Origin of the sequence: Paenibacillus apiarius, assembly GCF_017052585.1 — a bacterium.
In the GTDB taxonomy this organism is placed as follows: Bacteria; Bacillota; Bacilli; order Paenibacillales; family Paenibacillaceae; genus Paenibacillus_B; species Paenibacillus_B apiarius.
In genome coordinates, this window is record NZ_JAFFHZ010000001.1 from 3,618,701 (window position 1) to 3,676,371 (window position 57,671).

Here is a 57,671-nt window from a genome sequence, read left to right on the forward strand (position 1 = left end):
TTCGGGAATTCCGCCACATGGAAGAGGCCAAGCAGTGGATGCTCCGGCTGTGCGCCCGGCTCATGCGTCATATTGCCGCGGATCGGCAGACCTCGTACAAGAAGCTTGTGCAGGCAGCGGCGGCGTTTGTCGAAGCCAACTATCAGAACAGCGAGCTGTCCATCACGATGATGTGCGGGCATCTTCATATTAGCGCCGGGTATTTCAGCAGTATTTTCAAAAAGGAGACGAAGATGACGTTCGTCAACTATTTGTTGCAGCTGCGCATGGAGAAGGCGAAACAGTATTTGCGGTCGACCGATTGGAAGACGTTCGAAATTGCGGAACAAGTAGGGTATAGCGATCCGAATTATTTCAGCTACTCCTTTAAAAAATACGCGGGGATATCGCCCAAACAATATCGCAGCCAAGCGGATGAAGGCTGATCCCGGATTCTTCGCGCAGGAAAGATGGAGGATGGCATGAAGTGGAGACAAGTGCGGAGCATTCAGTTTATCATCGCGGCTTCATTTACACTAATTACCGTCATTGTAATGCTGTTCGTGAGCGTTGTCGTCTATGGCAAATTCGCCAATACAGCCGAACAGAACGCCGTGCTGAACAATCAGCAAATCATTGATCAGGTGAAGTTCAATTTGGAATCATACGTGAGCGGAATCGGGGCCTTTTTCGAAATCATTGATAATCGCCTGAATCAAACCGGCGGAGTGCCTATGAAGGAGCTGCAGGAACAGCTCGACACGATAAGGATGACGCGTGACGATGTGGTAAGCATGGCCATTTTTACACTCGATGGACAGCTCATTCAGAGCATCCCGCCACAGATGCGGCGCCGCAATACCGGACTGACGGAACAGAGCTGGTTCACGGCGGCCGTGAAAGCGCCGGACCAGTTGTCCTATTCGCCGCCCCACATTCAGAATTTGTTCGAAGGCGCGTATAAATGGGTCGTCTCATTGAGCAAAGGAATGACGTATCGCAGCTCTGGCACAGAGGAGCGGGGAATCCTGCTGATCGACGTCAACTTCAAGACGATTGACGATCTGTGCCAGCGGGTTACGCTAGGGGGCAAAGGATATGTTTATTTGATCGACTCGATGGGGAATTTGGTCTATCATCCGCAGCAGCAGTTAATCTATAACGGGCTCAAGTATGAAAATGTGGAGCAGGTGCTCAAATATACGTATGGCAGCTATATCGATCACTCGGGCGGGGTGGAACGGCTTATTACGGTCAAGACCGTTACTCCGCTCGGCTGGAAGGTTGTCGGCGTATCCTATATGGACGAGCTGGTAACGACACAGCAGGAAATCGGCGGTTTTTTATTTTGGCTGCTTGCCGCCGTGCTCGGCTTCGTGCTTATCGTCTCCTTCGCGCTGTCCGCCCGCATTTCCCATCCGATTAAGCGATTGGAGCGAACGATGAGAATGGTGGAAAAGGGCGTTTTCACCGTGCATATGGAAATGAGCGGCGCCGAAGAGGTCAAGCGGCTGACAAGCCGGTTCAACCTGATGGTGGCCCGCATTCATCAGCTTATGGACCAGATTATTGAGGAACAGGAGACGAAGCGCAAAAATGAGCTGGACATTTTGCAGGCTCAGATTCATCCGCACTTTTTATATAATACGCTTAATTCTGTCGTTCGCTTGGCGGGAAGCGGCCGCACGGACGATGTCGTGACGATGATTTCGTCGTTGTCGAAATTTTTTCGCATCAGCTTGAGCAAGGGCCAGCATATTATTTCGGTGCAGGAAGAGCTCGAGCATGTGAAGCATTATTTGATTATTCAAAATATTCGCTTTAAGCATCAATTTACATATGCAATAGAAGCGGAGGAGCGCATACTGAACAATCGCACCCTAAAGCTCGTGCTGCAGCCTATTGTGGAAAACGCCATTCAGCATGGCATTGAAGGCAGCGCCGGCGAAGGCTGCATTCGCATTAAGGCGCAGGAGTATGACGGGAAGCTGCGTTTTGAAGTTAACGACAACGGAGCGGGTATCCCGCCGCAGCGCCTTGAAGCTGTCAAAGCGGGACGAGCCGAGAGCCGGCAGGGCTCGGGCGTCGGGCTGCGCAACGTTCAGGAGCGGTTGCAGCTGTATTACGGCATGGCGTACGGTCTGGTGATTGACAGCCAACCGGATGAAGGGACGACGGTGACGATATGGCTGCCGCTGGAGCGCGAAAACGAGTCATGAGGAAGGAGAAGAGGAGATGCTTATTCATTGTCCATATGCCAGACCGGATCGCGGGTTAAAGGCGAAGGTGAAGCGCGCCATCTTACTGCTGCTCATCAGCATGTCTCTTTCACTCCTTACGGCTTGCTCCGGCAGCGGCATTATTGAAATATCTGAACCGGAGCAACGCAATTTCGCGCTTGTCGTCAAGACGATGAACGATGATTATTGGAATACGGTTCGCATGGGGGCAGAGGCGGCAGCCAAGGAATTCAACGTTAAAATTACGTTTCTCGCGCCCGAGCATGAGAAGGATGTCCAGCAGCAGGTGGAGTATACGGATCAAGCGTTAAAGCTGGGCGTGGACGCGATCATTCTCGCAGCCAGCGATTACATGGCGCTCGGGCAGGTGGTGGATCAAGCGAGCTACTATCATATCCCCGTAATCTCCATTGATTCCGAGGTCGGTTCCACAAAGGTACAAAGCTATATCGGCACGAACTCCTATCAAATGGGGCGGACAGCCGGACAGGAACTGGTCAAGCTGATGAATGGCAAGGGCAAGGTCGGCGTGATGAGCTTTGTCCAAGGCGCGCGTAATGCGGAGCAGCGCGAGGAGGGCTTGATGGACTTGTTCTCCCGCTATGACGGAATTGAGGTAGCAGAGACGGCGTATTGCTACTCGGATTCGGAGCTCGCATATGAGTTGACGATCCGCATGCTCGCGAAGCATCCGGATCTGCAAGGAATCGTGTCGCTCAATTCGATCTCCTCCCTCGGCGTGGCTCGAGCCGTTAAGGATGCGGATGCGGGCCGGGCGATAAGAGTGGTTACCATCGACAGCACGCCTGAGCTTATGGGGTACCTGCAGGATGAGGTCATTGGGGCCGCCGTCGTGCAGAATCCGTTCACGATGGGGTATCTCGGCGTAAAATATGCGGCGGAAGCGCTGCAGGGCTCAGATATACCGGAACGGGTGGAGACGGAAGCGAAGGTGATTGATTTACATAATATGTTCTGGCCGGAAAATCAGAAGCTGTTGTTCCCCTTTGTCAAATAATGCTTCCCGGCAGGTTGTCCGGCAAAAAAATGAGGGATATCCCGATGCAGATGAGGCTGCTGCAAGGGATGTCCCTTTTGTTCATTTACATGGCTATTCCATGCGCATTCCGCCGCTGATGGCCCGGCTGACGAAGCCGTCCGCTTCCTTCAGCCGTGCGCGGGCCTCATCGGCATCGACCTTGGCGGCAATCATGATAATTGCCGTCTTGACGTGGCCCTCCGCAGCGGCAAACGCCGCTTCCGCTTGTTCGTCCGAGGCATTGGTGGCGAGCTTGATGATTCGCTTCGCCCGGGCGATCAGCTTCTCGTTGGAAGGCTGCACGTCCACCATGAGATTGCCATATACTTTACCCATCCGGATCATGGAGGCGGTCGTCAGCATGTTCAGCACGAGCTTCTGTGCCGTGCCGGCCTTCATCCGGGTCGATCCCATCACCACTTCAGGCCCGACGACCACTTCGATCATGACATGGGCATGGGTGCGCATCGGCGTATGTTCATTGTTGCACACCCCGATGACGGTCGCTCCGAGCTCGCGGGCACGCTGCATGGCTCCGAGCACGTAAGGGGTGCGTCCGCTGGCGGCGATGCCGACGACGACGTCGTCCGCACGGACCCCATGCATAATCACATCGGTTTGGCCGAGGATAAGGCTGTCCTCCGCGCCTTCCACCGATTCTTGAATCGCTTGCGGCCCGCCTGCAATGATGCCCCGTACCAGCTGCGGATCGGTGCCATAGGTCGGCGGACATTCAGACGCATCCAGAATACCAAGCCTGCCGCTCGTGCCCGCGCCAAAATAGAACAGGCGTCCGCCGCGCCGAAATCCGTGCACGATCCGATCGGCCGCGTCGGCAATCTGCGGGATAGCTTGCTCCACGGACGCTGCCACTTGGCGATCCTCCGCGTTGATTACCCGCATCATCTGTTCGGTCGACATTGCATCGATATGCAGAGTAGCTTCGTTAACTTGCTCCGTAATCAAGGAACTAATGTCCAACATTTCAAATAAACCTCCGGTTTTGAATTTAAACGGTCATGTTGAAAATGATGCAGGACAGAAAGTTGAAACGTTACGCTTTGCAGAAAAGTGATAGGCATAGACATGATGTAAAGTGGGGTGCATTGGAATGTCGAAGAAGGGGAGAATGGCTGAAGCTCGTGTATCGGATCATAAATATGCTTTCTAATACGCCCGAAGCCGGTAACCTGACTAACAGAGCCAGCCTTCGAGATGAGTATAAACGAATGGGAGGATAAATGTAAAATAAAAAATTATATTTTAAAATAGGAATTGAAAAAATATTTCGTTTTCGTATAATAAAGCTAAACCGCCTAAGAACCTGTCATATCATTTGAGCATCATGCCAGCATCCCTTGCACCCTTCACAGAACTCCCGGATTTGTTGGATATCCTAGAAATCATCATTATTGAACACTTCTGCAATCGTTCTCAGCAACGACTTCCGCAATTATCGAACAAGACATACTCCTGAAATTTTATATGACGAAATGAATGCAATTGCATCGCCAAGCTTTGTGCGCGTTGTTTGCGAATAGGTGTGCTTCTGGCTTCTGCCGTATGCCGTATGCGCTCCGGCTTTTTATGTTGCCGGAGAGGCGATTGGCGTTCCATAGCGAACATGCACATGCTATTTCGATATATTCTGTCATCCTAGAAGGGGGAGAGATACAATGCGGGTGCCATTGGCAGGCAAGCCGGTTCACACCATTATCGGCTTAATGTCCGGCACGTCATTGGACGGAATTGACGCTGCCGTCGTTCAAGTGCATGGATGCGGAATGGATGCGAAGGCCGAATTGCTCGCTTTCCATTGCATGGAATATGAATCGGAGCTGCGGGAACGATTAAAGGCGCTGTGCAGCAACGGACATTCCCGCGTCGCAGACCTATGCGTGATGAATGCCTACTTAGGACGGCGATTTGCCGAAGCCGCGCAGGAAGCGGCTGAATCGGCCGGGCTCCCGCTGGATGACATCGACTTCATCAGCTCGCACGGCCAGACCGTCTGGCACCAGCCGACAGTGATAGGAGAGGAACCCTATTTTATGCCATCGACGCTGCAAATCGGCGACTTGTCCGTAATCGCCAAGCTGACCGGCAAACCCGTTATTGGAGATTATCGTCCGGCCGATATGGCCGTGGGCGGTCAAGGAGCCCCTTTGACGCCGTATGCGGATTATATTTTTTTCCGGCATGACGACATCGGCAGAATCGTGCAGAACATCGGGGGGATCGGGAATTGTACCATACTTCCGGCGGGAGCGTCGTCTGATGCAGTTACCGCTTTTGATACCGGACCCGGCAACATGCTGATCGATGAAGCGATATACCAATTGTCCGACGGAGCGCTCCACTATGATCGGAATGGGGAGTGGGCCGCGCAAGGGAAGGTGAATGAAGAGCTGCTCTTGGAGATGCTGGCTCACCCTTATTTTCGGCTGGAACCGGCCAAGACGACCGGGAGAGAGATGTTCGGCCGTGAATATGCCGCGGTGTGGATCGCGGAAGGTCTCAATCGGCAGTTGACTGCCGAAGATATCGCCGCCACATTCACGGCGCTGACCGTACGCTCGATTGCATGCGCTTACCGCGAATTTGTCTTCGGACTGCATTCCGTTCACGAAGTAATCGTCAGTGGCGGCGGGGCCAACAATTCGACGCTCATGCGCTGGCTGGCAGCGGAACTGCCGGAGCAGAAGGTGATGGCATCCGACGAGTGGGGCCTATCGGGCGATGCGAAAGAGGCGGTTGCCTTCGCGTTGCTGGCCAATGATTTTGTGCATGGCGTTCCCAACAACCTGCCTGCCGTGACCGGTGCGGCAAGCTCGACCGTCATGGGGAAGCTGGCGCTGCCATAATTGCCGATTGGAGAGGAGATTCAGAGATGAACAAGGGGAGGCAACGAGTGACGCGGTGGCTTGATTACTTTGATTTAAAACAAAATGAAAGCGGTTGCTTGTCTTGAAGAGGCCTGTTCAACCGGGTGAAGCGGAGAGGTTGGACCTAAGTAATACCGATTTGCAAGCGGCTTGGGCGCTCCTCGATCATGCGGTCGCGCAGCAGGACATCCCCGGCGGCGTCGCGCTTGTCGCACGGCATGGGCATTTCGCCACTTATGCGGCAGGCCATGCCGTGTTGGGCAGCGATGCTAAGATACCTGCCTCTGCCCACACCCTCTATGATTGCGCTTCGCTGACTAAGGTTGTCGTCACGCTGCCGCTGATTTTGCTGCTGTCGGATCAAGGGAAGCTCCAGCTGAACGATCCGGCGGCCGCCTATGTGCCGGAATTCGGGGAGTCCGGCAAGGACGCGGCTACCATCTGCCAGCTGCTTGCGCATACTTCGGGATTGGCCGCGCACTGTGACTTGTACTCTCACGGATGGACGCCGGATGAAATGTTCATGCACATTTGCCGGATGAAGCCGGTATACGTTCCTGGCACCCGCTGCGTATACAGCTGCTTGGGCTATATCGTACTCGGCCGCATTGCGGAGCGGCTTCTGGGCGAGCCGCTCGCTCAGGCCGCCGAACGCTTGCTATTCCGGCCGCTCGGAATGGCGGCCAGCCGCTACAACCCGCCGTGCGAATGGCGCCCGCGCATCGCCGCGACCGAGTATGATCCAGCGCTGGACGGGTTCCGCTGGGGCCGCGTGCATGACGAGAATGCGGACGCGTTCGGCGGGGCCTGCGGCAATGCAGGGCTGTTCGCCACCGCGGGCGATCTGGCGCGATACGCGCAGATGTGGCTCGCCAGCGCCAACGCAGGCGGCAGCGTAGACGAAGCCGGCGCAGCCGCACACCATTGCGCGTATTCGCCGCCCGGCACTGCATTCAACACCCATGCGGCGCAAGCCATCGCGCTCCTCTCGCCGTCTGCGGTCCGGCAAGCCCTCAGCAGCCATACGCGCCATATCCCCGGGGCCCATAGGGGGCTGGGCTGGGTGCTGAAAAACGACCCGGCAGATGTGACGGGCAGCGGATTTTCGCCGAGCAGCTACGGGCATACCGGCTTCACGGGCACGAGCCTCTGGATCGATCCCGAGCACGATCTTGCCGTTGTCCTGTTGACGAATCGGGTGCATTTCGGACGCAACGCATCCATTGCGAAGCTGCGTCATGATTTCCATCAAGCAGTCGCAGCGGCACTGCGAGCTTAGAACGCCACCCGCAAATGTCCGTGCTCATCCGTGCTCAGTATATAAAACGATTACGAAGCATTGATTTTGAATGGGGGTGAATATATTTCCAAAAGAGATTGAACACGAAGCAGAAGCAGCATAATGCCGCACAGCTTCATGAATGAAATGAGCTCAAAAAAGGGGGGCCGCCTGTGGCAGACCTGAACTACCGTTACTATGAACCGGGTGACGAAGCGCACATCGTCCCGCTCTGGAATCGCACCCTCATCTCCGATCCGATTACCGCCAAGCGATTCCGCAACTTGGTGCTGCTCGACGCGAACTTCGATCCGCAGGGGATGCGCCTCGCGTTCGAAGGCACGGATCTGGTCGGCTGCGTCTATGCCGTCCGCCGCCGTCTGCCTATGCATGGAACAGACGTGGAGCCGGAGAACGGCTGGATTCCGTTCTTTTTTACCGCTGCTTCGCATCGGCGCCAAGGAATCGGCTCCCGGCTTCTGCACGATGCGTTTGGCTTCCTGCGGAAGCAGGGCAGACAGACCGTCTTCTTTGCCTCCTACGCGCCGAACTACATCGTGCCGGGAATTGATGCCAAGGCATATCCAGAGGGCCGGGCCTTCTTGCAGCGGCATGGCTTTGTACGGCAAGCGCGGGCGGTTGCGATGGATATCCCGCTTGCCGGGTTCGAAATTCCCGCGGAGGTGCAAGATCTGAAGCGGCAGCGATTGGCGGAAGGATATTCGTTCGAATCAGCACAGGATCGCGATTTGGTGGAGCTAATCGGATTCGCGACACGGGTGTTCAATCCCGATTGGGGGCGCGCCATACGCGAAGGCATTTTGCAAGGCCTGCCTTTGTCGCAGATTATAGTTGCCCGGGAGAAGGAACGACTGGTCGGGTTCTGCATGCACGGCGGTTATGAAGGCATCCGGGAGCGATTCGGACCGTTCGGGGTCGATCCCGCGCAGCAGGGCAGAGGGTTAGGAAAAATATTGCTCTATGACGTGCTATTTGGCATGCGCGCCATCGGCCTGCACGGAGCCTGGTTTCTATGGACGGGGGAAACGACGCCGGCCGGCGTCCTGTACGCGCGGTCGGGCTTTGCGATTACCCGGAAGTTTGACGTGATGCGGCGTTCCATCGCCAATCCGGAATTCAATATCGAATAGGGGGATAGGTTGCGAATGAATACATGGAAAAAAATGTTGGTTCTCTTCCTCGCACTCGCCATGATGGTTGTGGCGGCAGCGTGCAGCAGGGGCAATAGTGCCACGAAGGAAACGCCGGGAGGCGCCGGGGGAGATGCAGCGGCGTCCGATACGGTGAAAGTATGGACTTATCCGGTCCATCAAGCGTATGAAGACGAATTGAAGCAGCTCATTCCGGAGTTCATGAAGCAGCATCCGAATATCAAAGTCGAATTCGAAGTGCTCTCCTGGGCGGAAGGGCCGAAGAAGTTTGACGTCGCCTTGAACGCCGGCAACCCGCCGGACATTTATTACGGCGGCCTGTCCGGCGCTTATGTGAATACCGGCATGGTCGTTCCGCTCGACGGCTACCTCACGCAAGAGATTAAGGACGACTACGAGCCTGGTATACTCGAATTCGGACAAATTCAAGGCAAGCAATATATGCTGCCGCTGACATCCGGCCAATGGGAATGGGGCGGCAACAAGCGCATACTGGAAGAAGCGGGCATCGATTGGAAGAGCATCCAGCAGAATGGCTGGTCATGGACCGAGTTCACGGAATTGGCCAAAAAAATGACGAAAAAGCTGCCTGACAATTCCATGCAGTACGGAGTGGTTACCGATGGCACGAGCCTTGATTTCAGCCAGCTCATTACGAAAAATGCCGGCCTCGTCGATTTGGTGGACGAGAGCGGCAAGTTCATCTGGAACGACGACCGCATTCTCGATTCGCTCAACTTCGTCGATTCCTTGATGAAGGATGGCATTATGCCGAAGGAAACAGGCGCTCTGACGCCGCAGCAGCGGACGCAAATGTTCTACGACGGCAAGGCCGCCATTATCTCCAAGGCGATTCCATACTACGACACGATGATCGCGAATCGCAACAGAGATATCGACGCAGGCAAAGCAAACGGGGAAAAGATTGAATTCATCCTGCTTCCGGTTCCTCACCACGACAAACACCCGGCCAAAACCTACACCACCAGCGAAGGCTACATGATGTTCCAACAGAAAAACGGCAAAGACGAACAGCATTTGAAAAACGTGTTCCTCGTGCTCGACTTCTTGACGGGCGCGCAAGGGGGCAACTCCTCGAACGAGCTGTGCCTGCCGTTCACGCGCAAGTCGCAGGCGAAAGCGTTCGAAGACAAGGGCAAAGCAACTCAGCATAACTGGGATGCGGCGGTGAAGTTTGCCCAAAATCCAGCGCCTTCGGTCGAGAACAAGGTCGGCTTGGACGTTTCCTCCAAGATGAAGCAGTTCCGCGAGCAGGTGCAAAAACCAGCGTTCCAAGCACTCTTCGCCGGCGAGAAGACTCCGCAGCAAATTGCGGAGGAATTCAAAGCCAAGGGCGAGCAAATGTTTGGCGGGTAACGCCGAGTAGAGTGTGAGTGACGGGAAGAGGCCCTCTATGTCAGTCGTATGGGGCCCTTCCTTCTTCCCGTCATTTTGATGCAACAAATATGATATCGGACAGGAGGATTGTGATGCAGCAACATGCCGACAATGCGCTCCCGAGCCGCCCGACCGGTCCGATGAAGCCCGGAACACCCACCAGAACTGGCTCAGCAATGAGACGTTTTCTCCGGGACTACGGGTGGGCTTACGTGTTCATCCTGCCGCCGGTGCTGCTATTTCTCGTTTTTACGTTGTATCCGGTCGTCTCGGCATTTCTTATGAGCTTTCAGAAGTATACGGTGTTGAACTCGACGTGGATTGGACTCGACAACTACAACACGATGGTTCGGGATGATGTCTTCTGGAAGTCGATGAAAAATACCGTCATTTTCACTGCCGGCACCGTTCCGGTCAACATCATCATCACATTCGGGCTGGCGTATCTCATCTTTCAGATGAAGCGTTCCTGGCAGACGTTCTTCAAGGCGGTGCTCTACTTGCCGGGCGTCGCTTCCGGCGTCACCATCTCGCTTGTATGGCTGGCGATTTTCGATCCTTCCCCGAACGGCATTTTCAATATGCTGCTGGGCCTGTTCGGCATCGAACCGATCATATGGCTCGGCAAGTCGAACACAGCGCTGTTCACGCTCATGCTGGTAACCTATTTCAGCTCGCATGGAGCCGGCATCATATTGTATATGGCCGCGATGGGCGGAATTCCGAAATCGCTGTATGAAGCGGCAGACATCGATCATGCCAGCGGCTGGTCGAAGTTCCGCAACATTACGTGGCCGCTTTTGAAGCCGACGACGCTCTATTTGCTCGTGACCGGCGTCATCACGTCGTTCCAGGTCTTCATTAGCGTCTACTTGATGACTCAGGGCGGACCGAACTTCGCCACGACGACGATTGCTTACTTGGTGTACCAGACCGCTTTTGTATTCTACGATTTCGGCCTCGCGTCCGCGCAATCGTTCGTGCTGGCCGCCGTCATCATCGTCGTATCGATCGTTCAATTCAAATTTTTCTCGTCGGACGTCGAGTACTAGGGGGAGAGCATGTGAGAACAAGATCGTACCCGCTGTTTATCGCCGTCGCCGCCATCGTCATCATCTTCTGGGCCGTGCTGTCGATCGTTCCGCTGTATTGGATGTTCATCGGCTCGTTCCAAGATTCGCTCGCTGCGGCTGTATACAAGCCGAAGATGTTTCCCGACCTCTGGTCGTTTGTCCCTTATGAACGCTTTTTTCAGAAGACGAATGCCTGGAAGTGGCTGTTCAACTCCATGCTCGTGTCCGGCGTGCTGACGGTGACGAACGTGTCGCTTCGCTTGCCGGTTACGCGTTCGCGAAGCTGAAGTTTCCCGGCAGCAATTCGGTCTTTTGGGTGCTGCTCAGCACGATGATGATTCCCGCGCAGGTAACGCTGATTCCGTTGTATGTGCTCGTCATCAACGTGTTCGACATGGCGAATACGTATACCGCCATCATTTTGCCGTCGGTCGCTACAGTCGGTAATATCTTTTTGATGAAGCAGTACATGTCGACGCTGCCGACATCGCTTATTCACGCGGCCCGCATCGATGCCTGCAGCGAATTCCGCATCTTTACGCACATTATTTTGCCGATGGCGAAGCCAGGCTTGGCAGTGCTTGCTATCTTCACCTTCGTGGCGAGCTGGAACGACTTCTTCTGGCCATTTCTCGTCACGCAGAGCTCGGACATGCAGACGATTCAGGTCGGCTTGGCCAGCTTCCGCTTCGCGGAATCGACCGATTATGGCGGCATGATGGCCGGGGCTACAGTGGCCGCATTGCCGATGATCGTGCTGTTCTTCTCGCTGCAGAAATATTTCCTGCAGGGAATTACGATCGGCGCCGTCAAAGGCTAGAAACTGCTCAGGAGGAACGATATGGCTCGAGTTGAATTCAAAAATGTCGTTAAGGAATTTCACGACGAGAAGCGGGGGAACTTCACCGCCGTATCCGATTCCAGCTTCGTTGTCGAGGATAAGGAATTCGTCGTGTTCGTCGGACCGTCGGGATGTGGCAAGACGACGTCGCTGCGCATGATTGCCGGACTTGAACGGCAGTCTGGCGGAGATATTCTGATTGGCGATCGGATCGTCAATCATCTGCATCCGAAGGATCGGGACATCGCGATGGTGTTTCAAGATTACGCGCTGTATCCGCATATGACGGTAGAGGAGAATTTGTCGTTCGGTTTGAAAAATTTGAAGCGTCCGAAAGAGGAGATTGCGGCCAAGGTGAAGGATGCGGCGTCCATTCTCGGCTTGGATGAGATGCTGGATCGCAAGCCGCGCGAGCTGAGCGGCGGCCAGCGGCAGCGCGTCGCGGTCGGACGCGCCATCGTGCGCGATCCGCAGGTGTTCCTGTTCGACGAGCCGCTCTCGAACCTGGACGCGAAGCTGCGCGTCCAGATGCGCGTGGAGCTGGCGGAGCTGCACAAGCGGCTTGGCGCGACGATCGTCTACGTCACGCACGATCAGGTGGAGGCGATGACGCTAGGCGATCGCATCGTCGTCATGAATCAAGGCCGCATTCAACAGGTCGCCTCCCCGACGGAGCTGTACAACCGGCCGGACAACATGTTCGTGGCCGGATTTATCGGTTCGCCAGCCATGAATTTCATGGATGGGCGCGTGGAAGGCGGCTCGATCCGATTGGAAGGCCAGTCGATCTCCCTCGGCGAGGAGCAGGCGAAAATGCTGCAGAGCTACGACGGCAGCGCTGTCGTCGTCGGCATTCGCCCGGAGCATATTTATGGCGAGGACTTGACGATGAACGTGTCGAAGGAGCATGCATTAACCGCTCCAATTCATGTCATCGAAAATCTCGGGGCCGAAACTCTAATCTATTTCCGTATCGGCAACCGCATCGTGACTGCGAAAGTCAACCCCGAGACCGAAGCGCGCATCGGGCAGATGAAGACGTTCGTCATCGAGCGGAACAAGCTTCATTTCTTCGATCCGTCGAGCGAGCAGCGCATCGCGACCGGCTAAGCCAATCAACGAGAAAGGATGATGAATGATATGCGTAAACTAAGCGAAATCCTCGTCCAGTCTGGAGTGAAAGTATATCGGGATATCGTGGCGGTCGTGGTCTTCAGCCTCGCGACCTCGGCCTTGCTGCTGCCGGCAGTCTTCCTGCTGCCCGTTGCTTGGGCGGCCATAGCTGTGGTGCTGCTGTACGCTCCGCTATGCGTCGGAGCGCTGCATGCCGCTCACCGGCTGCTCAAGGGGGAGAAGCCAAAAGTAGCGCACGTGTGGGCCGGAGCGGTTCGCTTCTATGGTCGCGGGGTCGTGTTCGCCCTTTTTTGCGTGCTGTTTGCGCTTATCGTCATCTCGTCCTGGTGGTATTACGGGAGCCGGGACGGTGCGCTTTACTTTGCGCTGGCGGTGTTCCAGACGTATTTCGCCGCCATGTTCTTTGCCTCGCAGCTGTATACGATCCCGCTTGTCGTGCAGCATGACATGGGGATTATGGCGGCGATGGCGAAGAGCGCGAAAATGTTCGTGGCAAGGCCGGGCTATACGATCGGCGCTCTGTTTCAGGCAGCATGCATCGGTATTTGCTTGCTGTTCACAATTGTCGGTTTTGCCGGTCTATTTGTCGGGATAATGGGAATTTATATGAACTTGGCAGCGGCCAATGCCCTGAAGCCGGAAGAGAAGGCGCCCGCGCCGGGACAGACAGCGGCCGGCCAAGCGTGAAGCCTGAACGGAAACGGAGGAACAGACGATGACAAGCGAAGCAACATCGCATATTTTGGCCATAGGCGGCCATGCTGGAGATATGGACTTGACGGCAGGGGCCGTCATCGCTAAGTATACGCAAGCTGGACACCGCGCCACCTTCCTTCACCTGACCCCGGGGGAGAAGGGACATCCGCGCCTGACGCCGGAGGATTATGGGAAGCAGAAGGTGGAAGAGGCGCATCGCTTCGCCGAAATCGTAGGTGCCGATGTACGCTTCCTAGCGTATAAGGATGCGGAATTGCCGGTCGACGAAGAGGTCAAGTATGAAGTCGCTGACGTGATACGGGAAGTGAAACCGGACATTTTGATTACGCACTGGCATGGCAGCATTCACAAGGATCATGCGAATACGCACTATATCGTGGAGGACGCGCGCTTCTATGCCGGGCTTAAGACAATTGAACGGGCGCAGCCGGCACACTACGCCGCGAAGCTGTATTATGCCGACAATTGGGAGGACCCATATGACTTTCACCCTGAGGTGTTCGTTGATATTCCGGAGGACGCCTACAACACGTGGGTCAAGGCGATGAATGTGTATACCTATGCGCGCGGCGAAACGTACGGCTTTCCGTTTATTGAATATTACCAAGCGCTGACGATTGTCCGCGGCGCCCCGGCCGGCTTCAAACGGGCGCAGGCGTTTGCCGTTCCGCGGGGAGCCTTGACTCAGCGGGTACAGTACTTGAAGTGATGGCGCCGATGCCGCCGATGCACTACAATAAGAAGGTGAAGGAGGGATGGCGAATGAACGGAGGATTGGTGCGGCTGCGGGAAATATTGGACGATATTACGCCATCCGAACGCAAAGTCGCCGAATTCATCTTACAGCATCCAGCGGATATGATTGGGCTGTCCATTGCGGAGCTCGCTCGCCAGAGCGGGGGAAGTCAAGCGGCGGTCATCCGGCTGTGCAAGTCGATGGGATTCAAAGGATACCAGGAGCTCATGCTGAAGGTGGCCGGCGACTTGCAGGAAGGCAAGGAGCCCCAGGGCTACCAAGAGATCCGGCCTCACGATTCGGTGGAGACGATTATTCAGAACGTATCGAACAATAACATTCAATCGATTCGCGATACGGTCAAAATATTGGATGCGCCCATGGTGGCGCTGGCGGTAGAGGCGATGCACAAGGCGGATCGGCTGTACTTTTTCGGCTTGGGGGCCTCGAACCTGATAGCGCAGGATGCGCAGCACAAATTTTTGCGGATTAACAAGACAAGCTTTTCTTTTACCGATCCGCATTTGCAATTGACCTCATCGGTGATGCTCACGTCGCGGGACGCGGCTATCGGCATCTCGTATTCGGGGGAGACGGAATACGCCATTGCCAGTCTTAAAGCAGCTCGCGAAGCAGGCGCGACCACGATTAGCATTACGAAGTACGGACACTCTACGCTAAGCGGCATTGCCGATATTCCGCTCTATATTTCCTCGACGGAGAACGAGATCCGCAGCGGAGCGATGGCATCCCGCATTACCCAGCTCAATATTATCGATATTCTCTATCTGGGGGTGGCGAGCCGCAATTACGACAACTCAGTCACCTATTTGGAGAAGAGCCGTGCCATCATTCACGATGTGAAGGGCAAGGGCTAATGGCCCGTAGCGCCCGGAAATTAAGGAGAGCAGACGGCAGGAACCGAATACCGATTGGAGATTAGTAGTTTATCCTTGATGCGCCTGACAGGTGTATCAAGGATTTTTTTGCGCCTGGATGCTGTCACTTGGGCTTTGCCGGAGAGCAGATATGGCTGTTCCATCCTTTGTCTCACTCTCCCCCTTATTCAGGATCTGATGATGGGTCTGATCTCAGTCTGAGCGCGGCTGTTACGAACGCCATATTTCAAGAATGCCCAAGAGTCGACGCGTGATTATGTAACAGATGATTCGGCTCAAGGAGTTTTAATCAATAATGATGTGAGGATTTCAATAGAAATGATGAGGATTTTCTGTTCTTTATGAACGATGTCTTCGTCATAATAAATTCATAGCCGTATATGCTTTACAACAAAAGGGAGGTTGTTAGGAATGAAGAAATGGACGGCAACGCTGCTTATCGGCGCCATGCTGACGGTTGTGGGCTGCTCCTCCGGTTCGTCCGGCGCGGAAGGGGGCGATTCGGGCGGAGCCGGCACCGAGCCAAATATCGGGGTTGCGATTTATAAGTTCGACGATACGTTCATGACCGGTGTGCGCAATGCAATTACGGAAGCGGCAAACGGCAAGGCGAAGGTCGATATCGTAGACAGCCAAAATTCACAACCGACTCAGAATGACAAGATCGATTTGTTCATTACGAAAAAAGTGGATGCGCTTGTGATCAATCCGGTCGATCGAACCGCGGCTGGAGTCATGATCGACAAGGCGAAGGCGGCCGACATTCCGGTCGTATTTCTGAACCGTGAACCGCTGCCGGAAGATATGAAGAAGTGGGATAAAGTGTATTATGTCGGTGCCAAGGCGGAAGAATCCGGCACTATTTCAGGCCAGCTCATCGTCGATTATTGGAAGGCCAATCCAGACGCGGATAAGAACAAGGACGGCGTGCTTCAATACGTCATGCTTAAGGGGGAGCCGGGCCACCAAGATGCGGAGCTGCGCACGAAGTACTCCGTTCAGGCGCTTGAGGATGCGGGCATTAAGGTGGAGAAGGTGGCGGAAGACACCGGCATGTGGGATCGCGTGAAAGGCCAAGAGAAAATGGCGGCGTTCCTTGCCGCTCACGGCGACAAAATTGAAGCGGTGCTTGCGAACAACGATGACATGGCGCTTGGCGCTGTTGAGGCGCTGAAGGCAGCGGGATATTTTACGGGCGGCAAGAAGAAGATGCCGGTCGTCGGGGTCGATGCGACCGCTCCGGCTCTCCAAGCGCTCAAGGACGGCACGATGCTTGGCACGGTGTTGAACGACGCCAAGAACCAAGGGAAGGCGGCGCTGAATCTGGCCGCTGTATTGGCGAAGGGGGAAGTCCCGAACAAAGACAGCAGCGGATATGATCTGACGGACGGCAAGTTTGTCTGGATTCCGTATAAAAAGATTACAAAGGACAACATCGATGACGCCCAATAGACCTTTCCCCGCGAACGGAGGCACATCATTGAATAACGAACCCTATTTGTTGGAAATGAACAGCATCTCGAAGCAATTTCCGGGGATCAGAGCGCTTGACCAAGTTACGCTCAAGGTGCGCGCGGGAACGGTACATGCGCTTATGGGGGAGAATGGAGCGGGCAAGTCGACACTCATGAAATGTTTGTTCGGCATTTATCAGCCTGATGAAGGAGACATCGTCTTGCAGGGGCAAAAGGTAAGCATTATGGATTCGAAAAATGCGCTCAAGCTCGGCATCTCGATGATTCATCAGGAGCTGCATCCAGTTCCGCATCGCAATGTAATGGAGAATATTTGGCTCGGGCGATTTCCGATGAAGGGGATCGGTCCGTTCAAAATCGTTGACGAGAAGACGATGCTGCAGGATACAGAGCGGCTGATGGCTGATCTTGGCATGAACATCGCGCCGTTAGTTCGAGTCGGAAGCTTGTCCGTATCCAAAATTCAAGCGCTTGAAATTGCGAAGGCAGTCTCCTTTCAGTCTAAAATCATTGTCATGGATGAACCGACCTCATCGTTAACGGGCAATGAGGTGGAGCAGTTGTTTACGATTATCGAGCAGCTTAAGCGGCAGGGCGTGGCCATTATTTATATTTCTCATAAAATGGAAGAAATTTTACGCATTTCCGATGAGGTTACGATTATGCGGGACGGCAGGCATATCGGCACTTGGCCGGCGCATGAAATGACGACCGATCTCATTATTTCAAGGATGGTCGGACGGGAGTTGACGGAGCGGTTCCCGGAGCGGAGCAATGTGCCGGGCGAAGTCATTCTGCGCGTCGACGGATTGACATCACCGCTTCCAAAATCATTCCAGCATGTCAGCTTCGAGCTGAGGCGAGGAGAAATATTGGGGGTGGGCGGGCTCGTCGGCGCGCAGCGGACCGAGTTGCTTGAAGCGCTGTTCGGCTTGCGCCCCGTGCAATCCGGCACACTCGCCCTTCACGGCAAGCCTGTGCGCATCCGCTCGCCATTCGATGCCAAGAAGCACCGCATGGCCTTGCTGACGGAGGAGCGGAGGGTGACAGGGATTTTTCCGGTGCTGTCCGTCATGGAAAACACGGTTATCGCGAATCAAGCCCAATATGTTGCTCCGTATGGGTTATTGAATGACAAGAAGCGAAGAGCGGACGTAGCGCGGAGCGTCGAAATGCTGCGCGTAAAGACCCCATCGATAGGCACGCTCATTCAGAACTTGTCTGGGGGTAATCAGCAGAAGGTGCTGTTGGCGAGGTGGCTGCTCACCGATCCTGAAATTTTGCTGCTGGATGAACCAACCCGCGGGATCGATGTCGGCGCAAAATACGAAATCTATTCCATCATTGCCGAACTGGCGCAGCAGGGCAAGAGCATTATTATGATCTCTTCCGAAATGCCCGAGCTGCTGGGCATGTCCGATCGCATCATGGTCATGTGCGAGGGAAGATGTTCCGGAATTATCGATGGGAAGCAGGCTACCGAAGAAGAGATTATGCGTCTTGCTGCCCAGCATGCCGCACACTGAAGGAGGACATATTATGACCCGCATCAAAAATGCACAGCAGTTCGCGTCACAACATGCGATATACATCGTACTGCTCCTGTTAGTTGTGGGCATTGCTTTCTGGGACCCGAGATTTCTGTCCGTAACGACAATTCGCGATATATTCCTGCAATCGTCTACGCGGGCGATTATTGCGCTGGGAGCGGCTTTTATTCTCATTACCGGCGGAGTCGACCTGTCCGCAGGGCGCGTCGTCGGCTTGACGGCGGTTCTGTCGGCCTCAATGCTGCAATTGTCCGAGTATCCCCGCAAATTTTTCCCCGATTTGCAGCAGCTTCCGCTTTGGGTTCCGGTCCTGTTGGCCATTGCGGCAGGGCTTATCGTCGGGCTAATCAATGGTTTTATCGTGTCGAAGTTCAGTGTGCCGCCGTTTATCGCCACGCTTGGCACGATGGTTGCGGTGTATGGGCTCAACTCAATTTATTTCGATATGGAGCCGAATCAATCGCAGCCTATCGGCGGATTGCGCGAGGACTTCAGCCGCCTCGGAACCGGCTACATCGGACCGAACGGGCCGTACTCCGTGCCGTATATCGTCATCATCGCGATTGCGGTCGCGCTGCTCGTCTGGATTGTATTCAACAAGACGCGGCTCGGCAAGAACATGTACGCCATCGGCGGCAACATACAGGCGGCGAAGGTGTCCGGCATTAACGTCAGCCGCAATTTAATCGCGATCTATGCCATTGCCGGCGCGCTATACGGCTTGGCCGGGGTGCTGGAAGCGGCGCGCACGGGCGGAGCGACGAACAACTACGGGAATATGTATGAACTTGACGCCATTGCAGCCTGCGTCGTGGGAGGCGTATCGACCTCGGGCGGCATCGGTACCGTGCCCGGCATTATGGCGGGCGTGCTCATCTTTGGAGTCATTAATTACGGTCTGACCTTCATCGGTGTCAATCCGTATTGGCAGCTTATTATTAAAGGGCTTATCATTGTATTGGCCGTCGCATTCGATATGCGCAAATACGTCTCCAAAAAATAATGAACCGGGGGCAGAGCCCCCGGTTTCTTTGTTAAGAACTTCCATATAAGAATACTCCTCCGCCTACGGACTATACCAGCACTTTCCATCGTATTCAATCTCCAATTAATTCGCTTTTCTCGGTTTATATCCGCCTGATTCCTTCGTCGCGTAGTCCGGCTTCGCACCCATGCGCCATTACATTACATGTCAGGTTTGTACATCCATAATATACATATGTTCTTTTTGGGGAGACATAAAACTTGACATGTCCACATGGTAAAAACGAGGAAAAAAAGTTGTTGATCTTTCTTCGGCATCGTTTATAATGATGAAAAATTATTTATAGAAACAGTGTATCTATAATCGGTACAGAAGCCTTGCTCAAAGAAACTAGGGGAAGAGGTGAGGATGTGTCACTCAAGACGCTGGCCAAATCGCTCGAATTGCTCGATTGCTTTACATCGGATCATCCGATATGGGGGGTGCGTGATTTAGCGAAGAAGCTGGGAATGCACCATTCGGTCGCGCATCGCATCGTATCGACGTTTGAACAGCACGGCATTCTAGTTCAGAACAAAGACACGCAGAAGTACCATCTCGGCTTGAAGCTGCTGGAATACGGGAAAGTCATCACCGATCAGCTCAACATTCAGCAGTATTTTCAGCCAATATTGAAGGAGATTGCGAATTCAACCGGGGAGTCGGTCTACCTGAATATGCTGGAAGGGAAGGAGGGCGTCTGCGTATCCATCGTCCTCAGCTCGAAGGACATTCAATATTTGATTCCGGTTGGCGACCGTTCGCCGCTGTATGCCGGAGCTTCCCAGAAGGTCATGATGGCGTATGTATCTGCGGAGCTTCAGGAAGAAATTATTCAGGAGGGGTTGACGTCCGTCACTTCCCGAACGATTACCGATCCGCTGCGCTTGCGGGCCCAATTGGCGCAGATCAAAGAGGAAGGCTGGTGCATCTCTGTCGGTGAATATACGGAAGACGTGGTAGGCATTTCCGTACCGATGCTGGATAGTCATAGACGTATACTGGGCTCCATTACGATTGCAGGACCGGGATACCGGATTGACGAAGCGCGGTGCGAATCCTATTTGCGCCTCTTGCTCAACCAAGTCCCTTTAATACGGCAAAGCTGCAATATTATATCGCATATGTGGTAGCCAGGCTTCACATTTTTACACAGCAATACTTTATTTAACTAACGAGATACCGCTTTAAAGAGGGAGGGGTTGCATTGCTACAATTCATTACTCGACGTCTGTTATACCTCATACCAAGCTTGCTCGGCATCGTGCTCATCACGTTTATCCTGTCAAGAGTGCTGCCGGGCGATCCTGCCTTGATGATAGCCGGAGAACAAGCGCCGCAGCACGTGGTGGAAAATATTCGTGCTCAGCTTGGGTTGAACGATCCGCTGTATGTGCAGTTTGGCGCTTATATAAAGCAGCTGTCGCAAGGGGATCTTGGCGTGGCTTGGCACACAGGGCATACGGTGCTGGAGGATTTCGCCGTCCGTCTGCCTGCCACGATCGAGCTTGGCTTTGTCAGTCTGCTTATCGCGTTATTGGTAGCCATCCCGGTAGGCATCGTGGCCGCTACTAAGAAAGAATCGATAGTGGATCATATCTCCCGCATTTTTTCGCTTATCGGCGCCTGCATGCCGGTCTTTTGGCTCGGACTGCTTCTCATCTTGTTTTTCTACTCCAAGCTTGGCATTGCGCCTGCTCCAATGGGCCGTATCGGCGGAGACATCCTCCCGCCAACGCATATTACCGGATTATATCTTGTAGACAGCTTGCTTACTGCCGATTGGGTGGCGTTCAAGCAATCATTATCTCATCTTCTTCTCCCGGCGATTTGCCTTAGCGCCGGCACGATGGCCATTATCGCCCGCATGATGCGCTCCAGCATGCTGGAGGTTATCGGTCAGGATTATATCCGGACTGCCAGAGCAAAAGGCTTGAATGAGCGTTCCGTCGTCTACAAGCACGCTTTGGTCAATGCTTCGATACCGACGGTTACGATGATCGGTTTGCAAATCGGCTATCTGCTCGGAGGCGCGGTCATCACGGAGACCATCTTTGCTTGGCCCGGCGTCGGAAGCTATGTTACGGAATCCATTTTGGCGACGGATTACGCCCCGATTCAGGCGTTTACGCTGCTAAGCGCCGTCGTGTATAGCTGTATCAATTTGCTTGTCGATATGGTGTATGGCTTAATCGACCCGCGCATTCGCTATGAATAATCAATCTCTCATGTCATGACATCTTAGGAGGTGCAACTGTGATGAAAGCATCAACCTCATCGTCCGCTGCAATAGCTGCGGCGAGCGAACCGTCCATGCTGCAGGAGGCTTGGTTTGCGCTGCGGCAGTGGAGCAAGCTGTTCCTCCGCAACAAGCTTGCCGCGCTCGGCCTCTTCCTGATCGTGTTATGGACGCTCTTTGCCATTGCCGCGCCGCTTGTCGCGCCTTATGCGCCGGATGCTACGCAGCTGGAAGCGAAGCTGCAGGGTCCGAGCGGAACGCATTGGTTCGGAACGGACCAGTTCGGCCGGGACATTTTCAGCCGTGTCGTATACGCAGCGCGCATATCGATTTGGACCGGGCTTATCGCCGTCGGAATTTCCTTCTTCATCGGCGTTCCGCTCGGCGGCATCGCCGCTTATTATGGCGGCTGGATCGGGAATCTCATCATGCGCGTAATGGACATTTTTCTTGCGTTTCCTTCGCTTATTCTGGCGATGGCTATCGCAGCCGCCATGGGTCCTGGCCTCATTAGCGCGATGATGGCGGTAGGGATCGTCGGCATTCCGGAGTTCGCCCGTCTCATGTATAGCCAGACAATCTACTTGAAGGAACGCGAATTCGTGGAGGCGAGCCGTTCCATCGGGGTGAAGGATAGCGCCATTCTTGTCAGGCATATTTTCCCGAACGCGCTGGCTCCGCTGCTTGTCCGCATTACGCTCGGGATGGGCTTTGCCATTTTGACGGCAGCGAGCTTGAGCTTTCTCGGCCTTGGCGTTCGACCGCCGCTTGCGGAATGGGGGGCGATGATATCCGAAGGACGCGAGTACATTATTACCGGCGAATGGTGGCTCGTTACGTTCCCGGGGCTTGCCATAGCAACGACAATACTCGGTTTCAACCTGCTCGGCGACGGGCTGCGCGACGTGCTTGACCCGCGGCTTCGCACGAGCCGCAAATAAGCAATGATTCCAGTTTGAACATCCAGGGGGAGGAAAAAATGATGAAACGAAGCAACTTGATGATGGCCATTGCATTGACGCTCATTTTGACTTTGGTTGCGGGCTGCGCGCCAAAGGCGAATCAAGCCGGAGGAGAGAGCTCTGCCGGCGCAACGGGAGAACAAACGAATGCGCCTGCGAATGGCGCCGGCGGCAAGACGCTGACCGTCGCATATTCCGAAGGCGGGCAGACGCTCGATCCGGCGGAAGCGAACGATCTGACTTCTGATACATTGGTGCTGTCCACCTATGATCAGCTCGTAACGTATGGCGTCAAAAATGTAGATGGCGCGGATATCGCTGCCACGGAAGAAATCAAGCCGATGCTGGCCGAGTCGTGGGACGTATCCGATGACCAGAAGACGTATACGTTCAAGCTGCGCAAGGACGTGAAGTTCCATAGCGGCAATCCGCTGAATGCCGATGCGGTCGTGTTCTCGCTCGATCATATCAAAAACTCGAACTCGGGCGGATTTTTGTATCAGCAGGCTTCTATCGAGTCGTTCCGCAAGGTGGATGATAATACGGTGGAAGTGAAGCTGGAGCGTCCGAACCATATGTTTTTGCAAATCTTGGCGATGTACTCCTTCTCGGTCATCGATCCGCAAGCGATAGAAGGGGATGCGAATGAGTTCTTGAAGACGAAGACGGCCGGTTCCGGTCCGTTCAAGCTTGAAAAATGGGATCCTTCCTCCGAAGCTGTGTTCGTAGCGAACGACAATTACTGGCAGGAGCGGGCCAAGCTGGACAAAGTTGTCATGAAGTTCATGAAGGAAGCATCGTCCCGCACGATGCTGCTGAACAAAGGCGACATTGATCTGGCCATGGAAATTCCGCCGAAGGATGTCGATACGCTGAAGCAGAACAGCGGGCTGACTGTACGTTCGGATGCGAGCAACCGCATTTTGTATATGGGTCTGAACAATAATGTGAAGCCGTTCGACAATCCGAAGGTGCGTCAAGCGATCGGATATGCGATTCCGCATGAATTGCTCTTGAAGGACGTCATGTACGGACAAGCCAAGCAAATGAAGAGCATCGTGGCAAGCAATACGCCTGGTTTCTCCGATAAGGGCTATGTGTATGAATATAACTTGGACAAAGCGAAACAACTGCTGAAGGAAGCAGGCTACGAGGATGGCTTCCAGTTCGATTTCACGCTGGGCTCCGGCTTTAAAGACTGGGAAGACGCCGCTACGGTCATTCAAGCAGAGTTGAAGAAGATCGGCGTCACGATGAACATCAACAAGTTGGCGCGCGCGCAGTTCCTGGAACAGCTTCGCACCGGCAACGTGCAGGCATTCATGTCGAAATGGACCTCGTTCGTCAATGATCCGGAATATCATCTTGGGTTCTTGGTGGATAGCGAAAGCTCGTCCAACTATGTGCATTACAACAATGCGAAGGTGAATGAGCTGCTGAAGGAAGCAGCCGTCGAGACGGACATGACGAAGCGCAACGGAATGTACGAAGAGATCCAAAGCTTTATTAATACGGACATGCCTTACGTGTACATGTACGAATATAACCGCCTCGTGGCATTTAAGAACAACGTGAAAGGTTATATTTTCTTCCCGGATGAATGCTTGCGTTTTTACCCGATTTCAAAATAAGAGATAGAGATTGCAACGGATATGGATAAACAGGAGGGGATTGCGGTGAACGAATGGAAGCAACGCTGGTTAGACGAAGTGGAACAACGCAGAGACGAATTGCTGGGCTTGTGCTCGAAGCTCATTCAATTCCCAACAGAGAATCCTCCCGGGGACTCGCGTGAAATCAGTCAATTCATTATCGACTACTTGGCAGAGGTCGGCATAGAGACGAAGGTGCATGACGCAGGCGATAATATGCTGAATCTAATTGCGACGATCGGCGATGAAGCCGCTTCGGATCGCCATCTAATCTATTGCGGCCATACAGATGTCGTGCCGGCAGGCGACCGTTCCCGCTGGAATTTCGACCCGTTCTGTGGCGAGGTGCGGGACGGATATGTGCTTGGACGCGGGGCGAGCGATATGAAATGCGGTTTGGCGGGACTTATTTTCAGCGTAAAGCTGCTGAAGGAACTGCAAGTTCCGCTTCAAGGCAGACTGTCGCTGCTTATCGTGCCGGATGAGGAAACCGGCGGCCACCTCGGCGTGCCGTGGGTATTCGAACGGAAGCTCATTCATGGCACGGCGGCGGTCATTGCCGAGCCGTCGCATCCGCTGCATCCGACAATCGGGCAGAAGGGCAGCTGCTGGTTCAACTTCACGGTGACGGGAACGCCGGGACACGGCAGCTTGTCTCCGCTGCTCGGAGACAATGCGATTATGAAGGCGGCCGCAGCCGTTCAGGCGCTGCAGCAGCTGCATCACTATCCGGTGGAGCTGCCGAATGAAGTGAAGGACATTATCGAAGTGACGAAGCGCTATATCGCGGAAAAAGAAAATGCAGATTTCTCCGCCATCATCGACCGCGTGTCGGTCAATGTAGGCCTCATCGAAGGCGGAACGAAGACGAACGTCGTGCCTGACCGCTGTACGGTCAGTGTCGATACGCGCCTGCCGTTCGGAGTCGAACCAAGCCAAGTGCTGGCCGAGGCGAAGCGGCTGCTCTCCGAGATCGGCATTGAGACGGAGCTTCACCCTGAAGGCTTCCAAGGATTGGCCAACTGGACGCCGCCGACCGATCCGATCGTGGAGGAGCTTGTGCAGCATATATGCGACGTGAAGCAGGAAGAAGGATACGGAGTATTGCAATGGGCTTCCAGCGATGCGCGGCATTTCCGCCGCGCCGGCATTCCGGTGCTGCAATACGGTCCGGCAGAGCTGTCCACGATACACGGCTTCAACGAAAAAGCTCCGGTGCAGGATGTGGTGGATGCAGCCAAGGTGTATGCGTTGACCGCGCTCAGCTACTTGGGTGGTGAGTAAAATGGAACCGGTGCTGCAAGTCGAACAGCTGGAAACAGAGTTTGTTACGAACGGGGGCGTCTTCAAGGCGGTGGACGGCGTAAGCTTCCATGTGCACCAAGGAGAAACGCTCGGCGTTGTCGGCGAATCGGGCTGCGGCAAGAGTGTAACCTCGTTGTCCATCATGGGACTCCTGCCGAAGAAGATCGGGCGGGTGAAGGGAGGGCGCATTCAATTTCATGGAAGCGACCTGCTGAATGTCCCGGAGAAGCAGATGAGGTCCATTCGCGGCAATCGCATCGCTATGATTTTTCAGGAGCCGATGACTTCGCTCAATCCGGTATTCCGTATCGGCGATCAATTGGCGGAGGCCATCCAGCTTCACATGCAGCTGAAGCGCAAGGAGGCGATGAGGCATGCCGTCGACATGCTGCGCAAGGTCGGCATCCCTCATCCCGAGTCGGTGGCGCAGGAATATCCGCACCAGCTCTCGGGCGGAATGCGGCAGCGGGTCATGATAGCGATGGCGATGTCCTGCAATCCCGAGGTGCTGATCGCCGATGAGCCGACGACGGCGCTTGACGTGACGATTCAAGCGCAAATTTTGGATTTGATGCGCCAGCTGCAGGAAGAAGAGAAGACGTCAATCCTGCTCATTACCCACGACCTCGGGGTCGTCGCGGAGATGTGCCACCGCGTGGTTGTCATGTACGCGGGGCAGGTCGTAGAGGAGGCGGATGTGGACACGCTGTTCGAATCGCCTCAGCATCCATATACGCAGGGGCTGCTGTCATCGCTGCCGCAGCTTGCCGGAGAGCAGGAGCGGCTGGAATCGATACCCGGCACGGTGCCGAGCCCGCTTAATATGCCGCCAGGCTGCCGCTTCGCGCCGCGCTGCAAATATCGCGTGGAAGCGTGCGAACAAGTGCAGCCCGGGCTGACGGATTTGGGAGATGGGCACCGTTGCCGTTGTCTGCTCGTTGAGAAGGGGGTGGCGCGATGACTGCGTTGCTGCAAGTGCGCAATCTAAAAAAGCATTATCCGATTCGCCAAGGACTGCTTAATAAACAGGTCGGTTCCGTGAAGTCGGTGGATGGCTTGAACTTCGACATATATGAAGGAGAGACGTTCGGCATCGTCGGCGAATCGGGCTGCGGCAAATCGACGACCGGCCGCTCGGTCTTGCGCTTGATTGAACCGACGGAAGGCGAAGTATGGTTTCAAGGACGCAACATTATGCAGCTTGGTCCGAAGGAGCTGCGCCTGTTGCGTCCCGAGATGAGCATGATCTTTCAAGATCCTTATGCATCGCTGAATCCGCGCTGGACCGTTCAGCGCATCTTGGAGGAGCCGCTTCAGACGCATCAATCGATGCGAACGGCGGAGCGCAAGCAGCGCGTGCAGGAGCTGATGGAGCGGGTGGGGCTGTCCGCATTTCAAGCGAACCGCTTCCCGCACGAATTTTCCGGAGGCCAGCGTCAGCGCGTCGGCATCGCCCGTGCCTTGGCGCTGAATCCGAAGTTCATTGTCTGCGACGAGCCGGTCTCGGCGCTAGACGTATCGATTCAGTCACAGGTGCTGAACTTGATGCAGGATCTGCAGGAGCAATCGAAGCTGACCTATATGTTTATTTCTCACGACTTATCGGTCGTCAAGTTTTTGTGCACCCGCGTCGGCGTCATGTATCTTGGAAAAATGGTGGAGCTGGCGCCGAAGCGCAAGCTGTATGCCAATCCGTTGCATCCATATACGAAGGCGCTCATGTCGGCCGTGCCTGTGCCGAATCCGAAGGCGAAGAAGGAGCGCATCGTGCTGACGGGCGAGGTGCCAAGCGCCAAGAACCCTCCCCAAGGCTGCGCCTTTCATCTCCGTTGCCCGATAGCGACGGAGCATTGCCGGAGCGTGCAGCCGGAGTGGCGGGAGGCTGATGAAGAACATTGGGTGGCTTGCCACAATTTATAATGCCTGCACGGTGGCCCCGTGCAAGGCCAATACGGACATCTATGATATCGAGCTGAAAGGGAGAGAAAATCATGGCTTTACTGCAAACGTTGCAAATATATGAAGCGGTAGACAATGCATTTACATCCGGCGAAGCGGTGAAGGAGCTGTTCAAGCCTTACCCGCTTGCTGACGTAAGTGTGCAGCGCGTTCATGGGGAAAAGGGATTTACAGATTTCATCCGCATCTTCATCCCGGGAACGGAAGGCAAGAGTCAGGGCGGACAAACGCCGAGCTTCGGTATTGTCGGACGGCTGGGCGGACTGGGTGCGCGGCCGCAGCGCATCGGACTCGTCTCCGATGGCGACGGCGCAATTGCGGCGTTGGCGGCTGCGTTGAAGCTTGCCGACATGAGCGGGAAGGGTGACCGGTTGAAAGGGGATGTGTATATTACGACCCATGTATGCCCGGACGCACCGACCTTGCCGCATGAACCGGTTGATTTCATGGATTCGCCCGTCGATATTGCGACGATGAACGAATACGAGGTGCTGGAAGAGATGGAAGCCATTTTGTCCATCGATACGACAAAAGGCAACCGTGTCATCAACCATAAAGGGATTGCCATTTCCCCGACGGTGAAAGAGGGCTACATCATGCGCATTAGCGATGATTTACTTCGGATTATGGAGATGACGACCGGACAGCATCCGGTCACGTTCCCGATTACGATGCAAGACATTACTCCATACGGCAACGGGCTGTATCACATTAACAGCATCTTGCAGCCTTGCGTGACGACCGCCGCCCCGGTTGTAGGCGTCGCGATTACGGCACAGTCTACTGTACCGGGCTGTGGTACGGGAGCCAGCCATGAAGTGGATATTGCCTTGGCTGCTCGCTTCGCGGTGGAGGTAGCCAAGGAATTCACGAATGAAGTCTGTTCCTTCTATAATAAAGACGAGTTCGAGCACATGTTGAATTTATATGGACCGATGAATGCCCTGCAGACGCTGGGCAGACCGTTAGCGGAGGTCTAGGACAAAGCGGCCGTTCAACGATCGGCAATTGGAGTTCGGCATCGGCATTCTGCATTCTACAGTCGGCATTCGGCCCAAGCGCTAAGTCGTCTCATATAGGCTCATGATGGGGAAAGGAGAGATTCGGATGGAACGAAGCGATAGTTGGCAAGGCGTGAAAATAGGGCTCATTACGATAGGTCAAGCGCCACGAACGGATGTGCAGCCGCTAATCGAGCGTTGGTTGGCCCCTTGCGCAGATGTGCTGCAAGTCGGCGTCTTAGACGGTATGACGCTGGCGCAGATTGAACGCGAGCTTGGCCCGCAGCGAGGCGAGTTCGTGCTGACGACGCGGCTGGCCGACGGTGAAGCTGTCGTCTTGTCCGCGGCGAAAACGGAAGAAGCCATGCAGCGCTTGATCGACGAATGTGAACGGAACGGCTGTCAAGTGATCGTCCTGCTCTGCACCGGAGCGTTCCGCAATCTCGGCACTGAACGGGCCTTGTTGATTGAACCTGAACGTGTGCTGACTCCTGCTATTGCGAAGCTGGCGGGCAGGACTCCGCTTGGGCTTATTATTCCGCTTGCGGAGCAGGCAGAGGAGATGCGCCGGAAATGGGGAGCCTTCGACGCGGCGATTACGACAGCCGCGGCTTCCCCCTATACGGCAACGAGCGGGCAGATCGCGGCGGCGGCACAGGAATTGAGAGCTGCGGGCGCCGGAATTATCGTGCTCGATTGCATGGGATACACGTTAGAACACCAATATATCGCCAGAGAGGCGAGCGGATGCTTCGTGCTGCTGTCGAGCAGCTTGCTGTTCAAACTGTTGACTGAGCTATGCGAGCTTTAAATCTATAAGAGTCGAATACCGCCTGTTGTTTGCCGGGAGCAAGCAGCGGGCGGTATTTTATTTTGAAGTGCCCCTGTCATGTTGCCACTTTATTCTTCTGGGAGATAGCCTGCCGTTCCATCCTTTGCCTCACTCTCCCCTCCATTCAGAGAATTGAAAGCACCCACTTTCCATTGATCAATGGAAGGCAGTCTTTTGTTCTTGTTCAAGTGTGGTTTAGATATGACCCTTCAAACCATGTTGTAAGTGAGACATTAAGAGCCAATGAGTCCCATTGGAATATTAACCCTTCAACTCTCGTGGACGATCAAGGTAACGAACACTGGGTTTCCGGCACATTGGCATGTGCTGTAGGTAAATTTAAAGTATCTCTCACACTTTCTGGCGGAGCAATCTCAACTACACATAGATTATATATTCAATGTGATGATATTGATGTTGGTGGATGGATAGAAAATGGGTAGAATAATATTAATAACCTCACATATAAGGGGAGCAACTATGATTAAATGGAGGGATAATATGAGTAAAAAGCCACTTTGGTATCATATTTTATTATTAGTTGTTCTTTTGCCAGCCATAGAAGGATTGATTACAAACACACAAAGCTCCCATTTTAGAGTTATGATATCCATAACAGCAGTGCTTTGGATTATAGGGATGATGGAAATTAGGAAAAATTTAAACGTGGCGATTTGGTTGTTAGTACTCTTTGCTCTAATGTTTATTTTAATGGCAGAAATATCAAAAATAAGCGCCTAGGCAATGGAGTAGTGCCAGAAAAACATACATATCTGAATTCGTCTAATCATTCTCAAGCATGTTCATTTTGGTAATGTGTAAAAATGAATCCAACCCGACAAAATCTTCCGGCAATGCGTGAGCGTGTTCGGATTATTAAATTATCCCCAATGCTTCTTTTTCCACGCCATCCGGGTAGTTAGCGGCCCCAAAAGCCCAATGGAACAACCTTGAGCCACTTTCCGGTTATGCCATTAGTAGTTCTGGATTGCTTGGGCTTTTAGTGGGTCCTCATTCAGGCTCTATTTGGAATGTAACGTTGTTTTCCGCGTCAAATAACCCTCTATTTATTTGTTCTTAAATCTCTCCATTTTTTTTCATATCCTAATTTCTACATGTTCATTTTAAAGTGAATTTGAAAGTGGACTCCAATTCTTCTTTTCTGCCGGTGCAGTGTTTCCAATCGCTGCAATGAGCGTTATTCAGACCTTGATTTTTAGACATAACACAGAACATGAGATCGGGCTTCCTTTTCCCATAGCCCTTAGATCCATTCTCCCTTTAAGTCAGAAAGGACAGCATTGGGGCCAAGGCGCTTAAGGCTTGCAGCAGACATCATTCGGTAGATTCGGCTAACTATGACAGCATTTTTACTTGATAGCGTTTAGCATCAGCATTACAGTGACATCTTCTGAAGGAAAGGGAGAATGAAGCAAAGGTTGCTAAGAGACTGAATCGGTGCCCTAGCACGTAAACGTGCCATCATCTGACGAAAGGGGAGAATGGAGCGAAGATTGTAGAAGAAGGCCAATCTCCCCTCTCAGCCGCGAACAATGCGCAGCCCTCTGAAGGAAGGGGAGAACGAAGCAAAGGCGTTGAAGAAGCGAAGCTCCTTTTTTACAAGATGGAGCGACTCAGTAGAATCGGAAGAAGGCGGGACATGTATGAAAGTCGCTTGCTTAGCCATAGAATATTATGGAATATATTTGTATAATTAAGGGAATCGTTTGTTTCCCTGCACTCTGGCACGTTTAGAAAGTGCGGTTCCGGTAATCTATCATGGTTCCCTCTTTTTTTAGGCCTCTATAAAGGAGCTCAGGTATGACTTTGCCTATTCTATATATGGTCGTTCCTTGTTATAACGAGGAGGAAGTGCTGCCGCTTTCCATACGAAAGCTGACTGATGTGCTGACTGTGCTTGTTCAGGAACAATTAGTGTCGTGCGAGAGTCGACTGCTGTGTGTCGATGACGGCAGCCGTGACGCCACTTGGATGCGTATCGTCGAAGCGCGAGAGCGAAATCCGTGGGTTGGCGGATTGAAGCTGGCCCGCAATGCCGGCCATCAGAAAGCGCTATTGGCAGGTTTGATGTATGCGAAAAATTTTGCGGATTGCATCATTACATTGGATGCCGATTTGCAGGATGATGTTGCGGCGGTGAAGGCGTTCGTTCAAAAATTTCATGAAGGGTACGAAGTCGTCTATGGCGTTCGCGAAAGCCGGGATTCGGACACATGGTTCAAACGTTGGAGTGCGGAGTCGTTCTATAAGCTGATGCGCCGAATGGGGATTCCGCTCGTATTCAACCATGCCGACTACCGCTTGTTAAGCCGGCGCGCCGTGGAACATCTGGGTGAGTTCCAGGAAGCCAATCTGTTCCTGCGCGGTATTGTGCCGATGATCGGTTTGCGCCAGACCGAGGTTTCCTACCGGCGGCAAGAGCGGGCCGCTGGCGAATCCAAATATCCATTGCGCAAGATGCTGTCGTTCGCGTGGAATGGCGTTACATCGTTCAGCATTAAGCCGATAAGGATCGTAACGACGCTTGGCTTCATTAGTTTGGGGGCGTGCGCAGTGGCGGGAACGTACTCGCTTGTTTCCAAGATAGCGGGTCAGACCGTATCGGGCTGGACGTCCATCATGCTGTCGTTGTGGTTTATCGGCAGCATACAGCTGCTGGCGCTTGGTGTCATCGGGGAATATATCGGCAAAATCTATAATGAAGTGAAACGCAGACCGCCATATATTATCGATCTCGTGCTGGCTGACAAGCCTGCGTCCGAACAACCGGCTTGGATGGCCACCAGAGGATGGTCCGAGGGGATGCTATGAGGCCGGTATTGCTGAAGTTGGCCCGGTTGTTCAGCCGGTATGCCCTGGTAGGGGTCGTCAATACATTCGTTGGGCTTGGTGTCATTTATGTGCTCATGCATGCGGCGGGCTGGGATCATTTAGCGTCTACCTTTACGGGGAACACGGCAGGAGTGCTGTGCAGTTACGTGTTGAACCGCTTCTATACGTTCCGGTATGAAGGAGCGATGCTTCGCAGTTTTGTCCGGTTTGCCGCCATTTCCATGCTGTGCTATGGATTCGCCTACATGCTGCTGCATTCGTTCATCGCAAACACGATCGAAGGAGCAGTGCCATTCCTTGCGGCAGTCTGGCGGGATTCGGCTGTCGTATTGGCTGAGTCCGGCGTATACACCGCCGCTTCGTTTCTGCTGCACCGTTATGTTACGTTTGCCGACAAGCGTTCTCTTCCCGCCGCCTCATCGCCATTAGAGCCTCATGCTGCGGATGACTATGGGAAGCAGCGCAATGCCGAGCATTGAAGAACTGCATGGAGTTCTCAGAGCTGCACTCGAGCTTTTCATTGATTGTTGTGTAAAGCTTGTCATAACAAAGAGAAGCATTACTTAGGGGAGAGTGGAATTAGAAATGAATAGAATGGATTGGGTCACGTGGAGCGCCATCGGGATCGGTGCCGCCCTGCTTTTTTGCATCCTGTTTGCCCCTCCGTTCATCGGGGTTGCCGACAATGGGGATTTTGCCCGTATTTTGGGGAGCGGAGGCATATCTCCATTAAATGATACTTATTCGTATGCGGACAAATATTTCGGCTACAGCCACTCCAGTTATGAATACGGGCCTTTCTCGATCGGATACGTCTCATCGCAAATTCTGTTCGTCTTTACAGCAGGCTTGCTGGGAAGATTGCTCAATCCGGATCAATTTCCGTTGGAAGCGATGGGCATCGTATATTCGGTGCTGCTATTGCTGACTTTGTTCATCATTGTGCGTTATGCATGCGCCGGCAAGCGTTGGCTGCAAATTACAATTGCGGCATGCGTCTTGTTCATTTTTTTCGATATTGGCTATGTCGCTTATTTTCAATCCTTTTTCGGCGAACCGGTATCGCTTATTTTTTTGCTGCTGTCCACCGCGATTTCGATCGTGTTGGCGGTGCAGAACAAGCCGTCTGCCTATTGGCTTGCGCTGCTCTTTGGCTGCGCCGTTATTTTGGCGGCTTCAAAAATTCAGAATGCTCCGGTCGGACTCGCGTTTGCGCTCTACGCCTTCCGCTTGTATCGAAAGCGCCCGGACCGCTCATGGAGATGGCTTATTATAGGCGGTTCCGCTTTCATGATAGCAACGACGGGTCTGATGTATGTTTTTGCACCGCAGGAGCTGAAGCAAATCAATTTATATCAAACGATTTTTTTCGGTATTTTAAAAGATTCGCCGCATGTGGCGCAAGATTTGGAGGATCTGGGCATTCCGCAGAAATATGCGGTGCTGGCCGGAACAAATTATTTTCAGACCGATGTGCCGATAAAGCAGGATGCGCCCGAATTGAGGGAGCATGTCTATTCCCGGCTTGGCCATTTTGATGTGTTAGGCTACTACTTGCGTCATCCTGGGCGCATTATTGACAAGCTGGAAGCCGCCTCTAGCCAGGCGACGATGATACGGCCTTATTACTTGGGAAACTATGAGAAGGAGTTGGGCAAGCCGCGGGGCGCACTCTCCTATACATACAGCCGCTGGAGTGAAGGCAAAAAGAAAATCATTCCGCAGCATTTTGTTTTTTTTCTTAGCTTCTTCCTAGTATATTTCGCAATCATTGCCAAAGAATATATGCGCAATAAATCGCGCAGACATGTGCTCGACGTCCTGCTGCTCGTCAGCAGCGTCGCCATTTTCTCGGTGGCGGTTCCGCTCGTAGGCGATGGGGAAGCCGATCTGGGAAAGCATTTGTTTTTGTTCAATGTCAGCTTCGACATCATGATTGTGGCATCTGTCGTCTGGCTGATCGCTCAGGTCCGCCGGCTGTTCGACCGTTCGCCGGAGCTGGAGTAAGTTGAGACTGTGACATTGGTCCTTGTCAAACGATAATCATGCGTTTACGGTGAAAGAAATGAAGGATAGAGACTGTTGCTGGAGCGAACTAACTTACAAGAGGGAGAGATTCGCGCGATGGCTCACGCATGCATGGACATACGTTCACCCCAAGGTGTCATGTGGAAGACAGTATCGGAGGATTGCAATCTGGCTTGCGACTATTGTTATTATAGTTCATGCCAAGGGAAGCCTGGTTCTGCGATCCGCCGGATAGATGATCGAGTATTGGAAACGTTTATTCAAAAGTATATGGCTGCCGTGACTGGTGCGGCTTCCTTCGCATGGCAAGGGGGCGAGCCGCTGCTGGCAGGCAAGGGCTTCTTCGAGCGCGTCGTCGCGTTGCAAGCGTCGTATGCGCCTCCGCATACGATAATAAGCAATTCCGTGCAGACGAACGGAACGTTAATCGACGCGGAATGGGCAGACTTTTTCCGCAAGTATTCCTTTTTGCTTGGCGTGAGCTTGGACGGCCCGCAAGCGATTCATGACAAGCGGCGGGTAACCGGCTCAGGGGCCGGATCCTATACGGCAGTCATGCGCGGCATCGATCATTTGCGCCAGGCCGGGGTGGATTTCAACATTTTAACGGTCGTGCATGAGGACAACGTGCAGGAGGCCGCAGCGGGCATGCAATTCTATGCGGAGCAGCAATTTACGCATGTGCAGTTCATTCCGTGCATGGACTTCCGTTCGCAGGATGTGGATGCTCCCGGACGCTATGTGATTACGCCGGAACAATATGGGGAATTTTTGTGCGAAGCTTTTGATATTTGGTATAACGAAGGGAATCCGTTATTTTCTGTGCGCATGTTCGATAATGTGCTGCAAGCGGAGATCGGCATGGAGCCGGAGATGTGCATCCACCGCTCTTCCTGCCCGCAGACGCTCATTTTGGAACAGAACGGGGACGCTTATCCGTGTGATTTCTTTATCCATGAGCGGTACAAGCTAGGCAATGTCGCCACGGATGAGCTGCAGCATATTTTGAACCATCCCGGCTGGAAGCAGTTCCTCCAGATGAAGCAGGATATGCCTGCAGCATGCCGGAAGTGTGAGTATGAGCGCTTTTGCCATGGCGGCTGCCCGCGCAACCGCATCGGCCAAGGTTGGGAAATGAACGAGCATACCGATTATTTCTGTGCGAGCTATCGGATGCTATATGCTCATGCGGCCGAACAAATTCGCCATCTGGGCCGCGTGATTCGCGCGCGCGAGCTGGTCCGTTATCAAGCGGCAGGCGGCAAGCTTCCCGGCCGCAATGAGCCTTGCTTGTGCGGCAGCGGGCGCAAATTCAAGCAATGCTGCGCGACTCTCTTATCGTGAACAAAGCCGCTCGATAAACATAGGAAAGGCGATGCCATGCGGCATCGCCTTTCCTGAGAAATCTATTTTCGTTCCTACCGCTTGATCCAGAGGTCGCCTTTCCATGTCACGACTTGTGCCCACAGCTGGCCTTTACCGTCCTTTTTCTCGTTTTTAATCTTGACGGTTTGCGGGGACAAGGAGCCGACCTTTTTCCCGTTTATCGCATTATATAAGGTCGTTGCTTTCTTCAAAGTAACCTGCTCCACTTGTTGGGCAGGATCGATAATCCAATGTTTCCCCTTGTACGTATTGATTTGGAACCATATGAACCCGGAATCGTCCATACGCTCGCTAATAATATTGGCAGTCTGCGAACCGAGCAGGCCGAGGCGATCGCCGTTCGGTGATTTATAGAAGGCCGTCTCATTCGGGATGACGACGGTTTTAGTCGAAGCGTTCGGATCCTTCATCCACGTGTAGCCAACCCATGTATGTATTTTATACCAAGTGATGTTGCTGTTGTCCGTCGTCGCTTCTTCAATCCCGACTTTTTGCGGCGCGAGATAACCGATTCTTTGGCCGCCAACGGCCTCATAGAACGCCGTCTTTTGTTTTAAATCCATCGTATCTGTCTGTGCGCTTACGGCCCCCGTCGTATTTCCGGTTTCCGCGGCAAAAGCCGCGGTTGCGGATACCGCACTGAATGCCAACGTCAATGCCATCACTGCAGCCAATTTCTTCATTATTGAATTCTCCTCTCTCATGGTTATACAATGGTATAGTTTACAATTGGCAAGTGTGTCCGGAATTGCGCGCATCTCTTTCGTTCACTTGCTTGTACACTATGTAACCGCGCTCAATCAGGATGAAACAGCGTTTAGAAATTTTTGGGGAAAGGATGGGGAGAATGAGAAAGCTAGGAAAGTGGTTGCTTAGAGTGCTGGCCTTCCTCCTTATTTTAATCATTATTATTGTGATTGCAGCATATTTCTATATTCGTCCGGGCGAGCCGATAGGGTGGCCGCCGAAGGTCGAAGTTAGCTTAATGGAACGATTGGAGCAAATGGTGCACAACCGCTCGCTGCGCTTGCAGCTGAAGGAAGATGAGATCAATGCGTTGGGGGCCGAATTTATGGAGAAGACGGAGCCATATCGGACCTACAAACAACAATGGAATATTACCGGGATGCGCATGCGGCTGGATAATGATGCCGTGAACATTGACGTTCAGGCGGAAGCATTTGCCGGTGTTCAAGCCGGAGTGCGGGTCTCTTACAAGCTTGAGTGGAATGAAAGCACGCAGACGATTCGGGCCATCCCCGAAGGAACGCATGTCAAAGAACTGACCGTTCCCCAGTCGTGGCTTAAGCTCAAGCCGCTGGAGTTTCCGCTCGCATCCCAGCTTCCGGCTTGGGTTAAAATTAAGCGTGTCGAGTTCACTGCAGACGGCTGGTGGCTGACATTAGGGTTAAAGCTGTAATCATATTTAATGATGTAGGAGAGTGACTTATCCATGCCAAATCGGGAGGAACTGCTGCAGCTGCAGACGAACTTCCGCTCCATGCTGCGCCGCATGCGCATGCAGTGGGATCAGCATTTGGATTCGACTTTGAATCCGACTCAATTCGCCGTCCTCGAACGGCTATACCGACATGGAGCCTTGAAAGTGACCGAAGTGGCGAATGAGCTCAGCTTAACGCCTGGAGCGGTGACCGGAATAACATATAAATTGATGGAAATGAATTATGTCGTCCGCAAAGGAGATCGGATGGACAGACGCATCAATTATTTGGAGCTGACGGAAGAAGGGCGTGAACGGGTAATCGAAGTGTCTGCCCAGCGCGAACGGCTGTTTGTCCGCTTCTTTGAAGGCATTCCGGATGAGGAGCTCCGTCATTTCATGAATGTCTGCAAACAAGTAAATCAAAATCTGGATGAATGTAAGCAGAATGGGCAGTAATAATAACGCTATGTAACTGAACCGACCATCGCAAACAGAACATCGACGGACGAAGGAGTGAAACGCCATGACGGATGGATGGTGGATAATGCTTCATCTTGTGATTATTATAGCCTTCATTATCGTGCTGTACCTCATGCAGAGAAAGCATGCTTCCTTTACGAAGCGGGTATTTGCCGGCTTAGGACTCGGTATCGGTTACGGCGCTGTCTTGCAGTGGCTGCACGGTGTCGATCATCCGGTAGTCCACACGATAAACGATTGGTTCGACATCGTCGGCGGCGGATATGTGCGTTTGCTCCAGATGGTCGTTATTCCCCTTATTATCGTATCCATCATCTCTGCTATTCTGAACGTTACGGCCAAAGCGGGCGTAGGCAAAATGAGCGCCGTCATTATAGGGTTATTAATCGGGACTACTGCGATTGCCGCAGCGGTCGGTATTGCATCGGCCTTGGCATTTGATTTATCGGCCCTTGATATCGAAGCGGGGAAGCAGGAGCTGGAGCGCGGCAATTTTCTGGACAGCAAATTGGACGAAGTCAGCGAGATGACAATTCCGAAGCAAGTGCTTGAATTCATTCCTGCCAATCCGTTCCTCGATATGACCGGAGCCAGACAGACATCGACGATTGCGGTCGTGATTTTTTCTGCATTTGCAGGTATTGCCGCATTGGGCGTAGCCCGGAAGAAGCCGGAGCATGGAGCCATGTTCAAATCGATGATAGATGCGCTTCATGCCATTGTGATGCGGATGGTTACGATCGTGCTCCGTCTCACTCCATACGGGGTGCTTGCCTTAATGACACGGGTCGTATCTACGACGACTCCGGGTGAAATTATAAAATTGGGAGAATTCGTGCTGGCTTCTTATGTCGCGCTGCTCGTTATGTTCGTTATCCATTTGCTGTTGATGGCACTCTCAGGAGTATCCCCGATTCGCTATGTGAAGGGTGCGCTGCCGGCCTTGGTATTCGCATTTACGTCGCGGACTAGCGCAGGCTCGATCCCGATAAATGTGGATACGCAGACAGGACGGCTCGGCGTACCCGAAAGCTTTGCCAATTTCAGCGCTTCCTTCGGCGCGTCCATGGGACAGAACGGGTGCGCCGGCATTTATCCGGCCATGCTTGCCGTTATGATTGCGCCGACCGTCGGAATCGATCCGGCCACCCCCGGATTTCTGCTGCAGCTTGTCGCCGTTGTCGCCGTCAGTTCCTTCGGTGTGGCCGGTGTGGGCGGCGGTGCGACCTTCGCCGCGCTTATCGTGCTGTCCTCCATGAACTTGCCCGTTGCGCTGGCTGGATTGCTCATCTCCGTAGAGCCGTTAATTGATATGGGGCGCACTGCTCTGAATGTAAATGGTTCAATGACGGCAGGGTTATTGTCGTCCCGTTGGCTGGGCCAGTGGGATAAGGAACGGTTCCTTCATCAAGAAGCTAGTATTCATGACGATATCGTGTAACGACAAAAAACGATTCGCTATCCTAACGGGAGACGAATCGTTTTTTTGTTGTATATGGACGGAAATCATAGTATCGTCTCGATTCATCTGCTATGATACTTTACGACCGGTAATAAGGGGAATCGGATACATAACCAGCCATGTGCAGCATGAAACAATTATCGCGGCTTGTTTCGCGCGAACCGGCAACGGGTACTTATAGATGATTCTTTTAACATCTGCAAGCAATTATCCGATAAGAAATGAATGTAAGTAGATATAACATTTTGAGAAGGGCGGAGATTTTCATGTTAGTAGGGATAAGCTCATTAATAGCGGCCATCGCTTTTGTCGTATTGGTCGTATTCCTCATTCAAACGCTGCAGTCCGCAAAGCTGTCGCTCGATCGGGCAGCCAAGACGCTGGAAGAAGTGCAGCATACGGTAGAGCTGCTTAGCGGCGATCTGCAGGCGATAACGAAAAACGCGAATCATGTCACATCAGAGCTGTCCGAACAAATGAAAAAAATAGAGCCGGTCGTTGATTCGGTCCAGCATGCAGGCGAGGCGCTGAACGAGATTACGTTGGCCGCGAAGCAAATCTCTGTCGGATTGGTGAACGGCGTGCGCAAGGCCGCTGTCCGATTCGAACGCAAACCAAATGGTGCTGCAGCACCTGCCGAACAGCATCAATCGAAGCCCGAGCCTGCTCCGCCAAGCAGGCATGAGGCTGTGCCTGCGAACAAGCCGCCCATTCCGGCTCTGACCCCCGGCTTGCCTCTGAGTGATGCGTTGCCTCAGCATCCTCCCGCACCCGATCGTCCGGGGCACTCCGAGACGCCTGCGGCAGCCGGTCAGCAAGCGGGATCTCAGGGCAATCAAGCGCAAGGAGCGGAAGCCAACCGGGATTGGCGCGCATGGGTAGACCTTGGCACGAAGGCATGGCAGCTGTGGAGACAAGGAAACTAGACAATGAGCCGGTTAAGCGATATCGTTAGCCGGCTTTCGTTTTTCCCTAAATAGGGCCATTTTTTGTTAAAATCTTAAATATTAATGCGAGTTCTTGTTTTTTTCCGGTATAGTGGAAGTTGGGGTTTTTTATGTACGGTTACGATGCGCTGCGTCAAATAATTTGGTGAAGGGAGGAGAGTATGATGAATGTTCTTGTTGTCGACGACAATCAAACGAATGTCATGCTCATTCGCGAAATCCTGCGCAAAGCAGGTTATAACGGGATTCAGACCGCTGCCTCTGCTCGTGAAATGTATAATGTCTTAGGTATGGAGGGTCCGCTCGGTCCCTTAAAGGTCCCTGATATCGACTTGATTCTATTAGATATGATGATGCCCGAAATAGACGGCTTGGAAGCCTGCCGCACGATTCAGCAGTATTCGGAGTTAAAAGATATTCCCATTATTATCGTCACCGCGATCGGTGATTCTCATATGCTGGCTGACGCGCTCGATGCCGGAGCGGTTGATTATGTGACGAAGCCGATCAACCGCATCGAGCTGTTGGCGCGCATCCGGTTGGCCTTGCGTTTGAAGCGCGAGAAGGATTGGCATAAAGAGCGCGATCGGCACATTCGCGAGGAGCTCCGGCTTGCCGCGAAAGTGCAGACATCGGTACTGACAGAGCCGTTCCATGACGATCGCATTACGATAGATGCGCTCTACCAGCCCTCTGAAGAGCTTGCGGGCGATCTATATGCATGGTTCCCGCTCGGTCAGGGCCGTTATGGCATCATCATTATCGATATGATGGGACATGGCGTCTCTTCGGCGCTGCTGTGCATGTTCATTGCTTCCGTCCTTCGAGATGCGGTGATGCAGATCGAGCAGCCGGATCTTGTCCTGAAACGGTTGAATACGAAATTCCATCAGCTTCATATGAATGGGAATTTAATGCTCTATTATATGACGGCGCTATATGTGGTCATCGATATGAACAAGCAATGCATTCAATATGCCAATGCGGGCCATCCGCCGGGAATCGTCATGATGGAGGACGGCCACATGATCCTGCTTGAATCGACAGGGTATCCGGTCGGCATGTTCCCTGAGCTGGAAGTAGAGACGCATGAGGTGCCGTGCAAATCGCGTGCGCGCATGGCGCTGTACACGGACGGGCTGATGGAAGCGGCAGGACACAGCGTGGAATCAGCGATGAAACGGATTGCGCAGCTGCTGCAGCAAGAGTCTGAGTTTCAGTCCAAAGCGTGGAATGAGTTGTTTCATCCATCGTCTGACATCGACAGCAATGATGACAAATGTCTCATCTGGGTCGACGTTCATTGATTAATAGAGGGAGGAACGGACGTTGAAGATACGAACGAAGCTAATACTCGGATTCGTCTTGTTCATGGTCATCATTTCTTCATTGGGTTCGGTGTCGTATGTACGAATGAGCAGCTTGAAGCAAGATCTGGATCGCTTCTATTCGGACAATTTCCGCAAGGTCGAACTGGCTTTCAACGTGCGGGACGATGCGAACAACATCGCCCGCGGGCTCGTCACTGAGCTGTTGAATCCGGATTATGGCGCTCCTGACGGGCTGGATAAAATCGATGAGGAAAAGAAAACCCGCGAGAAGATTATGAATTCGCTCGAGGAATTGGACGAGAAAATAGTGAGCCCGCAAGAGCGTCAATTGATGGATAAGGCCAAAGGAGATTGGAAACGATTCGACGAGTATGTGGTCCAAGCGGTGAATTTAAGTGAAGTCAACCGTTATGAGGAAGCGAACAAGCTCCGCAACAAGGTTGGCTTGGACTATCAGGAAAACTTGCAGAATAGCTTGAACGAATTAGCTAATTACCATGAAACGACAATCAATGAGCAAGTATTGAGCGCAACCGAAAACTATGAAAATGCCGTCAGTTGGACGCTCGGCATCATGGTGCTCGGACTCATTATTACTTGCGGCGTCATGCTGTGGGTTATTCCGGGCGTGATGCGGAATTTGAACACGATGTCGCTTATGGTGCGCAGTCTGGCCCGCGGCAGATTGCGGGTCATTCGCAAGCTCGAACCGCACACGAATGACGAAATCGGAGCAGTCATTCACGTGTTCAAACAGATGGCGGAAGACATCGAAGCGCGAAAGCTTAGCGAAGAGCAATACCGGAAATCGCAAGAGGAGGAAGCGTGGGTCGACGGCAATATTGCCCGCGTCACTGAGCTGCTCAACGGCGCCACGACGCTCAGTCAAGCCGGCCAGACCTTCGTCAGCGAATTCGTGCCGACGCTCGGAGCGCAATACGGGACTTTGTTCATTCGCGATGAGTTGAAGAATCCGAAGCGATTCCAATTGTTCGGCACTTATGCCGCGAGCGACGACTTGGATGCGGAACGGCAATTCCTGATCGGGGAAGGCCTGAACGGGCAGTGCGCAGCCGATGAGAATCCGATTATCGTTCGCGATATGAAGGATTGCTCGATACGGATACAATCGGGAATATGCCAATCGCAACCGATTGAGCTGATTCTATATCCAATTAAGTTCGAACGCCGTGTTATCGGGGTGCTGGAGCTTGCCTCCCTGCAGTCGATGACTGACCTGCAATATCGATTGTTGGAACAGTTGGCGACGAATCTGGGTGTCATTATCCATACGATTAACGGCCGCTTGCGTGTCGAGGAGCTGCTGCGCGAATCGCAAGCGCTAACCGAAGAACTGCAATGCCAATCGGAAGAGCTCATGACGCAGCAAGAAGAGATGCGCCGTTCGAACGAGCATCTGGAATCACAGAAAGAAGCGTTGAAGCGTTCGGAGGAAGTGCTGCAGCGCCAGCAGGAGGAATTGGAGCATTATAATACAGAGCTCATTGCCAAGACGCGCGCGCTGGAAGAACAGATGCTGGCGACCCAAGAGAAGAATGAAGAACTCGAACGCACGCGCACGACACTGGAGCGTCAAACGCTGCAGCTGGCTCTGGCATCGAAGTACAAGTCCGAGTTTTTGGCCAATATGTCGCATGAGCTGCGCACGCCGCTCAACAGCCTGCTGGTGCTGTCACAGCTCTTATCCGAAAACAAAGAGGGCAACTTGCAGGAGAAACAGGTGGAATACGCGCGCACCATTCACATGTCAGGTTCGGATCTGCTGAAAATGATCGATGAAATATTGGATCTGTCCAAAATCGATGCCGGCAAAATGAAACTGAATTTTGAAGAGGTCTATTTGGGTGAGTTGGCCTCCTTTATGCACGACAGCTTTGCCACGATAGCGGCCCAGAAGGGGCTCCGCTTTGAAGTGAGCATCGAGGACGGCTTGCCGGACAGCTTCATAACGGATGGGCACCGCGTGAAGCAAGTCGTGCGTAACTTGCTGGGGAACGCCTTTAAGTTTACGAACGAAGGCAAGGTGAAGCTGGACATTGCGGCGGCGCCGGCAGAGGAACTGGCTGCTCATTTCAGGGTGGCAGGCGGAGACTATCTCGCCTTGCGCGTAACGGATACCGGCATTGGCATTGCGAAGGATAAGCAGGCGCTCATCTTCGAGGCATTCCAGCAACTGGACGGCACGACAAGCCGGAAATACGGCGGTGCCGGCTTGGGCTTGTCTATCAGTCGCGAGCTTGCGCGGCTGCTGGGCGGCAGGCTGCATGTCGAAAGCCGCGAGGACGAGGGCAGCACATTCACCTTCTATATTCCGCTCAAGCATGCGAATCAAGCAGCCGCCGAAGCCGGTGCCCCGCCTCTGGCGGACCCGGCAGCGAAGCAGGGCCCGGATGGGCCGTTGGCACTGCCGCAGGGGCAGCATGCGGATGAGCAGGAGGCCGCGCAGGGCAAATCAGCCAAGAAGCGCGTTTCCCGTCATGGCGGCGATTCGCAGGAGCTTCGCAAGGCATGGGATGAAGCGATGAAGCAGGAAGCTGCTGCCGCCATTGAGAGTGAATCGATCCGATCCTGGCCATTTGAACGCATGCGGAGATTGCTCATCGTGGAGGATGACGGTCCGCAGCGGCAATCGCTCATTGCCTTGATTGAAGGTGTCGACGTGTCAGTGACCGCCGTATCGACGGGGAGCGAGGCGCTGAAGCAATTATCGGAGCGCAAATTTGACGGCATGGTGCTTGATTTGCTTCTTCCGGATATGACCGGCTTCGAGCTTATGGATCGCATTAGCCGCAATCCGCAGCATAGACGTGTTCCTATCATTATTTATACGGGCAAGTCGCTGGATGAGAAGGAAGAGACGGAGCTGAAGAAACGCGCTCAGAGCATCATCATTAAAGACGTCAAGTCGGCAGAGCGTCTGCTGCAAGAGACGATGCTGCTGTTGAACCGAATCGATGCGAACGACGCCGATGAAGAAGCGGACAGATCTGGACATTCGTCCACTGACGAGCTGTTGGCGGGCAAACGCGTGCTGCTGGTCGATGATGATGTCCGCAACGTATTTGCGCTGTCAAGCGCGCTAGAGCAATACGATATGGATATCGTGTATGCGGAAAATGGGCGCGAAGCACTCGAAGCGTTGGACAAGCATACCGATTTTGATCTTATTTTGATGGATATGATGATGCCGGAAATGGACGGCTATGAGGCAATGCGCCGGATTCGGGAAATGCCGCAGCATGAGAAGCTGCCGATTATCGCGCTTACGGCGAAGGCGATGAAGGAAGACCGCAACAAATGCATTGAAGCCGGAGCATCAGATTACGTAAGCAAACCGTTCCAAACGGAGCAGCTGCTTTCGCTCATGCGCGTCTGGCTGTATAAATAAAACGCTTGATTACTAATTGAGATGAAGGAGCAAGGGATTGACATGAACGGACACGGCCTCGGTTTGCACGATGACAAGAGACGGCCCCAAGACACCGACCGAGAACGAATTGAAATCGAACTGTTACTTGAAGGGGTTTTTCGGGTATATGGTTATGACTTCCGAGATTATGCTTATCCTTCGCTCAAAAGACGAATTTGGCATCAAGTGTTCTTCGAGCAAGTAGAGACGATATCGGAGCTGCAAAGCCGCGTCTTGCACGAACGGGACTGCTTGCAGCGGCTCGTCCACAGCTTATCGATTCCGGTGACGGAAATGTTCCGTGATCCATCTATGTTTAAGGCTTTCCGCGAGCAGGTTGTCCCGTTGCTGCGCACGTATCCGTACATTCGGATTTGGCACGCGGGATGCTCGACCGGGGAAGAAGTGTATTCGATGGCGATTTTGCTGCATGAAGAGGGCTTGTATGAAAAAGCCAGACTATATGCGACAGATATGAATTCGCGCTCGCTGCACCAGGCAAAAGAAGGCATCTGCCCGTTGGACAAAATGAAGCTGTACACGAAAAACTATATGGAAGCGGGAGGAACGAGCTCGTTCTCGGAGTACTACACCGCTTCCGGCGATGGAGTGGTTATCCATCCTTACTTGCGCAAAAACATCATTTTTGCCGAGCATAACTTGGCGACAGATCGTTCTTTTAATGAATTTAACGTGATTCTGTGCCGGAATGTCATGATTTACTTTAATGAACCGTTACGCAATCGCGTGCATCAACTATTCTACGAAAGCCTGGCTCCGCTTGGCGTGCTCATTGTCGGTTCGAAGGAATCCCTGCACTTCACCGAACGTGAAGCTCAGTATGAGGAAGTGGACCGGAACGAGAAGATTTATCGCAAAATACGGTAGGAGGTATTGTCATGGCTACTTTGGAGCCGATAAATATCCTGCTCGTCGATGACCGACCAGAGAACTTGTTAGCGCTCGAAGCTGTATTATCCGAGGAGAGCTACCGTTTAGTGAAAGCAACCTCCGGTGAAGAGGCTCTGCGGCATCTGATGAAAGAAGAGTTCGCAGTCATCGTGCTTGACGTTCAAATGCCAGGGATGGACGGAATTGAAACGGCAAAGTGGATTAAGGCGCGCGACAAAACAAAAAATATTCCGATTATTTTCGTGTCCGCCAACTATAAGGAAACGGAGCATCTGTTCGCTGGTTATTCTGCCGGCGGCGTGGATTATATGGTCAAGCCTTTTGTCCCGCATATTCTGAAATCGAAGATTCATAGCTTTGTCGGCATGTTTCAGGCGCAAAAAAGGCTGCAGGCCCAAAAGATGCTGCTTCATCAGAAGACGCATGAGCTGGAGCGCATGAACCGGGAACTGGCGGCTGCCAAAGAAGCGGCGGAACGGGCCGCCTTGGCGCGCACTCAATTTCTGGCCATAATGAGCCATGAAATCCGCACGCCGATGAATGGGGTTTTGGGCATGGTGGACCTGCTGCTTGATACGGAATTGTCGCCGGATCAAGCCAATTACGCTGAATTGATTCGCAAAAGCGCAGACTCGCTCATAAGAACGATCAATAATATTTTGGATTTCACCAAGATGGAGTCCGGCAAGCTGGAGCTGGAGGAATTCCCGTTCGATTGCTCTGCCTTGGTAACGGAAGTATATGAATTATTTACAGCCGAAGCGGGAAAACGGGATTTGAAGCTTGCTTATTCGTTGGATCCGGATGTGCCAAACTGCCTGTATGGCGATATGCTGCGTTTGCGGCAGGTTCTCATTAATCTTGTGGGGAATGCCGTGAAATTTACGGATGCGGGTAAAGTAAACATTCATATTTCTGTCTTGCAATCGCTGCGGAATGGCAACGACGAGCTGCATCAGATTCAGTTCGAGGTAAAAGATACGGGGATCGGCATTCCAATTGATAAAATGGGCGGGTTATTTCAGCCCTTCGCACAGCTGGATTCCTCCATGAACCGGAAATATGGCGGCAGCGGGTTGGGGCTTGCGATTTGCAAATCGCTTGTTCAGTTAATGGATGGCGACATCCGCACCTTGCCGATAGAGGAAGGCGCATTGTTTGTTTTTGATGTCTGGCTGCGGGACTGCAATAATCAAAATTAGCGAGAGTGCGCGTTACAAACGTATAAATAGGTGTTTCGCGCGAATCGTTTAAGGTTATTTACCTATAAGCATCATACCTACAAATAGGAGAGGAAAATATGAGCGGAAATAAATTTTCAGTAATGACACAACAAGATAACGATAAAGTGGTTGTACACTTGCATGGTGATTTGGATCTGGCGGCAGCTAAAGAATTCCGCGCATTGATGGGGCCTATCGTTGAAGATGCAGCCATTGATTTGGAGCTTGATTTAGAGCGGCTTACCTATATTGACAGCACAGGGATCGGCATTTTGATATCGATTTTGAAGATGCGTCATGAACAGCAGGCCTCGTTTGCGATTGCGAACGTGCCGCCGCATGTGCAGAAGCTGTTCGACATGACGGGAATTTCGAAGTTTTTGACTCCGAACGTTTAAATCTAACACATTTACGAAAGGGAATGAATCATGGATAAGGAAAGAGCGCTGAAACGTGTTAAACTAGCATTGCCTGCCCAAGCCGAATACGTTGAATTGGCCCGTCTTGCATTGTATGGCATTGCGAGCCGCATCGGATTTTCTTATGAAGAGATTGAAGATATGAAGGTCGCCATTTCAGAGGCGTGCAATAACGCGGTGCTGTATGCTTATGATTCTCCGGGCGGAATGGTCGAAATCATATTTGAAGTGAGCGGGGATGAAATCGGAATCGTCATTCAGGATGAAGGCAGCAGCTTTGACGCAGAACGCAAGACGAGCGGATTGGCTGGCTGGCACGAGAAGACTCTTGATGAAGTTCAAGCAGGCGGGCTGGGGTTTTATTTAATGCAAGCCTTGATGGATGAGGTGGAAGTCAAGAGCATGGAAGGACGCGGTACCGTTGTCAAGATGAAAAAACGATTGCAATCAAGCGGAGAGCTTGTATGAGGGCTGAATCTCATGGCGCAATGGAACATGCCAATGAACTCATTCATCAATATCAAGCAACGAAAGACAACGATATCGCCACCATCCTAATCAAGAAGTACGAGCCCATGATCAAAATGGCAGCCGGCAAGATTTCACGTAACCGCCCCGACTTGTTCGAGGATTTGATGCAGGTCGGCAATATGGCGCTGATCCGCTTGCTGCAGCAATTTGACAGCTCTTTGGGTGTGCCGTTCGAAGCGTATGCGATGAAAAGCATGATCGGCCATATGAAAAATTTCCTGCGGGATAAATCATGGTATATTCAAGTGCCGCGCCGGATTAAGGAAAAAGGAGCGCTCGTCCAGCAAACGATCGATGAGTTGACCGTCAGGTTGGAACGTTCACCGAACGTCGAAGAAATCGCGGCGAAGCTCGAGCTCTCCGTAGAAGAAACGGTCGAAGTGTTGGCTGGACGCGAATGCTATCACTATGTTTCTTTGGATACGCCGTTGTCTCAAGACGAGAGCGCGGCAACGTTAGGTGAACTCATCAGTTCGGATACGGATGATTATAAAGCGGTGGAGCGCAAGATGGACTTGGCCGAAGCCATGAAAGCGTTGAAGCGGGAGGAACAGCAGGTGCTGTCATTGGTTTTTGATGAAGGTTTGTCGCAGCGTGCCGCAGCGGATCTTCTGGGTGTATCGCAAATGAGCGTGTCCCGCATACAGCGGCGGGCGACTGATAAATTAAAGCAGATTCTCACTTCACAAGACCATAAGCAATGAAAAGAGCCTGACATCCAGATTCATGTCAGGCTCATTGCATGTTACTGCAGCGGATCGGGAAGCATCCCGTCTTTTATTAACGGGGCATTCGTCTGTATCTGCTTCCGGTCTTCGTCGAGATGCTTGACTGCCTGTTCATTCGACGCCATCGTGTTCAGCGCGGCGGCCAGGACTCTCTGCCGCTGCTGCCGCTTCTTGACATCCGATGCCAAGCTCGCTCGCTAACTTGGCGCACAGCGCTTGCAAAATGTCGGCCGCCTTGCGCTCCATAAATGAAGGTACGGGATGAAGACCTGAAAAGCCGGCGTTAACCGTATCGATACGCAAATCCCCGTTGGGGAGCTTGTGGGCCGGGACTGTAAACATGTGGCTGGCTCGGTCTTTATCCAACTGTTCGTTGACGAGTCCCAACACGAATACGACTTGTTCACTGCACTGTATACCGGTAAAGCCGTGCTGCAAAAACACTTTGCGCACGGCTTCAGCCTGAGCGGAAACAGGGGGTATGGATGTCATAGAATCCCTCCCGTTATTCTTCTTTCAACTGGGCTGCTACTTCTTCTGCAACATCGGCGGATGCTTCTTTCAATTCATTCGCGGTGCTGGCTACTGAATCTTTAACGCTGGCAGCCAGCTGCTGAGATGCGTCCTTCACGCCGCTTACGACGGCTTCAGCTTTTGCTCCGACCGTTTTCACGACTTCTGATGTGCGAGTTCCGAGGTCGCAAGCGATTTCTTTTGTTTTGCCGCCTACGATCTGGGCTTTATCGTTCAACTCCGAACGCAATTCACGACCTGATTTGGGAGCAAGCAGCAAAGCGGCCGCCGCGCCGAGAAGACCGCCGACGACAAGACCTTTTACGAATGTTCCACCTGCGCAATTGTTATGGTTTTCTGTATTTTGACTCATGACCATCTCTCCTTTTAATCTAGTTCTAAATTTTGCTTTAAGGAGGATTACACTTATTTATGCAATTTGAAACAGCATGGTGTCGAATTCCGAGCTTCATGCTGCAATCATTGTTAAGATGTAATCGGATTTCTTCCCCTGCCTTTAAGCCATTGCATTGCATAAATGCAAGCAAGCAACCAGACAGCTCCTGCAGCGTAACCGGCTAATACATCCGTCACGAAATGCACGCCCAAATAAATGCGGCTCAATCCGATGCAGATGATGAGCAGCAGAGTCAGCACAAGCACGTAAGCCGCAGGCTTGCCTTGCTCCTTCAAGTGCAGCCATATAATGTAGCCAAGCATGCCATAGAAAGACATGCTGACCATCGAATGGCCGCTTGGGAAGCTGTAGCCGCTCGCGTGCACCCAATGCTCCCATGCCGGCCGCGCTCGTTGAATCAAATGCTTCATTACTTCATTAAATAACGAACTGCCGATAAGTGCAATGGCCAGCCTTATCGCATCCCAGCGCCGCTTGAACACGAAGGCCAATACCGCTGCCAATAAGAGCGCAATCGGTATAATAATATGACTGGAAGCCAAATGTGTAATGAGCGTAACGAGCTTCGTAAGGGAAGGCGAAGCTGCGGAACGCACCGTGTCGGTGACAGCCAGGTCGAACTTATGGAAGCTGTCGCTCATTACGCCTCTTGTAAGGATGAAGAGGATGATGGCCAAAGCAGGCACAGTAACTGCTCCCCATAGCAAATTCAAGTTGAATTTTGCTGCTGGTGCGGCAGCAGAAGAAGAGGACTGAAATTGATTTTTAGATATTGTCATTGCTTCTCCTTTAGGTGTATGGTAGAAATGAAGATTCGCAATTCAAGAAGCGCATGGAAGTACGGCATGAAATTTTGGTAAATATATATATGCATACCATATTACCATAGATGGCAAAAAAGGAGAAAGTCGACATGCATGAACGGTTAGTAGTAGAGACTCGCAACGGCTGGCTTGAATGCGAGCATAGGGGCTCCATTTGCGGTATCGATCGGAATTTACATATTTCATATGCGCTCGGAGATATTCAGTCTCCGATGTTCTTGCGTTCGGCGGGCAAACCGCTGCAGGCGATCCCTGTCGTGCGGAGTGGCGTGCTGGAGCACTACGGGCTTGGCGACAAGGAATTAGCGCTTATGACCGCATCTCATCGCGGGGAGCCGTATCATCTTGAGACGATGGAGCACATCATGGAACAGAGCGGGCTTGAAGAGGACCGGCTCATTTGCAACCCGTCTTACCCGTTGAACGAAGAGGCGAAGGAGCTGCTTCTTCGTGCGGGCGGACAGCGGCGAAGAGCGTATCATAACTGCGCAGGCAAGCATTTCGGCGTGCTCGCCTGGAGCAAGATGATGGATTGGGATTTGGCTGCGTATACCGAGCCCGATCATCCGGCACAGGTCGAGATCGCGCGCACGTTGTCGGAGATGTCGAACATGTCGTGCGAGCAGATGAGGGCGGGTACCGATGGCTGCGGATTCCCCGTCTATGCGCTGCCGCTGCAGGGCATTGCTGCCGCTTATTTGAAGCTCGCCTGTCCCGATCTGATTGAAGATGCAAGTACCCGGCAAGCGGTGACGCGGATAAGAAAGGCGATGCAGCGTTATCCCCTGCTCGTCGGCGGCACGAAGCGGATCGACTCCATTTTAATGGAAGATGACAATATTATCGCAAAGGGCGGATTCAAGGGCATATTCGCTTTTGCCCTGCGCCGCGAAGGTTTGGGCTTCGCCTTCAAGGTGGCGGACGGTTCGGACGAAGAGTGGGCTCTTATCGTCGCGTCGATATTGGATCAGATCGGATATGAGCGCACCCAGACGATAGAGAGCATTCGCCGCCAGTTCCCGGCAACGCTGACCAATGATAACGGAAAGACGGTAGGCGAGCAAAAGGCTGTGTTTGCGTTCAATTGATTTGCATCATAACTTTACATCACGTTGAATGAGGTGACCTTATGAATTCTATCGTACTCGAAGTTATCGGAACGACGCTGCAGGAGGTTAAGACGGCGGCACAGCACGGAGCCGACCGAATCGAATTGATTACGGCCATAACGGAAGGCGGGCTTACGCCAAGCATCGGGCTCGTCGAGGAAGCAGTCGCTGCCGTGGACATACCTGTTAACGTGATGGTGCGCCCGCATAGCCGCTCCTTCGTCTACGATGCGGACGACATGCGCACGATCGTGGCGGATGTGCGTCGTATTCGCCAGACCGGGGCCAATGCGATCGTATTCGGCGTCTTGACGCCGGGAGGGAGAGTTGATGTTCCCGCGTTGGAACATGTGCTGGCAGCCGCTGACGGCATGCAGATGACGTTTCACCGCGCCATTGATGAAGCGAAGGATATTTACGCGGCATTAGACGCGCTTCTGGCCTATCCGCAGATTACGACGGTTCTTACTTCTGGCGGCAAACCGAGTGCGCTCGATGCGCGTGCGGAAATTGCGGCGATGGTTCGGCAAGCGGAAGGCTCTAAGCTGGCCATATTGGCGGGAAGCGGCTTGAAGCAGGATGCGGTGTCACGGTTCGTGCGCGATACGGGCGTGCAGCAAGTTCACTTCGGCTCGAATGTGCGGGTGAACGGACAAGCCTTGTCTCCCATCGACCCGGAGCGCCTCCGCAACTTAAAGGCAACGATTCGTTCGTTATAGACAACTGCATCTCCCTTATCTTGCCGTCTGGCGGCAGATTAAGGGAGATTAATCAACTCCTCATTAAGATCGGCGCAACCGTCCCAATTCTGATACGAGCGCTTCGACTTCGCTAATGCTGAATGAGGGCTTGCTGACCACGATATCATAGATATCCTTAATATCATCGTATTGCTCCACGGAAAATGCGGATGACTGCATAGCGGCAGCGGTTGCCATTTTCAATCTGTCTTTAATCGTATTAATCATCTGTTCCACGCTAGCTTGCGTTCGATCCTGTACACTCATCATTCGTTCCTCCTTGACTTCCTTCTTCCAACATGCTCGTATTGTATCACGAATGCACCGGAAACTAAACGCCGATCGGCGACGATGCGATTGGCATCGTTTTTCCATTCGGGACTTCATGCTTCTACACTTGGCAGAGCGTGGATTGTAAAGTACAATAAGGCATCATGTGGAGAAAAAAGGAGAACTTGCCCGATGCAAGGCAACTTCATTTCAAATTTGGAAGTTCCGTTTACGGGACAGAGGCATAAACTGTCTGGGAAGCAGTTGGATGCTTTTTTTCAACAGCTGGATATAAAGCATTCGCTCGATCGCATGACGTTTGTCTGTATCGGCACGGATCGGTCCACGGGAGACGCGCTTGGGCCGCTGGTCGGGTCGCGTCTTGCAGCAAGCGGATTACGCCATGTCATCGGCACGCTGGATAATCCATGCGATGCCTCCAATCTGGAAGAACGGCTGGGTGCGATTCCGGAAGGAATGGTAACGGTGGCGATTGACGCGTGCTTGGGGCATCCGTCCACGGTCGGGCATTTCTTGGCGGGCGATCAACCGCTGCAGCCTGCGGAATCGGTCGGCAAGCCGCTGCCTGCGGTCGGGCAATATAGCGTCGCGGCCGTAGTGAACGTGCATGGACCGAAGCCATACTGGACACTTCAGACCACATCGTTGCGCGTTGTAATGAACATGGCTGACGAACTCTCCAATGCTATCATTCGTTCATTGCTTTAAAAGCGACATGCATAAATAATCAGACTCCCCCATACAAATGATCTCGTGGGCCAATACAGAAAATGTTACAACCGGGCCCGGTAATAGAAAAAGGAGCCGGAACATGCATTCCGCCTCCACACACATAACGTTAACCAAGTGAAAAAAGAGAACAACTGCGCTCCGATCCGTTCGTGGGGAACGGGTCATTTTTTATCGTGCCGGTCCGTCAGCTTAATAATGAGCTGAACCAGGCCAAGAATAAACGCGCTCGTGGCAAAGAACATTTCGAACCCTTCCATGATCGTCACCTCCTTTCCTGTAGCGAATAAAGAGAACTGGAACAGTTCCTGCGCCATAGAAGGTGCTGATTCAGTTATTTACAGTTTGTGTAATATACTCTATACCTATGGACGATTTGGGCTTGCTAGAATCTTTGGACATGAAATCATAAATTTATTTTGTAATATTTGTAAAGGATACATAACAGGCAGAAGTCTTGCATATCATTACAGTTTATACGGAAAGAGGGAATGATGGATGACACGTATCCGAGTAAACACAAATTTCAACGTGTATGTCGAGGAACAAGGGCAAGGCCCAGTTATCATATTGCTTCACGGCTTTTGCGGAAGCTCGAAATATTGGTCTTCCCTTATTCCGCTGTTATCCGAACAATTCCGGGTGATTGCTCCGGACCTGCGGGGACACGGCAAGAGCGACGCGCCAGTCGGCGCCTATACGATTGATCAAATGGCGGATGACATATTGGACTTGGCACACGCGTTGGAACTTCCCAAGTTTGTTCTGCTTGGTCATTCGCTCGGCGGATACATCACATTGTCGTTCGCAGAGCGGTATGCCGATCGCTTGAATGGATTCGGCTTGATTCATTCGACCGGGTATCCGGATACGGAAGAAGGCAAGCAGAAGCGATTGGCCACGGTGCAGTCGCTGCAAGCCGGAGGCATCGTTCCGATGGTGGACGAGCTTATTCCGAAGCTGTTCGCTGCAGACCATATTGACGAACATGCCATACAGGTGAGCAAAGCGAAGGAAATTGGCTATCTTACGCCTCCACACGGCGCTGCTGGCGCTGCGCTGGCGATGCGGGAACGCCCTGATCGGACCGGGGTGCTTGCCGCCACGGCGCTGCCGCTGCTTCTGATCGCTGGAGAGCAGGATGGAATCGTGACCCCGGACAAGACGTTTACGGCAGATGGCCCCAATGTGACCCAAGTGACTTTGAAGGACGCCGGGCACATGAGCATGATGGAAACGCCCCGGCGTCTTGCGGATGCGGTTGCTTCATACATGGAACAGATTAATGAGTAACAGAGCTGCTTATATCATTCACATGCAATGACAACGGCGCCTCCCTTGTGGGTGGCGTCCTTTTTCGTTATACTGTAGCTGATCTTTTAAGAGCGTCATCTAAAGCAATACTGCTTGATTCAGCTGCATGTGCAGTCACGGGATAAGCAAGCAGTATTCATATACATTCCAAATCGGATCGGGGGAGAAGAGGATGTATCGGAGAGATTATTTGCTGCGTCTAATACAGGAAATGACACAAATGATTGGCAAAGCGATGGGGCTCCGCGAACAGAAGAAACGGACGGAGCTGCTATTCGAATGGGATGAACTCATGCAGCGGCGCTTCCGCATAAACGGAGAACTGTCCGATAAGCTGTCATCCGATGATATGGCGCGCCTCTTCATGACCAATGGGCGGCTGCATGTCGATGAGCTGCAGGCGTTCGCATTTCTTCTCTTCGAGCGGGCGAAGCTGGAGAAAGAGAAGGGGCTGCATGAAGAAGAGGAAAGACATTTCGATTCGAGTCTTGAAGGCGGAGTGCCTGGGCAGACGGAAGCCATGTACATACGACGCTCCATGAAAGCCTTGAATTTGCTGCTCGAAGCGATGCTGCATGGCAGCGATCGGACAATGATTCCGGTTATGCCGAGTGTGGAGCAGCTTCTTCACGAGTTGAAGCCGTACAAGCTGGAGGATAGCGCGCTTGCTCGTTTATGGCGGTGGTTCGAACAGGAAGGACGTTACGCCGAGGCGGAGGATGCGCTGTTTCACTGGCTGCAGAGTGCAGCAGAGCGGCCGGAAGAGCTGCAGCTGCGCAAGAAGCAGGCATATGGCTTTTACGAACGGATGGAAGCTTTGCCGGACGAACAGCTTGAGCAAGGAAGCCTGCCGCGTGATGAAATTAAACAGGGGATGGAAGACGTGTCATCCCTCTAGATTGAGAATGTAGGAGCAGACAATGGAACAATTACGACAACTAGTGAATCAAGTCATTCAGCAAGAAAAGTTGAGCAGCGCCGTCCTTAGTCAATTGCGCAGCAAGCCGGTTGAAGGATATACCAAGGTGACAGTTAAGCCTGTCCATGTCCGCGGACAACTGCAGCTGCAGTTCGAATATCATTACGACAACAAGGTCACGCACGATAACGTGCCGGCTGAGGAGGCTGCGGCTCGGCTGATGTCTCTGCTGGAGACGACCTTCAAGCAAGCGCTCCTGCGAACGACGGAAGCGGACTACCAGGTGCTCATCAGCAAAAAATATAAGGTGGCCATTCGCAAGCAAGCCGCTGTCGTGAAGCAGGTGGACGTGTCTCATAACCGCAAGAAGCGGTATATATTGACGGAAGGCGACCCCGTGCCTTTCCTAGTTGAACTAGGCATTATGAATCAAGAAGGCAAAGTGCTGGCCGCCAAGTATGATAAATTCAAACAAATCAACCGTTTTCTCGAAATGGTCGCAGACATTCTTCCCTACTTGCCTCAAGAGCGCATGGTGCGGATTATTGATTTTGGCTGCGGCAAATCGTATTTGACGTTTGCGTTGTACCATTTTCTTCACGTTCAGTCCCAGCTGCCGGTTCATATTGTCGGACTGGATCTGAAAAAGGACGTAATCGAGCGCTGTGAAGCGCTGGCGCGCCGTCTCGACTATGATGGATTGTCTTTCCTCATGGGAGATATCGCCCAGTATGAAGGGGCTGACGAGGTGGATATGGTCGTTACGCTGCACGCATGCGATACGGCTACCGATGCGGCGCTGAATAAAGCGGTACGCTGGGGAGCGCGCGTTATCCTGTCGGTTCCATGCTGTCAGCATGAGTTGAACAGGCAAGTAGAGCAGGAGGTGCTGGCGCCGCTGTTGTCTCACGGTATATTGAAGGAGCGGTTTGCATCGCTTGCTACCGATGCGATTCGGGCCAAGCTGCTCGATTGCGTCGGATACCGCACGCAACTGCTTGAATTTATCGATATGGAGCATACGCCGAAAAATATTTTAATCCGGGCCGTTCGCTCAGGGGAACTTCCAACGCCGGCAGATGCCCAGGCGTGGCAACAATATGAGGCGTTTCGGCAGTTTTTACATGCTGATCCGTACTTGGAACGGGCGCTTGGCGATATACTGTCGGACCGAGGATATCATCGGATGAAGTAAGACGCAGGAGGACCTTCACAGCGAGGGGTCCTCTTTTTTTTGAGACGTGTCCTTCCCGGAGCCCCGTTCCTTTCCGGAGAGGGTATGCCTTAACCGTTCCCTGATAGTAAAAAGCTGAACTCTTCAAAGATCGTCAATTTTGGACGATATAGAAACATGGGTAGTCGTGCCTATGATCAATCAGGCATCAGAGATGCGGCTGCATGTGCCGGAACGGGCGTTTTCCCTTGCTGTGCTAGACGCAGGCAGGTTAGCACAGGACCAAAGCTAACGTACAAGGGATCGGTCCTTGGGCAGTGGGCCAGCGGACCTAAAGAGATGATAGGAGGGCTTAATTGAATATGAAAGATACGTATGTTACCGATACTCCCGAGCATTTATTGGTTGCATTGCTTCACAGCCGAACCGTGCTGGAGGGTGATAGCTGTGTGGCGACAGGTGTGTTATCCTATATGGAAGGCGATCTCATGGAAGTAGGATTGCCGGAATTCGAACGGTTTGAACTGGGAGAGGCGATTAAAGTCACCATCTATTCTCCAGTGGGAATTTTCAATTTTACTACGAAAGTCGTGGCGCGCCATCAAGGCTCGTTGTTAATCATTCATCCTCCTCAGCAGCAGCGGAAGTTCGCTGACAAACGCGAATACCCCCGAGTCGATGTGAACAAGGAAGGGGTTATTACTTCAAGGCAGACGATGCAGGGCGAAATAAATGTGCTGTCAACACCGGCTCAGATACATATTCAGGATATCAGCTTGAATGGTTTGGGGTTTACGATGAGCACGGGCAGCGCTTTAAGAGAAGGGATGCAGGCAGATGCAGAGCTGCAGCTCGGGTTTGTTCTGCCGTGCCGCCTTCATGTCGTCCGCCACTATCCGCGCGAAGAAGAGATGTTTTGCGGCGCGAAGCTCATACTGAACGATGACGAATCAATGCGCTCCTTGCGGGCGTTCATTCTGCGAGAGCAGATAAAGGCGCATATCGATCGCAAGGCGAAGCGGGAGATACGGGGATAAACGTGTCGTAACGGGCAGAACGCAGCAGCAGATTCAAC

At 52.8% G+C, this 57,671-nt stretch carries 52 protein-coding genes and 2 pseudogenes (1 of these 54 cut by a window edge); 48 read left to right on the forward strand and 6 right to left on the reverse strand.

Annotated features, from left to right (window positions below):
- The 3 genes in view from JSQ80_RS16105 to JSQ80_RS16115 are tightly spaced (at most 36 nt apart) and all read left to right on the forward strand, a layout consistent with a single transcriptional unit that may run on beyond the window.
- On the forward strand, window positions 1-425 hold the final stretch of the coding sequence (locus JSQ80_RS16105) for a response regulator transcription factor (RefSeq protein ID WP_206096012.1). Its footprint begins 1,270 nt before the window's first position; 425 of the gene's 1,695 nt are visible here — the last part of the coding sequence; the start codon falls outside the window, past its left edge; the stop codon is at window positions 423-425.
- 36 nt (window positions 426-461) lie between these two features.
- Window positions 462-2,198, forward strand: a complete 1,737-nt coding sequence (locus JSQ80_RS16110; RefSeq protein ID WP_206096013.1) for a cache domain-containing sensor histidine kinase — start codon at window positions 462-464, stop codon at window positions 2,196-2,198.
- A gap of 16 nt (window positions 2,199-2,214) precedes the next feature.
- On the forward strand, window positions 2,215-3,237 hold the full coding sequence (locus JSQ80_RS16115) for a substrate-binding domain-containing protein (RefSeq protein WP_206096014.1): 1,023 nt from the start codon (window positions 2,215-2,217) through the stop codon (window positions 3,235-3,237).
- 93 nt (window positions 3,238-3,330) lie between these two features.
- On the opposite strand, the gene murQ is transcribed toward JSQ80_RS16115, so the two are convergent.
- Window positions 3,331-4,242 (reverse strand): N-acetylmuramic acid 6-phosphate etherase, encoded by a 912-nt coding sequence (gene murQ, locus JSQ80_RS16120; RefSeq protein ID WP_087435031.1) that lies wholly within the window; start codon window positions 4,240-4,242, stop codon window positions 3,331-3,333.
- A gap of 692 nt (window positions 4,243-4,934) precedes the next feature.
- On the opposite strand from murQ, the gene JSQ80_RS16125 reads away from it, so the two are divergent.
- From JSQ80_RS16125 to JSQ80_RS16255, 27 genes and pseudogenes are all read left to right on the forward strand, one after another.
- Window positions 4,935-6,122 carry an anhydro-N-acetylmuramic acid kinase gene (locus JSQ80_RS16125; RefSeq protein WP_206096015.1) on the forward strand — a complete coding sequence of 396 codons (1,188 nt, stop codon included), beginning with the start codon at window positions 4,935-4,937 and terminating at the stop codon, window positions 6,120-6,122.
- Window positions 6,123-6,225: 103 nt separating this feature from the next.
- The gene (locus JSQ80_RS16130) at window positions 6,226-7,422 is read left to right on the forward strand and encodes a serine hydrolase domain-containing protein (protein ID WP_240463690.1); all 1,197 of its coding nucleotides are present in this window, start codon (window positions 6,226-6,228) and stop codon (window positions 7,420-7,422) included.
- A 173-nt stretch (window positions 7,423-7,595) separates the two neighbouring features.
- Window positions 7,596-8,573 carry a GNAT family N-acetyltransferase gene (locus tag JSQ80_RS16135; protein ID WP_206096016.1) on the forward strand — a complete coding sequence of 326 codons (978 nt, stop codon included), beginning with the start codon at window positions 7,596-7,598 and terminating at the stop codon, window positions 8,571-8,573.
- Between the two features lie 15 nt (window positions 8,574-8,588).
- Window positions 8,589-9,971, forward strand: coding sequence for an ABC transporter substrate-binding protein (locus JSQ80_RS16140; RefSeq protein ID WP_206096017.1), 1,383 nt, complete (start codon window positions 8,589-8,591; stop codon window positions 9,969-9,971).
- A gap of 161 nt (window positions 9,972-10,132) precedes the next feature.
- The gene (locus tag JSQ80_RS16145) at window positions 10,133-11,044 is read left to right on the forward strand and encodes a carbohydrate ABC transporter permease (protein WP_206097631.1); all 912 of its coding nucleotides are present in this window, start codon (window positions 10,133-10,135) and stop codon (window positions 11,042-11,044) included.
- A 101-nt stretch (window positions 11,045-11,145) separates the two neighbouring features.
- Window positions 11,146-11,885: pseudogene (locus tag JSQ80_RS29155) on the forward strand (carbohydrate ABC transporter permease).
- Window positions 11,886-11,906: 21 nt separating this feature from the next.
- The gene (locus tag JSQ80_RS16155; RefSeq protein WP_206096018.1) at window positions 11,907-13,016 is read left to right on the forward strand and encodes an ABC transporter ATP-binding protein; all 1,110 of its coding nucleotides are present in this window, start codon (window positions 11,907-11,909) and stop codon (window positions 13,014-13,016) included.
- Window positions 13,017-13,046: 30 nt separating this feature from the next.
- Complete coding sequence (locus JSQ80_RS16160) at window positions 13,047-13,727, forward strand: DUF2189 domain-containing protein (RefSeq protein ID WP_206096019.1); 681 nt, start codon at window positions 13,047-13,049, stop codon at window positions 13,725-13,727.
- Window positions 13,728-13,755: 28 nt separating this feature from the next.
- Window positions 13,756-14,466 (forward strand): PIG-L deacetylase family protein, encoded by a 711-nt coding sequence (locus JSQ80_RS16165; protein ID WP_206096020.1) that lies wholly within the window; start codon window positions 13,756-13,758, stop codon window positions 14,464-14,466.
- Window positions 14,467-14,519: 53 nt separating this feature from the next.
- Window positions 14,520-15,371: a MurR/RpiR family transcriptional regulator gene (locus JSQ80_RS16170; RefSeq protein ID WP_206096021.1), complete on the forward strand. Its 852-nt coding sequence runs from the start codon at window positions 14,520-14,522 to the stop codon at window positions 15,369-15,371.
- Between the two features lie 432 nt (window positions 15,372-15,803).
- Window positions 15,804-16,844 carry a galactose ABC transporter substrate-binding protein gene (locus JSQ80_RS16175; protein ID WP_206096022.1) on the forward strand — a complete coding sequence of 347 codons (1,041 nt, stop codon included), beginning with the start codon at window positions 15,804-15,806 and terminating at the stop codon, window positions 16,842-16,844.
- Window positions 16,831-18,393: a sugar ABC transporter ATP-binding protein gene (locus JSQ80_RS16180; protein ID WP_418888877.1), complete on the forward strand. Its 1,563-nt coding sequence runs from the start codon at window positions 16,831-16,833 to the stop codon at window positions 18,391-18,393. Before JSQ80_RS16175 ends, JSQ80_RS16180 begins: the two co-directional genes overlap by 14 nt.
- A 13-nt stretch (window positions 18,394-18,406) precedes the next feature.
- The gene (mglC, locus tag JSQ80_RS16185; protein ID WP_206096024.1) at window positions 18,407-19,420 is read left to right on the forward strand and encodes a galactose/methyl galactoside ABC transporter permease MglC; all 1,014 of its coding nucleotides are present in this window, start codon (window positions 18,407-18,409) and stop codon (window positions 19,418-19,420) included.
- Between the two features lie 392 nt (window positions 19,421-19,812).
- On the forward strand, window positions 19,813-20,574 hold the full coding sequence (locus JSQ80_RS16190; RefSeq protein ID WP_206096025.1) for an IclR family transcriptional regulator domain-containing protein: 762 nt from the start codon (window positions 19,813-19,815) through the stop codon (window positions 20,572-20,574).
- Between the two features lie 74 nt (window positions 20,575-20,648).
- Complete coding sequence (locus JSQ80_RS16195; RefSeq protein ID WP_087435019.1) at window positions 20,649-21,659, forward strand: ABC transporter permease; 1,011 nt, start codon at window positions 20,649-20,651, stop codon at window positions 21,657-21,659.
- Between the two features lie 41 nt (window positions 21,660-21,700).
- Window positions 21,701-22,621: an ABC transporter permease gene (locus tag JSQ80_RS16200; RefSeq protein WP_087435018.1), complete on the forward strand. Its 921-nt coding sequence runs from the start codon at window positions 21,701-21,703 to the stop codon at window positions 22,619-22,621.
- A 38-nt stretch (window positions 22,622-22,659) separates the two neighbouring features.
- Window positions 22,660-24,273: an ABC transporter substrate-binding protein gene (locus tag JSQ80_RS16205; protein ID WP_206096026.1), complete on the forward strand. Its 1,614-nt coding sequence runs from the start codon at window positions 22,660-22,662 to the stop codon at window positions 24,271-24,273.
- Window positions 24,274-24,318: 45 nt separating this feature from the next.
- On the forward strand, window positions 24,319-25,578 hold the full coding sequence (locus tag JSQ80_RS16210) for an ArgE/DapE family deacylase (RefSeq protein ID WP_206096027.1): 1,260 nt from the start codon (window positions 24,319-24,321) through the stop codon (window positions 25,576-25,578).
- Window position 25,579: 1 nt separating this feature from the next.
- Complete coding sequence (locus JSQ80_RS16215; protein WP_206096028.1) at window positions 25,580-26,560, forward strand: ABC transporter ATP-binding protein; 981 nt, start codon at window positions 25,580-25,582, stop codon at window positions 26,558-26,560.
- A complete protein-coding gene (locus tag JSQ80_RS16220; RefSeq protein WP_087435014.1) occupies window positions 26,557-27,519 on the forward strand; it encodes an ABC transporter ATP-binding protein in 963 nt (320 codons plus the stop codon). Before JSQ80_RS16215 ends, JSQ80_RS16220 begins: the two co-directional genes overlap by 4 nt.
- A 71-nt stretch (window positions 27,520-27,590) precedes the next feature.
- On the forward strand, window positions 27,591-28,538 hold the full coding sequence (locus JSQ80_RS16225; RefSeq protein ID WP_087435013.1) for a DUF1177 domain-containing protein: 948 nt from the start codon (window positions 27,591-27,593) through the stop codon (window positions 28,536-28,538).
- Window positions 28,539-28,665: 127 nt separating this feature from the next.
- Window positions 28,666-29,370: an AroM family protein gene (locus tag JSQ80_RS16230; protein ID WP_206096029.1), complete on the forward strand. Its 705-nt coding sequence runs from the start codon at window positions 28,666-28,668 to the stop codon at window positions 29,368-29,370.
- Window positions 29,371-29,892: 522 nt separating this feature from the next.
- Window positions 29,893-30,132 carry a hypothetical protein gene (locus JSQ80_RS16235; protein ID WP_140397918.1) on the forward strand — a complete coding sequence of 80 codons (240 nt, stop codon included), beginning with the start codon at window positions 29,893-29,895 and terminating at the stop codon, window positions 30,130-30,132.
- A 1,080-nt stretch (window positions 30,133-31,212) separates the two neighbouring features.
- Complete coding sequence (locus JSQ80_RS16240; protein ID WP_087435010.1) at window positions 31,213-32,223, forward strand: glycosyltransferase family 2 protein; 1,011 nt, start codon at window positions 31,213-31,215, stop codon at window positions 32,221-32,223.
- On the forward strand, window positions 32,220-32,723 hold the full coding sequence (locus JSQ80_RS16245) for a GtrA family protein (RefSeq protein WP_206096030.1): 504 nt from the start codon (window positions 32,220-32,222) through the stop codon (window positions 32,721-32,723). Before JSQ80_RS16240 ends, JSQ80_RS16245 begins: the two co-directional genes overlap by 4 nt.
- Before the next feature lie 106 nt (window positions 32,724-32,829).
- On the forward strand, window positions 32,830-34,251 hold the full coding sequence (gene wsfD, locus JSQ80_RS16250) for a glycan biosynthesis hexose transferase WsfD (RefSeq protein WP_206096031.1): 1,422 nt from the start codon (window positions 32,830-32,832) through the stop codon (window positions 34,249-34,251).
- Between the two features lie 117 nt (window positions 34,252-34,368).
- Complete coding sequence (locus JSQ80_RS16255; protein ID WP_206096032.1) at window positions 34,369-35,616, forward strand: anaerobic sulfatase maturase; 1,248 nt, start codon at window positions 34,369-34,371, stop codon at window positions 35,614-35,616.
- Window positions 35,617-35,690: 74 nt separating this feature from the next.
- Here JSQ80_RS16255 and JSQ80_RS16260 read toward each other — a convergent pair whose 3' ends face one another.
- Complete coding sequence (locus JSQ80_RS16260) at window positions 35,691-36,341, reverse strand: hypothetical protein (RefSeq protein WP_206096033.1); 651 nt, start codon at window positions 36,339-36,341, stop codon at window positions 35,691-35,693.
- 164 nt (window positions 36,342-36,505) lie between these two features.
- Between JSQ80_RS16260 and JSQ80_RS16265 the strand changes: the two genes are divergently transcribed.
- From JSQ80_RS16265 to JSQ80_RS16315, 11 genes and pseudogenes are all read left to right on the forward strand, one after another.
- Window positions 36,506-37,078: a hypothetical protein gene (locus JSQ80_RS16265; protein ID WP_087435005.1), complete on the forward strand. Its 573-nt coding sequence runs from the start codon at window positions 36,506-36,508 to the stop codon at window positions 37,076-37,078.
- 33 nt (window positions 37,079-37,111) lie between these two features.
- A complete protein-coding gene (locus JSQ80_RS16270; protein ID WP_087435004.1) occupies window positions 37,112-37,558 on the forward strand; it encodes a MarR family winged helix-turn-helix transcriptional regulator in 447 nt (148 codons plus the stop codon).
- A gap of 67 nt (window positions 37,559-37,625) precedes the next feature.
- On the forward strand, window positions 37,626-39,023 hold the full coding sequence (locus JSQ80_RS16275; RefSeq protein ID WP_206096034.1) for an L-cystine transporter: 1,398 nt from the start codon (window positions 37,626-37,628) through the stop codon (window positions 39,021-39,023).
- Between the two features lie 287 nt (window positions 39,024-39,310).
- Window positions 39,311-39,970, forward strand: a complete 660-nt coding sequence (locus JSQ80_RS16280) for a DUF948 domain-containing protein (RefSeq protein WP_206096035.1) — start codon at window positions 39,311-39,313, stop codon at window positions 39,968-39,970.
- A gap of 185 nt (window positions 39,971-40,155) precedes the next feature.
- Window positions 40,156-41,298, forward strand: a complete 1,143-nt coding sequence (locus JSQ80_RS16285; protein ID WP_087435001.1) for a PP2C family protein-serine/threonine phosphatase — start codon at window positions 40,156-40,158, stop codon at window positions 41,296-41,298.
- A 22-nt stretch (window positions 41,299-41,320) separates the two neighbouring features.
- Entirely contained in the window at window positions 41,321-44,731 is a 3,411-nt protein-coding gene (locus JSQ80_RS16290; RefSeq protein WP_206096036.1) for a response regulator, read from the forward strand.
- Between the two features lie 42 nt (window positions 44,732-44,773).
- Window positions 44,774-45,640 carry a CheR family methyltransferase gene (locus tag JSQ80_RS16295; protein WP_087434999.1) on the forward strand — a complete coding sequence of 289 codons (867 nt, stop codon included), beginning with the start codon at window positions 44,774-44,776 and terminating at the stop codon, window positions 45,638-45,640.
- 11 nt (window positions 45,641-45,651) lie between these two features.
- Window positions 45,652-46,842: pseudogene (locus tag JSQ80_RS16300) on the forward strand (response regulator); the annotation flags it as partial.
- Between the two features lie 122 nt (window positions 46,843-46,964).
- Window positions 46,965-47,285 (forward strand): STAS domain-containing protein, encoded by a 321-nt coding sequence (locus tag JSQ80_RS16305; protein WP_206096037.1) that lies wholly within the window; start codon window positions 46,965-46,967, stop codon window positions 47,283-47,285.
- 30 nt (window positions 47,286-47,315) lie between these two features.
- A complete protein-coding gene (gene rsbW / locus JSQ80_RS16310; RefSeq protein WP_206096038.1) occupies window positions 47,316-47,774 on the forward strand; it encodes an anti-sigma B factor RsbW in 459 nt (152 codons plus the stop codon).
- Entirely contained in the window at window positions 47,771-48,541 is a 771-nt protein-coding gene (locus JSQ80_RS16315; protein WP_087434995.1) for a sigma-70 family RNA polymerase sigma factor, read from the forward strand. The genes rsbW and JSQ80_RS16315 overlap by 4 nt, the downstream gene beginning before the upstream one ends.
- A 135-nt stretch (window positions 48,542-48,676) precedes the next feature.
- Here JSQ80_RS16315 and JSQ80_RS16320 read toward each other — a convergent pair whose 3' ends face one another.
- The 3 genes from JSQ80_RS16320 to JSQ80_RS16330 form a co-directional block, all read right to left on the reverse strand.
- Window positions 48,677-49,057, reverse strand: a complete 381-nt coding sequence (locus tag JSQ80_RS16320; RefSeq protein ID WP_206096039.1) for a hypothetical protein — start codon at window positions 49,055-49,057, stop codon at window positions 48,677-48,679.
- A gap of 13 nt (window positions 49,058-49,070) precedes the next feature.
- Entirely contained in the window at window positions 49,071-49,451 is a 381-nt protein-coding gene (locus JSQ80_RS16325) for a YtxH domain-containing protein (protein ID WP_206096040.1), read from the reverse strand.
- Between the two features lie 113 nt (window positions 49,452-49,564).
- Window positions 49,565-50,275, reverse strand: a complete 711-nt coding sequence (locus JSQ80_RS16330; RefSeq protein ID WP_240463693.1) for a phosphatase PAP2 family protein — start codon at window positions 50,273-50,275, stop codon at window positions 49,565-49,567.
- A 134-nt stretch (window positions 50,276-50,409) separates the two neighbouring features.
- Between JSQ80_RS16330 and JSQ80_RS16335 the strand changes: the two genes are divergently transcribed.
- Both JSQ80_RS16335 and JSQ80_RS16340 read left to right on the forward strand, forming a co-directional pair.
- Entirely contained in the window at window positions 50,410-51,408 is a 999-nt protein-coding gene (locus JSQ80_RS16335) for an asparaginase (protein WP_087434991.1), read from the forward strand.
- A gap of 41 nt (window positions 51,409-51,449) precedes the next feature.
- On the forward strand, window positions 51,450-52,148 hold the full coding sequence (locus JSQ80_RS16340; protein WP_206096041.1) for a copper homeostasis protein CutC: 699 nt from the start codon (window positions 51,450-51,452) through the stop codon (window positions 52,146-52,148).
- Between the two features lie 63 nt (window positions 52,149-52,211).
- Here the strand turns inward: JSQ80_RS16340 and JSQ80_RS16345 are convergent, their stop codons facing one another.
- Window positions 52,212-52,436, reverse strand: a complete 225-nt coding sequence (locus JSQ80_RS16345) for a DUF1128 domain-containing protein (RefSeq protein ID WP_087434989.1) — start codon at window positions 52,434-52,436, stop codon at window positions 52,212-52,214.
- A 195-nt stretch (window positions 52,437-52,631) separates the two neighbouring features.
- Between JSQ80_RS16345 and yyaC the strand changes: the two genes are divergently transcribed.
- The 5 genes from yyaC to JSQ80_RS16370 all read left to right on the forward strand — a co-directional run bounded on the left by yyaC (window position 52,632) and on the right by JSQ80_RS16370 (window position 57,633).
- Entirely contained in the window at window positions 52,632-53,168 is a 537-nt protein-coding gene (gene yyaC, locus JSQ80_RS16350) for a spore protease YyaC (protein ID WP_087434988.1), read from the forward strand.
- 519 nt (window positions 53,169-53,687) lie between these two features.
- On the forward strand, window positions 53,688-54,482 hold the full coding sequence (locus tag JSQ80_RS16355) for an alpha/beta fold hydrolase (protein ID WP_087434987.1): 795 nt from the start codon (window positions 53,688-53,690) through the stop codon (window positions 54,480-54,482).
- Between the two features lie 193 nt (window positions 54,483-54,675).
- Window positions 54,676-55,401 carry a DUF6483 family protein gene (locus JSQ80_RS16360; protein ID WP_240463694.1) on the forward strand — a complete coding sequence of 242 codons (726 nt, stop codon included), beginning with the start codon at window positions 54,676-54,678 and terminating at the stop codon, window positions 55,399-55,401.
- A 22-nt stretch (window positions 55,402-55,423) separates the two neighbouring features.
- Complete coding sequence (locus JSQ80_RS16365) at window positions 55,424-56,617, forward strand: class I SAM-dependent methyltransferase (RefSeq protein WP_206096042.1); 1,194 nt, start codon at window positions 55,424-55,426, stop codon at window positions 56,615-56,617.
- A 341-nt stretch (window positions 56,618-56,958) separates the two neighbouring features.
- The gene (locus JSQ80_RS16370) at window positions 56,959-57,633 is read left to right on the forward strand and encodes a PilZ domain-containing protein (protein WP_206096043.1); all 675 of its coding nucleotides are present in this window, start codon (window positions 56,959-56,961) and stop codon (window positions 57,631-57,633) included.
- The last annotated feature ends 38 nt before the right edge of the window (window positions 57,634-57,671 follow it).

Excerpts from the sequence above, each read along its gene's own strand:
- JSQ80_RS16325 (WP_206096040.1), bottom strand. The coding sequence starts at position 49,451 with ATGAGTCAAAATACAGAAAACCATAACAATTGCGCAGGTGGAACATTC.
- JSQ80_RS16230 (WP_206096029.1), top strand. The coding sequence starts at position 28,666 with ATGGAACGAAGCGATAGTTGGCAAGGCGTGAAAATAGGGCTCATTACG.
- wsfD (WP_206096031.1), top strand. The coding sequence starts at position 32,830 with ATGAATAGAATGGATTGGGTCACGTGGAGCGCCATCGGGATCGGTGCC.
- JSQ80_RS16170 (WP_206096021.1), top strand. The coding sequence starts at position 14,520 with ATGAACGGAGGATTGGTGCGGCTGCGGGAAATATTGGACGATATTACG.
- JSQ80_RS16280 (WP_206096035.1), top strand. The coding sequence starts at position 39,311 with ATGTTAGTAGGGATAAGCTCATTAATAGCGGCCATCGCTTTTGTCGTA.
- JSQ80_RS16245 (WP_206096030.1), top strand. The coding sequence starts at position 32,220 with ATGAGGCCGGTATTGCTGAAGTTGGCCCGGTTGTTCAGCCGGTATGCC.
- JSQ80_RS16115 (WP_206096014.1), top strand. The coding sequence starts at position 2,215 with ATGCTTATTCATTGTCCATATGCCAGACCGGATCGCGGGTTAAAGGCG.
- JSQ80_RS16370 (WP_206096043.1), top strand. The coding sequence starts at position 56,959 with ATGAAAGATACGTATGTTACCGATACTCCCGAGCATTTATTGGTTGCA.
- JSQ80_RS16270 (WP_087435004.1), top strand. The coding sequence starts at position 37,112 with ATGCCAAATCGGGAGGAACTGCTGCAGCTGCAGACGAACTTCCGCTCC.
- JSQ80_RS16110 (WP_206096013.1), top strand. The coding sequence starts at position 462 with ATGAAGTGGAGACAAGTGCGGAGCATTCAGTTTATCATCGCGGCTTCA.
- mglC (WP_206096024.1), top strand. The coding sequence starts at position 18,407 with ATGACCCGCATCAAAAATGCACAGCAGTTCGCGTCACAACATGCGATA.
- JSQ80_RS16125 (WP_206096015.1), top strand. The coding sequence starts at position 4,935 with ATGCGGGTGCCATTGGCAGGCAAGCCGGTTCACACCATTATCGGCTTA.
- JSQ80_RS16265 (WP_087435005.1), top strand. The coding sequence starts at position 36,506 with ATGAGAAAGCTAGGAAAGTGGTTGCTTAGAGTGCTGGCCTTCCTCCTT.
- JSQ80_RS16260 (WP_206096033.1), bottom strand. The coding sequence starts at position 36,341 with ATGAAGAAATTGGCTGCAGTGATGGCATTGACGTTGGCATTCAGTGCG.
- JSQ80_RS16360 (WP_240463694.1), top strand. The coding sequence starts at position 54,676 with ATGTATCGGAGAGATTATTTGCTGCGTCTAATACAGGAAATGACACAA.
- JSQ80_RS16295 (WP_087434999.1), top strand. The coding sequence starts at position 44,774 with ATGAACGGACACGGCCTCGGTTTGCACGATGACAAGAGACGGCCCCAA.
- JSQ80_RS16215 (WP_206096028.1), top strand. The coding sequence starts at position 25,580 with ATGGAACCGGTGCTGCAAGTCGAACAGCTGGAAACAGAGTTTGTTACG.
- JSQ80_RS16285 (WP_087435001.1), top strand. The coding sequence starts at position 40,156 with ATGAATGTTCTTGTTGTCGACGACAATCAAACGAATGTCATGCTCATT.
- JSQ80_RS16320 (WP_206096039.1), bottom strand. The coding sequence starts at position 49,057 with ATGACATCCATACCCCCTGTTTCCGCTCAGGCTGAAGCCGTGCGCAAA.
- JSQ80_RS16330 (WP_240463693.1), bottom strand. The coding sequence starts at position 50,275 with ATGACAATATCTAAAAATCAATTTCAGTCCTCTTCTTCTGCTGCCGCA.
- JSQ80_RS16225 (WP_087435013.1), top strand. The coding sequence starts at position 27,591 with ATGGCTTTACTGCAAACGTTGCAAATATATGAAGCGGTAGACAATGCA.
- JSQ80_RS16165 (WP_206096020.1), top strand. The coding sequence starts at position 13,756 with ATGACAAGCGAAGCAACATCGCATATTTTGGCCATAGGCGGCCATGCT.
- JSQ80_RS16315 (WP_087434995.1), top strand. The coding sequence starts at position 47,771 with ATGAGGGCTGAATCTCATGGCGCAATGGAACATGCCAATGAACTCATT.
- JSQ80_RS16200 (WP_087435018.1), top strand. The coding sequence starts at position 21,701 with ATGAAAGCATCAACCTCATCGTCCGCTGCAATAGCTGCGGCGAGCGAA.
- JSQ80_RS16180 (WP_418888877.1), top strand. The coding sequence starts at position 16,831 with ATGACGCCCAATAGACCTTTCCCCGCGAACGGAGGCACATCATTGAAT.
- JSQ80_RS16355 (WP_087434987.1), top strand. The coding sequence starts at position 53,688 with ATGACACGTATCCGAGTAAACACAAATTTCAACGTGTATGTCGAGGAA.
- JSQ80_RS16235 (WP_140397918.1), top strand. The coding sequence starts at position 29,893 with ATGAGTAAAAAGCCACTTTGGTATCATATTTTATTATTAGTTGTTCTT.
- yyaC (WP_087434988.1), top strand. The coding sequence starts at position 52,632 with ATGCAAGGCAACTTCATTTCAAATTTGGAAGTTCCGTTTACGGGACAG.
- JSQ80_RS16220 (WP_087435014.1), top strand. The coding sequence starts at position 26,557 with ATGACTGCGTTGCTGCAAGTGCGCAATCTAAAAAAGCATTATCCGATT.
- JSQ80_RS16340 (WP_206096041.1), top strand. The coding sequence starts at position 51,450 with ATGAATTCTATCGTACTCGAAGTTATCGGAACGACGCTGCAGGAGGTT.
- JSQ80_RS16305 (WP_206096037.1), top strand. The coding sequence starts at position 46,965 with ATGAGCGGAAATAAATTTTCAGTAATGACACAACAAGATAACGATAAA.
- JSQ80_RS16155 (WP_206096018.1), top strand. The coding sequence starts at position 11,907 with ATGGCTCGAGTTGAATTCAAAAATGTCGTTAAGGAATTTCACGACGAG.
- JSQ80_RS16365 (WP_206096042.1), top strand. The coding sequence starts at position 55,424 with ATGGAACAATTACGACAACTAGTGAATCAAGTCATTCAGCAAGAAAAG.
- JSQ80_RS16240 (WP_087435010.1), top strand. The coding sequence starts at position 31,213 with ATGACTTTGCCTATTCTATATATGGTCGTTCCTTGTTATAACGAGGAG.
- JSQ80_RS16145 (WP_206097631.1), top strand. The coding sequence starts at position 10,133 with ATGAAGCCCGGAACACCCACCAGAACTGGCTCAGCAATGAGACGTTTT.
- JSQ80_RS16275 (WP_206096034.1), top strand. The coding sequence starts at position 37,626 with ATGACGGATGGATGGTGGATAATGCTTCATCTTGTGATTATTATAGCC.
- murQ (WP_087435031.1), bottom strand. The coding sequence starts at position 4,242 with ATGTTGGACATTAGTTCCTTGATTACGGAGCAAGTTAACGAAGCTACT.
- JSQ80_RS16335 (WP_087434991.1), top strand. The coding sequence starts at position 50,410 with ATGCATGAACGGTTAGTAGTAGAGACTCGCAACGGCTGGCTTGAATGC.
- JSQ80_RS16255 (WP_206096032.1), top strand. The coding sequence starts at position 34,369 with ATGGCTCACGCATGCATGGACATACGTTCACCCCAAGGTGTCATGTGG.
- JSQ80_RS16160 (WP_206096019.1), top strand. The coding sequence starts at position 13,047 with ATGCGTAAACTAAGCGAAATCCTCGTCCAGTCTGGAGTGAAAGTATAT.
- JSQ80_RS16140 (WP_206096017.1), top strand. The coding sequence starts at position 8,589 with ATGAATACATGGAAAAAAATGTTGGTTCTCTTCCTCGCACTCGCCATG.
- JSQ80_RS16205 (WP_206096026.1), top strand. The coding sequence starts at position 22,660 with ATGATGAAACGAAGCAACTTGATGATGGCCATTGCATTGACGCTCATT.
- JSQ80_RS16175 (WP_206096022.1), top strand. The coding sequence starts at position 15,804 with ATGAAGAAATGGACGGCAACGCTGCTTATCGGCGCCATGCTGACGGTT.
- rsbW (WP_206096038.1), top strand. The coding sequence starts at position 47,316 with ATGGATAAGGAAAGAGCGCTGAAACGTGTTAAACTAGCATTGCCTGCC.
- JSQ80_RS16345 (WP_087434989.1), bottom strand. The coding sequence starts at position 52,436 with ATGAGTGTACAGGATCGAACGCAAGCTAGCGTGGAACAGATGATTAAT.